Annotated in this window: 43 protein-coding genes and 6 tRNA genes (2 of these 49 running past the window's edge); 30 read left to right on the top strand and 19 right to left on the bottom strand. The window is 69.1% G+C overall.

All coding sequences use genetic code 11. The features are described from left to right. On the bottom strand, window positions 1-6,482 hold the 5' portion of the coding sequence (locus tag C8K38_RS09920) for a type I polyketide synthase (RefSeq protein ID WP_097211314.1). It extends 4,117 nt beyond the left edge of the window; only the first 6,482 of its 10,599 coding nucleotides appear in the window; the start codon lies at window positions 6,480-6,482; its stop codon lies off the left edge, out of view. 146 nt (window positions 6,483-6,628) lie between these two features. Next, window positions 6,629-6,700 (bottom strand) — tRNA-Val (locus tag C8K38_RS09915). Between the two features lie 332 nt (window positions 6,701-7,032). Between C8K38_RS09915 and C8K38_RS09910 the strand changes: the two genes are divergently transcribed. From C8K38_RS09910 to C8K38_RS09880, 7 genes are all read left to right on the top strand, one after another. Then, window positions 7,033-7,104: transfer RNA gene (locus C8K38_RS09910), tRNA-Gly, on the top strand. Window positions 7,105-7,128: 24 nt separating this feature from the next. Beyond that, window positions 7,129-7,199, top strand: a tRNA-Cys gene (locus C8K38_RS09905). A gap of 1 nt (window position 7,200) precedes the next feature. Then, window positions 7,201-7,272 (top strand) — tRNA-Val (locus C8K38_RS09900). A gap of 80 nt (window positions 7,273-7,352) precedes the next feature. Further along, a tRNA-Gly gene (locus tag C8K38_RS09895) sits at window positions 7,353-7,424 on the top strand. A gap of 30 nt (window positions 7,425-7,454) precedes the next feature. Then, a tRNA-Val gene (locus tag C8K38_RS09890) sits at window positions 7,455-7,529 on the top strand. Between the two features lie 159 nt (window positions 7,530-7,688). Continuing rightward, complete coding sequence (locus C8K38_RS09885; RefSeq protein ID WP_097211313.1) at window positions 7,689-8,768, top strand: metallophosphoesterase; 1,080 nt, start codon at window positions 7,689-7,691, stop codon at window positions 8,766-8,768. A 47-nt stretch (window positions 8,769-8,815) separates the two neighbouring features. Beyond that, a complete protein-coding gene (locus tag C8K38_RS09880; RefSeq protein WP_097211312.1) occupies window positions 8,816-9,196 on the top strand; it encodes a DUF2784 domain-containing protein in 381 nt (126 codons plus the stop codon). On the opposite strand, the gene C8K38_RS09875 is transcribed toward C8K38_RS09880, so the two are convergent. Both C8K38_RS09875 and C8K38_RS09870 read right to left on the bottom strand, forming a co-directional pair. Next, window positions 9,180-10,103, bottom strand: a complete 924-nt coding sequence (locus C8K38_RS09875) for an alpha/beta hydrolase fold domain-containing protein (RefSeq protein WP_097211311.1) — start codon at window positions 10,101-10,103, stop codon at window positions 9,180-9,182. The genes C8K38_RS09880 and C8K38_RS09875 overlap by 17 nt on opposite strands. Next, window positions 10,103-11,491: a GH1 family beta-glucosidase gene (locus C8K38_RS09870; protein WP_097211310.1), complete on the bottom strand. Its 1,389-nt coding sequence runs from the start codon at window positions 11,489-11,491 to the stop codon at window positions 10,103-10,105. The genes C8K38_RS09875 and C8K38_RS09870 overlap by 1 nt, the downstream gene beginning before the upstream one ends. Here C8K38_RS09870 and C8K38_RS09865 point away from each other — a divergent pair. Together C8K38_RS09865 and C8K38_RS09860 are read left to right on the top strand one after the other, a co-directional pair. After that, the gene (locus C8K38_RS09865; protein WP_097211309.1) at window positions 11,490-12,791 is read left to right on the top strand and encodes an MFS transporter; all 1,302 of its coding nucleotides are present in this window, start codon (window positions 11,490-11,492) and stop codon (window positions 12,789-12,791) included. The genes C8K38_RS09870 and C8K38_RS09865 overlap by 2 nt on opposite strands. A gap of 4 nt (window positions 12,792-12,795) precedes the next feature. Next, on the top strand, window positions 12,796-13,332 hold the full coding sequence (locus tag C8K38_RS09860) for a GNAT family N-acetyltransferase (RefSeq protein ID WP_097211308.1): 537 nt from the start codon (window positions 12,796-12,798) through the stop codon (window positions 13,330-13,332). Here C8K38_RS09860 and zapE read toward each other — a convergent pair. Continuing rightward, complete coding sequence (zapE, locus tag C8K38_RS09855) at window positions 13,329-14,342, bottom strand: cell division protein ZapE (RefSeq protein ID WP_097211307.1); 1,014 nt, start codon at window positions 14,340-14,342, stop codon at window positions 13,329-13,331. The two genes, C8K38_RS09860 and zapE, sit on opposite strands and share 4 nt — an antisense overlap. Window positions 14,343-14,376: 34 nt before the next feature. On the opposite strand from zapE, the gene C8K38_RS09850 reads away from it, so the two are divergent. From C8K38_RS09850 to msrB, 4 genes are all read left to right on the top strand, one after another. Beyond that, the gene (locus C8K38_RS09850; protein ID WP_097211306.1) at window positions 14,377-15,132 is read left to right on the top strand and encodes a pyrimidine reductase family protein; all 756 of its coding nucleotides are present in this window, start codon (window positions 14,377-14,379) and stop codon (window positions 15,130-15,132) included. A 22-nt stretch (window positions 15,133-15,154) separates the two neighbouring features. Then, window positions 15,155-16,726, top strand: a complete 1,572-nt coding sequence (locus C8K38_RS09845; RefSeq protein ID WP_257017376.1) for an alpha/beta hydrolase — start codon at window positions 15,155-15,157, stop codon at window positions 16,724-16,726. Between the two features lie 59 nt (window positions 16,727-16,785). Then, window positions 16,786-18,024 carry a glycosyltransferase family 87 protein gene (locus tag C8K38_RS09840; RefSeq protein ID WP_179800511.1) on the top strand — a complete coding sequence of 413 codons (1,239 nt, stop codon included), beginning with the start codon at window positions 16,786-16,788 and terminating at the stop codon, window positions 18,022-18,024. An 86-nt stretch (window positions 18,025-18,110) separates the two neighbouring features. Beyond that, window positions 18,111-18,530, top strand: coding sequence for a peptide-methionine (R)-S-oxide reductase MsrB (msrB, locus tag C8K38_RS09835; protein WP_077041444.1), 420 nt, complete (start codon window positions 18,111-18,113; stop codon window positions 18,528-18,530). A gap of 7 nt (window positions 18,531-18,537) precedes the next feature. Here the strand turns inward: msrB and C8K38_RS09830 are convergent, their stop codons facing one another. After that, window positions 18,538-19,788 (bottom strand): serine hydrolase domain-containing protein, encoded by a 1,251-nt coding sequence (locus C8K38_RS09830; protein WP_097211304.1) that lies wholly within the window; start codon window positions 19,786-19,788, stop codon window positions 18,538-18,540. Between the two features lie 79 nt (window positions 19,789-19,867). Continuing rightward, a complete protein-coding gene (locus C8K38_RS09825; protein ID WP_097211303.1) occupies window positions 19,868-20,818 on the bottom strand; it encodes a LysR family transcriptional regulator in 951 nt (316 codons plus the stop codon). 123 nt (window positions 20,819-20,941) lie between these two features. Between C8K38_RS09825 and C8K38_RS09820 the strand changes: the two genes are divergently transcribed. Together C8K38_RS09820 and C8K38_RS09815 are read left to right on the top strand one after the other, a co-directional pair. Beyond that, the gene (locus C8K38_RS09820) at window positions 20,942-22,207 is read left to right on the top strand and encodes an MFS transporter (protein ID WP_097211302.1); all 1,266 of its coding nucleotides are present in this window, start codon (window positions 20,942-20,944) and stop codon (window positions 22,205-22,207) included. A 35-nt stretch (window positions 22,208-22,242) separates the two neighbouring features. After that, a complete protein-coding gene (locus tag C8K38_RS09815) occupies window positions 22,243-22,833 on the top strand; it encodes a DUF1707 SHOCT-like domain-containing protein (protein WP_097211301.1) in 591 nt (196 codons plus the stop codon). Window positions 22,834-22,837: 4 nt separating this feature from the next. On the opposite strand, the gene C8K38_RS09810 is transcribed toward C8K38_RS09815, so the two are convergent. Then, entirely contained in the window at window positions 22,838-25,114 is a 2,277-nt protein-coding gene (locus C8K38_RS09810; RefSeq protein WP_097211300.1) for a molybdopterin-dependent oxidoreductase, read from the bottom strand. 160 nt (window positions 25,115-25,274) lie between these two features. On the opposite strand from C8K38_RS09810, the gene C8K38_RS09805 reads away from it, so the two are divergent. Then, window positions 25,275-27,716 (top strand): hypothetical protein, encoded by a 2,442-nt coding sequence (locus tag C8K38_RS09805; RefSeq protein ID WP_097211299.1) that lies wholly within the window; start codon window positions 25,275-25,277, stop codon window positions 27,714-27,716. 6 nt (window positions 27,717-27,722) lie between these two features. Here the strand turns inward: C8K38_RS09805 and hemQ are convergent, their stop codons facing one another. From hemQ to C8K38_RS09785, 4 genes are all read right to left on the bottom strand, one after another. Then, complete coding sequence (hemQ, locus tag C8K38_RS09800; protein ID WP_097211298.1) at window positions 27,723-28,418, bottom strand: hydrogen peroxide-dependent heme synthase; 696 nt, start codon at window positions 28,416-28,418, stop codon at window positions 27,723-27,725. A gap of 4 nt (window positions 28,419-28,422) precedes the next feature. Next, the gene (locus tag C8K38_RS09795; protein WP_097211297.1) at window positions 28,423-29,778 is read right to left on the bottom strand and encodes a protoporphyrinogen oxidase; all 1,356 of its coding nucleotides are present in this window, start codon (window positions 29,776-29,778) and stop codon (window positions 28,423-28,425) included. Continuing rightward, on the bottom strand, window positions 29,775-30,872 hold the full coding sequence (gene hemE / locus C8K38_RS09790; protein ID WP_373560240.1) for a uroporphyrinogen decarboxylase: 1,098 nt from the start codon (window positions 30,870-30,872) through the stop codon (window positions 29,775-29,777). Before hemE ends, C8K38_RS09795 begins: the two co-directional genes overlap by 4 nt. A gap of 102 nt (window positions 30,873-30,974) precedes the next feature. Further along, window positions 30,975-31,667 carry a hypothetical protein gene (locus C8K38_RS09785; protein ID WP_097211296.1) on the bottom strand — a complete coding sequence of 231 codons (693 nt, stop codon included), beginning with the start codon at window positions 31,665-31,667 and terminating at the stop codon, window positions 30,975-30,977. 115 nt (window positions 31,668-31,782) lie between these two features. Here C8K38_RS09785 and C8K38_RS09780 point away from each other — a divergent pair, with 115 nt between their 5' ends. After that, on the top strand, window positions 31,783-32,376 hold the full coding sequence (locus C8K38_RS09780) for a DUF3000 domain-containing protein (RefSeq protein ID WP_077041436.1): 594 nt from the start codon (window positions 31,783-31,785) through the stop codon (window positions 32,374-32,376). Here C8K38_RS09780 and C8K38_RS09775 read toward each other — a convergent pair. Beyond that, the gene (locus C8K38_RS09775; RefSeq protein WP_097211295.1) at window positions 32,345-33,610 is read right to left on the bottom strand and encodes an alpha/beta hydrolase; all 1,266 of its coding nucleotides are present in this window, start codon (window positions 33,608-33,610) and stop codon (window positions 32,345-32,347) included. The genes C8K38_RS09780 and C8K38_RS09775 overlap by 32 nt on opposite strands. A gap of 81 nt (window positions 33,611-33,691) precedes the next feature. Here C8K38_RS09775 and C8K38_RS09770 point away from each other — a divergent pair, with 81 nt between their 5' ends. The 6 genes from C8K38_RS09770 to C8K38_RS09745 all read left to right on the top strand — a co-directional run bounded on the left by C8K38_RS09770 (window position 33,692) and on the right by C8K38_RS09745 (window position 42,149). Next, the gene (locus C8K38_RS09770) at window positions 33,692-35,116 is read left to right on the top strand and encodes a WS/DGAT/MGAT family O-acyltransferase (protein ID WP_097211294.1); all 1,425 of its coding nucleotides are present in this window, start codon (window positions 33,692-33,694) and stop codon (window positions 35,114-35,116) included. Between the two features lie 54 nt (window positions 35,117-35,170). After that, window positions 35,171-36,442: an HRDC domain-containing protein gene (locus tag C8K38_RS09765; RefSeq protein WP_097211293.1), complete on the top strand. Its 1,272-nt coding sequence runs from the start codon at window positions 35,171-35,173 to the stop codon at window positions 36,440-36,442. A gap of 70 nt (window positions 36,443-36,512) precedes the next feature. Beyond that, window positions 36,513-37,718: a thiolase family protein gene (locus C8K38_RS09760; protein ID WP_097211292.1), complete on the top strand. Its 1,206-nt coding sequence runs from the start codon at window positions 36,513-36,515 to the stop codon at window positions 37,716-37,718. A gap of 2 nt (window positions 37,719-37,720) precedes the next feature. After that, entirely contained in the window at window positions 37,721-39,826 is a 2,106-nt protein-coding gene (locus C8K38_RS09755; RefSeq protein WP_097211291.1) for a 3-hydroxyacyl-CoA dehydrogenase NAD-binding domain-containing protein, read from the top strand. Window positions 39,827-39,979: 153 nt separating this feature from the next. After that, a complete protein-coding gene (locus C8K38_RS09750) occupies window positions 39,980-41,044 on the top strand; it encodes an alpha/beta hydrolase (protein WP_097211290.1) in 1,065 nt (354 codons plus the stop codon). Between the two features lie 100 nt (window positions 41,045-41,144). Next, window positions 41,145-42,149 carry an iron-siderophore ABC transporter substrate-binding protein gene (locus C8K38_RS09745; RefSeq protein WP_097211289.1) on the top strand — a complete coding sequence of 335 codons (1,005 nt, stop codon included), beginning with the start codon at window positions 41,145-41,147 and terminating at the stop codon, window positions 42,147-42,149. 11 nt (window positions 42,150-42,160) lie between these two features. Here C8K38_RS09745 and C8K38_RS09740 read toward each other — a convergent pair whose 3' ends face one another. Beyond that, on the bottom strand, window positions 42,161-43,096 hold the full coding sequence (locus C8K38_RS09740) for an aldo/keto reductase (RefSeq protein WP_097211288.1): 936 nt from the start codon (window positions 43,094-43,096) through the stop codon (window positions 42,161-42,163). A gap of 74 nt (window positions 43,097-43,170) precedes the next feature. Between C8K38_RS09740 and C8K38_RS09735 the strand changes: the two genes are divergently transcribed. Next, window positions 43,171-43,770, top strand: coding sequence for a TetR/AcrR family transcriptional regulator (locus tag C8K38_RS09735; protein WP_257017371.1), 600 nt, complete (start codon window positions 43,171-43,173; stop codon window positions 43,768-43,770). 343 nt (window positions 43,771-44,113) lie between these two features. Here the strand turns inward: C8K38_RS09735 and C8K38_RS09730 are convergent, their stop codons facing one another. Further along, the gene (locus C8K38_RS09730; protein WP_179800510.1) at window positions 44,114-44,743 is read right to left on the bottom strand and encodes a TetR/AcrR family transcriptional regulator; all 630 of its coding nucleotides are present in this window, start codon (window positions 44,741-44,743) and stop codon (window positions 44,114-44,116) included. A gap of 34 nt (window positions 44,744-44,777) precedes the next feature. Here C8K38_RS09730 and C8K38_RS09725 point away from each other — a divergent pair, with 34 nt between their 5' ends. Further along, entirely contained in the window at window positions 44,778-45,224 is a 447-nt protein-coding gene (locus tag C8K38_RS09725) for a RidA family protein (RefSeq protein WP_441346760.1), read from the top strand. A 38-nt stretch (window positions 45,225-45,262) separates the two neighbouring features. Here the strand turns inward: C8K38_RS09725 and C8K38_RS09720 are convergent, their stop codons facing one another. After that, the gene (locus tag C8K38_RS09720; RefSeq protein WP_097211350.1) at window positions 45,263-45,961 is read right to left on the bottom strand and encodes a VOC family protein; all 699 of its coding nucleotides are present in this window, start codon (window positions 45,959-45,961) and stop codon (window positions 45,263-45,265) included. A gap of 117 nt (window positions 45,962-46,078) precedes the next feature. After that, window positions 46,079-46,849, bottom strand: coding sequence for a transposase (locus C8K38_RS09715; RefSeq protein ID WP_097211284.1), 771 nt, complete (start codon window positions 46,847-46,849; stop codon window positions 46,079-46,081). A 448-nt stretch (window positions 46,850-47,297) separates the two neighbouring features. Here C8K38_RS09715 and C8K38_RS09710 point away from each other — a divergent pair, with 448 nt between their 5' ends. Both C8K38_RS09710 and C8K38_RS09705 read left to right on the top strand, forming a co-directional pair. Next, a complete protein-coding gene (locus C8K38_RS09710) occupies window positions 47,298-48,662 on the top strand; it encodes an HNH endonuclease signature motif containing protein (protein WP_097211283.1) in 1,365 nt (454 codons plus the stop codon). A 172-nt stretch (window positions 48,663-48,834) separates the two neighbouring features. Then, complete coding sequence (locus tag C8K38_RS09705) at window positions 48,835-50,280, top strand: sugar porter family MFS transporter (protein WP_097211282.1); 1,446 nt, start codon at window positions 48,835-48,837, stop codon at window positions 50,278-50,280. A gap of 16 nt (window positions 50,281-50,296) precedes the next feature. Here the strand turns inward: C8K38_RS09705 and C8K38_RS09700 are convergent, their stop codons facing one another. Next, window positions 50,297-51,871: an amidase gene (locus C8K38_RS09700; protein WP_245220909.1), complete on the bottom strand. Its 1,575-nt coding sequence runs from the start codon at window positions 51,869-51,871 to the stop codon at window positions 50,297-50,299. 86 nt (window positions 51,872-51,957) lie between these two features. Then, complete coding sequence (gene dxs / locus C8K38_RS09695; protein ID WP_097211280.1) at window positions 51,958-53,889, bottom strand: 1-deoxy-D-xylulose-5-phosphate synthase; 1,932 nt, start codon at window positions 53,887-53,889, stop codon at window positions 51,958-51,960. 197 nt (window positions 53,890-54,086) lie between these two features. On the opposite strand from dxs, the gene glsA reads away from it, so the two are divergent. The 3 genes from glsA to C8K38_RS09680 all read left to right on the top strand — a co-directional run. Next, a complete protein-coding gene (gene glsA / locus C8K38_RS09690) occupies window positions 54,087-55,910 on the top strand; it encodes a glutaminase A (protein ID WP_097211279.1) in 1,824 nt (607 codons plus the stop codon). 98 nt (window positions 55,911-56,008) lie between these two features. After that, window positions 56,009-56,998, top strand: coding sequence for an ATP-binding cassette domain-containing protein (locus tag C8K38_RS09685; protein WP_097211278.1), 990 nt, complete (start codon window positions 56,009-56,011; stop codon window positions 56,996-56,998). Continuing rightward, window positions 56,995-57,671, top strand: partial view of an ABC transporter permease gene (locus C8K38_RS09680; RefSeq protein WP_097211277.1) — the 5' portion only. 163 nt of this gene lie beyond the right edge of the window; the window shows 677 of its 840 coding nt (coding positions 1-677); the start codon lies at window positions 56,995-56,997; its stop codon lies off the right edge, out of view. Before C8K38_RS09685 ends, C8K38_RS09680 begins: the two co-directional genes overlap by 4 nt.

The following is a 57,671-nucleotide window of genomic DNA, read 5'->3' as shown; positions in this document are numbered from 1 at the left end:
AGCAGCGAGACCTCTCCCGCGGTCCAGTCGACGTGCCGGGTCGGGGCGTCGCCGTGCAGGCTCGGCGGCAGCACCCCGTGCCGCATCGCCATCACCATCTTGATCACGCCCGCGACTCCCGCCGCGGCCTGGGCATGGCCGATGTTCGACTTCACCGAGCCGAGCCAGAGTGGCCTGCCCTCGCGGTCCTGCCCGTAGGCGGCCAGCAGCGCCTGCGCCTCGATCGGGTCGCCGAGCGTCGTGCCGGTGCCGTGGGCCTCGACGGCGTCGATGTCGGTGGGTGCGAGCGCGGCATCGGCCAGCGCCTGGCGGATCACCCGCTCCTGGGACGGCCCGTTCGGTGCGGTGATCCCGTTGGACGCCCCGTCCTGGTTGATCGCCGATCCGCGGATGATCGCCAGCACCCGGTGGCCGTTGCGTTCGGCGTCGCTCAGCCGTTCCAGCACCACCATGCCCGCGCCCTCGCTGAGCCCGGTGCCGTCAGCCCGGTCGGAGAAGGGCTTGCACCTGCCGTCGGAGGCGAGGCCGCGCTGGCGGCTGAACTCGATCAGCACCCCGGGTGTGGACATCACCGTCGCCCCGCCTGCCAACGCGAGCGCGCATTCACCGTCGCGCAGTGCCCGCGCCGCGAGGTGCATGGCCACCAGCGAGGACGAGCAGGCGGTGTCCACCGTGACGGCGGGCCCGGTGAAGCCGAGAGAGTACGAGATCCGGCCGGAGGCAACGCTGTTGCTGGTTCCGGTCATCAGATAGCCCTCGGCATCGACGTTGCGCCTGCTCATCAGGTGGAAGCCGTAGTCGCCGCCCATCAGCCCCACGTACACGCCGGTGTCGGTGAGTCCCGGTCCGTTCGGCTGGATCCCCGCCCGTTCCAACGCTTCCCAGGCGCTCTCCAGGAGCAGCCGGTGCTGGGGGTCCATCGCGATCGCCTCGCGGGGGCTGATGCCGAAGAACGCGGCGTCGAACTCGTCTGCGTCGTAGAGGAATCCGCCCTGGCTCATGTAGGTGGTGCCTGCGCGCTCCGGGTCGGGGTGGTAGACCTCGGCGAGGTTCCAGCCGCGGTTGTCGGGGTACGCGCCCACCGTGTCGTGGCCCTCTCGCACGAGTTGCCAGAGGTCGTCAGGGCTGTACACCCGGCCCGGATACCTGCAGGCCATCCCGACGATCGCGATCGGGTCCTCGCCCCTGCGAGTGCGCGCAGGCCGGGTCGGCTGCGGTGCCGCATCCGACCCGAGCAGGCGGGCCACGAGCTCCTGCGCGAGCGCATCGGCGGTGGGATGGTCGAACACCACCGTCGCGGCGAGTCCGACGCCGGTGGCGGTCGCGAGCTGGTTGCGCAGTTGCACGGCGGTCAGCGAGTCGAAGCCGAGCTGCTTGAAGGCCCGTTCCGGGTCGATCGCCTCCTTGCTGTCGTGGCCGAGTACCGCTGCCACGTGGGTGGTGACGAGGTCGAGGACCCGGCTGTGTCGCTCGCCGGGGTCGAGTGCCCGCAGCTCGTCGGCCAGGCCGGTGGGTGATTCGGCGGCGGCGACCCGGCGACGGATCCCGAGGACGCGACGCAGGATCGGCGGCAGGGACTCGGCATCGGAACGGGAGGTTCGCGTCGAGAGACGGATCGGCACGATCAGCGGCCGGTTCACGGCCAGGGCCGCATCGAACAGGGCCAACCCCGACTCCGGGCTGATGGTGTCGATGCCGGAGCGCTGCAACCGGTCCAGGTCTGCCGCGTTCAGGTGGGAGGTCATCCCGCTCGGCCGGTCCCACAGCCCCCAGGCCATGGAGATCGCCTGCAGCCCGCGGGCGCGACGGTGTTGCGCCAGTGCGTCGAGGAAGACGTTCGCGGCCGCATAGTTCGCCTGGCCCGCGCCGCCGAGCACACCCGCCGCCGAGGAGAACAGTACGAAGGCCGACAGGTCGTGGTCGCGGGTGAGCTCGTGCAGGTGCCAGGCACCGTCCACCTTGGGACGCATGACCTCGTGCAACTGGTCTCGGGTCACGGTGGCCGCGGTGGCATCCTCGAGCACCCCGGCCGCGTGGATCACACCGGACAGGTCGGGGATGTCTGCGAGCAGGGCGGCGATCGCGGCGCGGTCGGCCACGTCGCAGGCGACCAGGCGGATCTCGGTCCCCGACTCGGCGACATCGGCTCGCAGTTCGGCCGCGCTGTCGGCGCCCTGCGCGTGCCTGCCGGTCAACACCAGCCTGCGCACCCCGTACCGCGCGACGAGGTGGCGGGCGATCAGCCTGCCGATGGTCCCGGTGCCACCCGTGATGAGGACCGTGCCCTCCGGACCGAAGGGGGCCGGCTCCGCAGCGTGTGCGGCGCGTGTACTGACGGGCGTCTCCGCGGCGAGCATGGGCGCCAGCAGCACGCCGTCCCGGATCGCCAGCTGGGGTTCGTTGCAGGCCAATGCCATTGCCAGCAGCGCGGTATCGGCGGGTTCACCCGCCGCCGCATCCAGGTCCACCAGGCAGATGCGGTCCGGGAACTCGTGCTGCACCGCGCCGATCAGCCCCCAGGCGGGTGCGGCCGACACGTCGTCGATCGGTTCGCCGTCGCGCACGCCAACCCCGAGCCGGGTGGTGACGAGCAGGCGGGTCTGCGCCAGCCGGTCCTCGCGGAGCCAGGACTGGACCGCGGCCAAAGCTGCCTCCGCGGCGGCGTGCGCCCGGGCCGGCACGTCGGACTCCCCGCCCGGCTCGCAGTCCAGCCACAGCACGCGACCGGACTGGTCGCCGCCCGCCAGTGCCTCCGCGAGCGGCACCAGCTCCGCCCCGGCCGCCGCGGCCGCACCCACCGGCATCCACTCCACGCGGTAGAGGTTCTCGCCTGCACCGGCGGCGGGGAGTTGGGTGTCCCCGAGCGGCCGCAGCGCCAGCGAATCCACGGTCAACACGGGCTTGCCGGCCACGTCGAACGCCGATACCCGGTACCGCTCGGGACCGATCGACGTGACGTGCACACGCAGAGCTGTGGCGCCGACGGCGTGCAACTGCACTGCGCCCCAGGCGAAGGGCAGCCGGACACCGCTCGCGCCGGACGCCGCGCTCCCGAGCGCGATCACGTGCAGCGCCGCGTCGAGCACGGCCGGGTGGATCCCGTATCCCACGACCGCCTCGGCCGGGTCCTCGCCGCCCAGACTCACCTCGCCGTACAGCTCGTCGCCGCGGCGCCACGCCGCCCGCAGGCCACGGAAGCTCGGGCCGTACCCGTAGCCGGCCTCGTCGAGCACTCCGTATAGCCCCCCGACATCGATCGGCGTGACATCGGCAGGCGGCCACTGCTGTTCGTCGGAGTCCGCGGAGCCGACGGCCGCGGTGAGCGTGCCGGTGGCGTGCCTGGTCCACGGGGTCTCCCCCGACGCATCCGCGGGCCGGGAGTGCACCGCCACCGTGGAGCGGCCGCCGTCGCCATCGGCGAGGACGCTCACCTGCACCGCCACCTCACCCTCGTCCTGGATCAGCAGGGGCGCTTCGATCGCGAGGTCCTCGAGCCCGCCGCGCGCGACGCGGTTCCCCGCGTGGAGGGCCAGCTCCACGAATGCGGTGCCGGGCAGAATGACCGTTCCGTTCACCGCATGATCGCGCAGCCACGGAAGGCGTTGCGGGGAGAGCAAGCCCGTGAACACCACGCCCCGGTCGTCTCCGAGCTCGACCGACGCGGCGAGCATCGGGTGTCCGCCGGTGTCCATGCCCGTCGACGCGACATCACCGTGCGGCGCGGGACTGTCCAGCCAATAGCGACGGTGCTGGAAGGCATACGTGGGCAGGTCCACCCACCGCTGCCGATCGTCACGCCGGGCCCAGTCGACTCGGTCCCAGTCGATGTGCACCCCGGACACCTGCGCCTCGGCGAGTGCGGCGGTGAACTGGCGCAGGCCGGCGCGGTCGCGCCGCAGGGTGCCGATGGTTCGCCCCGCGACACCCGCCGCGTCGAGGGTCTCCTGCAACGGCACGGTGAGGATGGGATGGCTGCACGACTCGATGAACAATCGATAACCATCCGCGGCCAGCGCTCTGGTCGCCTGCTCGAATCGGACGGGGCGCCGGAGATTCCGGTACCAGTAGTCCGCGTCGAGTGCGGAGCCGTCCAGCGCGCCACCGGTCACCGTCGAATAGAACGGGATCCGCGACCGGCGGGGCGTGATCGACGCAAGTGCGTCGAGGATCGGATCCCGCAACACCGACACATCCGCGCAGTGCGAGGCGTACTCCACCGCGATCCGCCTGGCCTGGACGCCCTCGCCCTGCAACTGCCCCACCAGGATGTCGAGGGCTTCGACGGGCCCGGACACCACCGTCGCGGAGGGACCGTTCATCGCCGCCACCTCGACGGCGCCCGCCCACGGTTCGATCTTCGCCCGCACCGCGTCGGCGGGCAGTGCCACCGAGGCCATCCCGCCGCCGCGTCGCGCCGACGCGGCGATCACACTGCTCCGCGCGGCGACCACCAGCGCCGCGTCGGACAGGCTCAGCGCACCCGCGACGCAGGCTGCGGCGATCTCGCCCTGCGAATGTCCGACCACGGCCGCCGGTTCGACGCCGTGTGCGCGCCACAGTTGGGTGAGGGCGACCATCACCGCGAACAGCGCGGGTTGCACGACATCGACCCGGTCCAGCGAGGACGGATCGCGGTCGCGGAGCACGTCGAGCAGGGAGAACTTCGTGTACGGCGCGAGCGCGTCGGCGCATTCGCGCACGCTGTCGGCGAATACCGGCGACGACTCGAGCAGTTCCTCGGCCATGCCCACCCACTGCGCACCCTGACCCGGGAAGACGAACACCGGCCGGTCCCCTGCTTCCATGGCCAGGCCGGTGACCACATCGGGGCTGGGCGCGCCCCGGCCGAGCGCGTCGAGCCCGGCCAGCAGGCCCGAGGGCTCCGCGCCGATCACGGCGGCGCGGTGGTCGAAGGCGGCGCGCGAACCCAGCAACGCCCCGGCCACCTCGGCCGGCGTCAGTTCGGGATGGCCGACGACGTACTCGCGCAACCGCTCGGCCTGGGCGCGCAGCGCGGGTTCGGTGTGGCCCGATACGAACCAGGCCACGACCTCGCCTTCGGGAACGGCCGATTCGTCGGGTGACGGCGAGACGGACGGTGGCTGCTCCAGCACGACGTGCGCGTTGGTGCCGCTGATGCCGAACGAGGACACTGCCGCGCGTCGGGGCCGATCGGCCTCCGGCCAGTCGCGGTTCTCGGTGAGCAGGGACACCGAACCGGCGGACCAGTCGACGTGCGGGGTCGGCCGGTCGACGTGCAGCGTCTTCGGCAGGACACCGTGACGCATCGCCATGATCATCTTGATCACCCCGGCCACACCAGCGGCCGCCTGGGTGTGCCCGAGATTCGACTTCACCGAGCCGAGCCACAGCGGCCGGTCGGCGGGCCGATCGCGGCCGTAGGCGGCCAGCAGGGCGGACGCCTCGATCGGATCGCCCAGCGTGGTTCCGGTGCCGTGCGCCTCGACCGCGTCGACATCGGCCGGGCCGAACCCGGCACTGTCCAGGGCCTGCCGGATCACCCGCTCCTGTGCCTGCTTGTTCGGAGCTGTCAGGCCGTTGCTGGCACCGTCCTGGTTCACCGCACTGCCACGGACGACGGCCAGTATCCGGCGACCGTTGCGCTCCGCGTCGGACAGTCGTTCCAGCGCGACGATTCCCGAGCCCTCACCCCAGGCCGTACCGTCCGCGGCGGCAGAGAAGGCCTTGCACCGCCCGTCCCTTGCCAGTCCGCGCTGGCGACTGAACTCCACGAACACCGCTGGTGTCGCCATGACCGTCGCCCCGCCCGCGAGCGCCAGTTCGCACTCACCGCTGCGCAGCGCCTGCATCGCGAGGTGGATGGACACCAGGGACGAGGAGCACGCGGTGTCGACGGTGATCGCGGGTCCACACAGGCCGAGGCTGTACGCCACGCGTCCGGAGGCGACGCTCATGGCGTTCCCGGTGATGAAGTAGCCCTCGAGGTCCTCCGGCGGCGCCCCGCCTGCCCGCGCCGCGTAGTCGATACCGGACAGCCCGGTGAAGACACCGACCTGGGCACCGTGCACCGACCGCGGATCGATGCCTGCGTTTTCGAAGGTCTCCCAGCTCGTTTCGAGGAGAAGACGCTGCTGCGGGTCCATGGCCAGCGCCTCGCGGGGCGAGATCCCGAAGACCTCCGGATCGAACCCGGCCGGGTCCTCCAGGAAGCTGCCCTGCACCGTGTAGGTCTTGCCGGACTGCTCGGCCTTCGGATCGTAGAGGTCCGCGATCCCCCAGCCGCGGTCCTCGGGGAACCCGGTGACGGTGTCCGTACCCGACTCGACCAGGCGCCACAGATCCTCCGGCGACCGGACCCCGCCCGGGTACCGGCAGCCCATCCCGATCACAGCGATCGGTTCGCGGCTGACTCCCTCGGCCTCACGAAGCTTCTCCCGCGTCTGATAGAGATCTGCGGTCACCCGCTTCAGATAGTCGAGGAGCTTCGCCTGATCGGCCATCCGAGATCAGCTCCAATCTGAGCCCCCCGTATCAGCGCGGGACACCGATTGTATCCGTCACCACCTCTCGGAGGCAGCGGTCTGCCGGTCACGAGGTACATCGAGAACACAAAAAAGCCCCCCTCGAATGAGGGGGGCTTTTCTTGTGGTCCCGGCTGGGATCGAACCAGCGACCTTCCGCGTGTGAAGCGGACGCTCTCCCACTGAGCCACGGGACCGAGCCGCGCGTTGAACTCTCGCGGCCGGACGGGATGGAACATTAACACGACTTCCGTGGAAGTGAAAAACCGCTGTCCGACCCCGTCCCCATCCCCGTCGAACCACGTCCCTGTTCCCGGCGAACCCTTGTTCTCTGTCGCCCGATCCTCCGACCTGACGGCAGCAAGGAAACAGGAGCCCACCCCCGTCCATGCGCGGCAAGAGTGCAGTCAATGCGCTGCACTCGATCCCCGATTCCGTCACTGAACTGGCGATTTGTGACTACACACCCCGTGGGCTAATGTTTCATCTCGCACCACGGAGGCAGCAACGCCGCCCCCGGAAGTGCAATGCGGATGTAGCGCAGTGGTAGCGCATCACCTTGCCAAGGTGAGGGTCGCGGGTTCGAATCCCGTCATCCGCTCTCGAGGTTGGACTCGACCTTGACGGTGGAGTGGCCGAGTGGTGAGGCAACGGCCTGCAAAGCCGTGCACACGGGTTCGATTCCCGTCTCCACCTCGCGCGATTAGCTCAGCGGGAGAGCGCTTCCCTGACACGGAAGAGGTCACTGGTTCAATCCCAGTATCGCGCACGAAGGAAAAGGCACCCGGACGGGTGCCTTTTCTGTACACGCACTGTCGGACCTACACAATGGGTCCGGGAGTGCACAATGCGGATGTAGCGCAGTGGTAGCGCATCACCTTGCCAAGGTGAGGGTCGCGGGTTCGAATCCCGTCATCCGCTCGTTTGGGCCGGACCAGGTTCCGGCTTCTCGCGCGATTAGCTCAGCGGGAGAGCGCTTCCCTGACACGGAAGAGGTCACTGGTTCAATCCCAGTATCGCGCACCAGCACCGAAAGCCCCGGCCACCGGCCGGGGCTTTCGTCGTTTCGGGGCAGCGGCGGGGTGAACGTCGGGTGAACACCGAGTCGGCCGAGCCTGTCGAGTTGAACGACCGTTCACATTAAGGTTTGCTCGTCCGGACACCGAACGATGCGACCCGAGGACTGTGATGGAGTTCAACCAGATCGATCGCCGCCGATTCCTGGCAGGCGCCGCCGCGGCGGGCGCCGCCCTGCCGCTGGCAGCGATGGCACCCGGGATCGCGGCCGCCGCCGACACCAAGCCCGCCGCAGGCACCGGCAAGTTCCCGTTCCCCACGGACACCAACCTCCGGGTGCTGATCACCGGGGACGCGGGCACCGGCACCAAGGCACAGTGGGCGGTGGCCGACGCGATTCGCGATCTGCACAGTCGCGAGCCCTTCTCGATGGCGCTCGGCCTCGGCGACAACATCTACGAGATGGGGCCGACCAACGAAAACGACACCCAGTTCGCGGCGAAGTTCGAGGACCCCAACCACGACCTCGACTTCCCCTGGGTGATGGCACTCGGCAACCACGACAACAGCGCGATCTTCCCCGGCGACGGCGGCTGGCTGTTGCGCGGCGACGAAGAGGTGGACTACCACCCGCTCTCCCGGCGGTGGTGGATGCCCAGCCGCTATTACTCGGTCCGCATTCCCGAGAAGAACCCTGTGGTCGAGTTCTTCGTCCTCGACATGAACCCGGTCGCCGCCATGCTGCCCCCGATCCTCGCGCCCTACTGGGCTGCGGACGGGCAGTTCATGAACGAGCAGCGCGCGTGGCTGGACGCGGCGATCGCCGCGTCACCGGCCAAGTGGAAGATCGCCTGCGCGCACCACCCCTATCTGAGCAACGGATCCCACGGCAACGCGGGCAAGTACGACGGGATGCCGGTACCGCCCGCGAACGGCGCCGACGCGAAGAAGTTCTATGAGGAGCACGTCCTCGGGCGGTGCCAGTTCCTCCTCGCCGGACACGATCACTCGCTGCAGGTCCTCGAGCCGACCGTCGAGTCCAAGGGCACCCGTCAGATCGTCTCCGGCGCCGCAGGGAAGACCAGCAGCGGCAAGGCCAGCTCCACCACGAACAAGAGCCTCTTCGAGAACTTCGCGGACGTCGGATTCATGGTGATGGACCTCTCGCCCACCGCCGCCACGCTCCGCGTCTACACGGTCGACATCACGACCTCGAAGGCGAAGGAAGTGTTCAACCGCCGCCTGTAACAACCGAGGCGTACCCCTCCGGATCGACCCGGAGGGACAATGGCCTCATGGTCTTTCGGGTGCTCGCCGAGGCGACGATGACCGTGCACTTCGCGTTTCTGGTGTACGTCGTCGCCGGCGGGTTCCTGGCCTGGCGGTGGCCGTGGGCGATCTGGCCGCATCTCGTGCTCGCCGGCTGGGGCTTCTCGACCATCGTGTTCGGCCTCGACTGCCCGCTCACCGCCCTGGAGAACTGGGCCAGGCACGAGGCAGGCGAACAGGGGCTGCGCACCGGCTTCATCGACACCTACCTGACCGGTGTCGTCTATCCGGAGCGGTACACCGCGCTGCTGCAGATGCTCGCCGGGCTCGTGGTCCTCGTGTCCTGGACCGGCTTCCTCATCCGGCGCAGGCATCCGGCCCGGGCCCGGGTCACCGCGCCGAACTGATCGCACCCCTCGGGTCGACGAGGCCGCGCAGGGTCCGCCTGGCCGCCCTGCCCTCCGGCGTCGGCAGCAGCGGGTAGACGTGCAACATGTCCCGCTCCTCGTGGTACTCGAACTCGGTGTTGCTGAGCGCGATTCGCTCGCGCAGCCGCCGCGCGTCCGCGTTGAGGATGTCGCGGGTGCCGGTGAACACCGTGATGTGCCCCAGGTCGTCGAGGTCGGCGTTGATCGGGCTCACCCGGACGTCCGCCGGCTCCAGTGCGCCGCGGTACGCCTCGCCCGCCACCCGCAGCCCGTCCGGACTCAGCCACGGGTCGTGTGCCGCGAGGCCGGCGATGGCCGGGTGGTCGGCGGTGATGTCGAGCCACGGCGAGATCAACACCGTGCGCCGCGGCGGCGCGAGGGTGCGTTCCCGCAGCGCCACCGCGACGGCCAGCGCCATGCCCCCACCCGAGGAGTCGCCGAGCAGGGAGAACCGCTCGGCACCGCACTCCCCCATCAGGCATTCGGCGAGGTCGGCGGCCGCCGGCACCACGACGTCCGCGGTCGCAGACGGCGCGAGCGGATAGATCGGGACCACCACCTCCATCGGCAACGACTGGGCCAGATCCGCGACCAGCAGCCAGTGTTGCCGGGTGATCTCGCGGAAGTAGGAGCCACCGTGGAGGTAGAGCGCGCTGTCCAGATCCCGCCGCGACGCGCCGTGCGCGGCCACCGAGTACACCGGCCAGCCGGCGCCGGTGCGCTCCAATCGGATGTCGACCCGCCGGTCGAGCCCGCGGGGCGGGCTGAACGAACGGGGCCGCAACGCCCGGCCCGCGATCTCGCGGCGGGTGGCCTCGGCGCCCACCCGCCTGCTGCCCCGCAACGCGAGCGCCGCGGGCATCAATCGGCTTGCCAGGCTGGTCATCAGCTCACGCTCGCGTGCCCGGCGATGAGATCGCGGTACCAGAAATAGGAGTCCTTCGGCGTCCGGGCGAGGGTCTCGTAGTCGATGTGGACGAGCCCGAATCGCTCCTTGTACCCGGCCGCCCACTCGAAATTGTCGAAGATCGACCAGGCGAAGTAGCCCCGCACGTCGACGCCGTCCTCGATCGCCGCCCGGACCGCATGCAGGTGTTCACGGTGGTAGTCGATCCGCCGACGGTCGTCGACCCGGCCGTTCTCGTCGGGGTCGTCGTCGTGGAACGACGCCCCGCTCTCGGTGATGTAGATCGGCGGCAGCGCGTCACCGAACCGGTCCGCGAAGATCCCGAGGATCTCACGCAGCCCCGCGGGGACGATCGGCCAGCCGAAGTCCGTCCGCTCGTAGCCCTCGAGTGCGACCGGCTGGAACGGCATCCCCGGCGGCAGGTCCACCTCGAGGACCCCGCTGCTGCCCTCATCGGAGGTGGGCGCGGCGATCAGCGTCGGCTCGTAGTAGTTGATGCCGAACCAGTCGAGCGGCTGCGAGATCACCTTCAGGTCCTCGGCGACCGGCCCCTGCAGCGCCGCGGCCAACTCCTCCGCCGGATAGCTGCCCCGCAGGACCGGATCGGCGAACGTCCAGTTCACGATGTGGTCGTAGATCTCGGCGGCGGCGACATCGGCCTCCGAATCACTGGCCGCGTGTACAGGCGCGTGGTTGGAGGCGATCCCGATGTTGCCGCAGCCCGCCGCGCGCAGCGCCTGCACCGACAGCCCGTGGCCGAGCAGCTGGTGGTGGGCGGCCTGCAGTGCGCCGAAGCCCAGTTCCTGGCCGGGGGCATGCACGCCGAGCGCGTGCCCGTACAGGGTGTGCACGACCGGCTCGTTCAACGGCATCCACATGCGCACGCGATCGCCGAGCCTGCGACCGACGATGTCGGCGTACTCGGCCAGTCGATAGGAGGTCTCGCGGTTGAGCCAGCCGCCCGCCTCCTGCAGCTCGACCGGCAGGTCCCAGTGGAACAGGGTGACGGCCGGATCGATCCCGGCCGCGACGAGCTCGTCGACGAGGCGGTCGTAGAAGTCCAGACCCTCCTCGTTGACCGGACCACGGCCGGTGGGCTGCACCCGGGACCAGGAGACGGACAGCCGGTAGGCGTCGACGCCGAGGTCGCGCATCAGCCCGACGTCCTCGCGGTAGCGGTGGTAGTGGTCGATGGCGACGACTCCCGTCTCGCCTCCGACGATAACGCCGGGCCGCTCGCAGTACTCGTCCCAGATCGAGCGGCCCCGCCCACCCTCATCCACCGCGCCCTCAATTTGGTAAGCGGCGGTGGCGACGCCCCACAGAAAGCCCTGAGGGAACGTCGGATTGGTTTCAGTCGCAGTCATGAGCCGAGTTTGCCGAAATGTTGGACGCGCGTCCAGTGCGGTGCTTGAATTCATCAACACACCGCCCGAACGGGCCCGGCGAAAGCACACTGGCCTCATGACGCTCCCCACCCCCGCATTGCGGGCCGCTCGCGTGTCGACCGCCGTTGGCTTCGGCCTGCAGGGCATGTTCCTCGCCGCACTCCTGACGCAGCTCCCCCAGTTCAAGGACCGGTACGGCTTCGACGACTCCACCATCGTCGTCGCGGTGGTGCTGGTCTCGCTGGTCGCGGCCGTCGGCAGCGTGATCGCCGAGTACCTGGCGACCAGGACCTCGAGCAAGACCACTCTACGAGCGGGTCTGTTCGTCATCGCCTGCGCAGGCACCGGGATCGCCTTCGCGCCGTCCCCCGCCGCGTTCTTCACCGGGTTCGCCGTGTACGGCGTCGGCCTCGGCATGGTCGACGCGGCCACCAACATGCAGGCCGTGGCGATCCAACACCGCTACGGCCGGTCGATCCTGTCCTCGTTCCACGGCGCGTGGAGCGTCGGCGCCATCGTCGGCGCCCTGTACGTCTCGGCCTGCTCGGCGCTCGAGGTGAGCCTGCCGGCGTCGATCTTCGGCGCCGCGCTCGGGGTCGCCGCAGGAACGCTGCTGATCGGTCCGCGACTGCTCGAGGTCGGACCCGAGGCCGAGGCGACCACGTCCGCCGCACCGCTGACGATCCCGATGCGCCCGTTCCTCGCCCTCGGTGCGGCGATGGCGCTGTTCTTCGCCATCGACTTCAGCGTCGGCAACTGGTCGGCGCTGTACCTCAAGGACCTGCTGCTCGCCAGCGCCAGTACGGCGGCCCTCGCGGTCGCCGCCTATCAGACCGCGGGCCTCGTCTCCCGCCTGACCGGCGACTTCTGGGTGCGACGCCACGGCGAGGTCGCGGTGGTCCGGGTCGGCTCGGCGATCGCCGCGCTCGGGCTCGTCGTCGTGATCGTCGCGCAGAGCCCGACCGTCGCGATCATCGGGTTCCTCATCGTCGGACTCGGCGCGCCGGTCATCGCCCCGCTGTGCTTCAGCGCCGCAGGCAGGCTCGCCCCGCCCGACCAGACGGACGCCGTGATCGCCCGACTCAACCTGTTCAACTACGCGGGCACATTGGTCGGCGGCGCCATCGTCGGCGCGGTCGCGGCCGTCTCCAATCTGCGAATCGGCTTCGTCCTGCCGCTGCTGTTCGCGGTGGCCCTGTTCCTGCTGGCCCCCGCGTTCCGGCCCAAACGGGTCGCCGCAGGGGCCGATTCCGCCGACCTGACGCGTGTGGTCGACTAGACGCATGCCCTCTCAGTTCGCCGTCGTCCGCGCCATCTCATCCGACGCGGCCGAGCTCGCCGCCGTTGCCGCCGAGACCTTCCCGCTGGCGTGCCCGCCGTCCGCGACCGAGGCCGACATCGCGGACTTCATCACCACGGTTTTGTCCCAGGCCCGCTTCACCGAGTATCTGGCCGCGCCGGACCGAACGGTGCTCAAGGCCGTCGGCGCGGACGGGATCATCGGCTACGCGATTCTCGTCGACGGCACCCCCGACGACCCCGATGTCCGGGCGGCGGTCACGCTGCTGCCGACCATGGAGATCAGCAAGCTGTACGTGCTGCCTGACCGGCACGGGGACGGGGTGTCGGTGGCGCTGATGACCGCGGCGCTGGACCACGCTCGCGCTCTCGACGCCGCGGGTGTCTGGCTCGGGGTGAACCAGGAGAACACGCGGGCGCAGCGCTTCTACGCCAAGCACGGGTTCGAGCGGGTCGGCACCAAGACGTTCCTGGTCGGCGAGCAGCTGCACCACGACTTCGTGATGCAGCGAGCGGTCTAGGCAGCGACCTCGAAGCGGGACAGCGCGAGCAACCGCGAGGTCGCGCGCAGGTACTTCTTCCGGTAGCCGCCCGCGAGCATCTCCGGGGTGAAGATCTCGTCCAGCTTGGCGCCGGACACGGTGACCGGGATGCTCGCGTCGTACAGACGGTCGGCGAGCACGACCAGTCGCAGCGCGACGGACTGGTCCTGGGCCGGGTGCACGCCCCGCAGGAACACCGCCGGCACGTCCGCGATCAGCTTGTTGTAGCGCGAGGGGTGCAGGGTGCTCAGGTGCGCGCACAGTGCGTCGAAGTCGTCGAGGGTCGCGCCGGGGACCCCGTCGGCGCGGTCTGTGAGCTCGGCGTCCGAGATCGGCTCCGGCGCGGGCGGCAGATCGCGGTGGCGGTAGTCGGGGCCGTCCACCCGGATCGTCTCGAAGATCGACCCGAGCTTCTTGATCTCCCGCAGGAAGTCCTGGGCCGCGAACCGGCCCTCGCCCAGCTGACCGGGCAGGGTGTTGGAAGTGGCCACGATCGACACGCCGCGCGCGGACAGCTCGGTGAGCAGGCGCGAGACGAGCATGGTGTCGCCCGGATCGTCGAGCTCGAACTCGTCGATGCAGAGCACGCTGTGGCCGGAGAGCTGCTCGACCGCGTTGTTGAAGCCGAGCGCGCCGACCACGTGGGTGAGCTCGACGAACGTCCCGAACGCCTTCGGCGAGGGCACGCTGTGGAAGATCGATGCCAGCAGGTGGGTCTTGCCGACGCCGAAGCCGCCGTCGAGGTACAGGCCCGCGCCGCTGGCCTGGGCCTTCTTGCCGAACAACCCACGCCGTCCGCCGGAACGGATCTTCGTCACCTTGGCCGCGAACTCCTCGGCCTTGTGCACGGCAGCCGCCTGGCTCGGCTCGTTCGGGTCGGGGATGTAGGAGGCGAAACTGACCTCGTCGAACATCGCCGGCGGGACCATTTGGGCGATCAGCTGGTCCGCCTGAACCACCGGACTGCGATCAACAAGACGCTCGTGCATGCATGGAGGTTATCGACGTGCTGTCATCTCCCATATGCAGCGCCTCGATATTGCGACCCACCTCACACCGCTCGACGACGATGAACTCCGCGACCTGCACGTCTATCCGGACACGACGTCCGCGCCGTGGGTCCGGGTCAACTTCGTCTCCAGCATCGACGGCGCGGTGAGCGCCGACGGGACGTCCGCGGGACTGGGTACTCCGGCCGACAAGCGCCTGTTCGGCGTCCTGCGCGAGCTGGCCGACGTGATCCTGGTCGGCGCAGGAACGGTGCGGGCCGAGAACTACGGCGGCGCCCGGGTCACGGCGGAGCGCCGCGCACGCAGACGCGAGCGCGGCCAGGCGGACGTGCCGCCCATCGCCGTCGTCACCGCGAGTGCCGACATCGACCCTGCGTCCCGCTTGCTGACCGACAACACCACCGCACCCCTGATCCTCACCACCGCCGACGCACCCCGGGATCGGAAGGCCGGGCTCGAGGCGGCGGGCGCGCGGGTTCTCGAACTCGGCGAGTCCACCGTGCCGCCTGCGGCGATCCTCGACACCCTCCACGGGCTCGGCCTCGCACGCGTGCTGTGTGAGGGCGGGCCGGGACTGTTCGGACAGCTGCTGGCGGCCGACGCCGTCGACGAGCTGTGCCTGACCACGGCCCCACTCCTGGTCGCCGGTACCGCACCGCGGATCGCCTTTTCCCCCGACGCCGCCCCGACCGCGATGCGACGGGCGCACCTGCTCGGGGACGAGGACGGCACGCTGCTCGCGCGCTGGGTACGCGAGCGGAACGGCTGAGCGACCTGGCAGGCTGTGCACCGTGACATCCCCACTGCGCAGGACGTGGCCGCTCGCCGTGGTACTCGCCGTCTGCTGCGCCTGCAGCGTCGGGCCGAGCGTTCGCCCCGATGTCGCGGTCGCGCAGCGTCCGGGAGAGACGACGGGCCGGACCGCCGACGCCGAGCAGGAGCCGCCCCCGCTCGAGGTGCCCCGCACGGATCTCGACTGGAGCGACTGCACCCGCACCACCCTGGACACGCTCGGTCTCGGACCTGGACCGGCAGGGCTGATCATCGAATGCGCACAGCTCGCGGCCCCGATCGACCAGTCCTCCCCGATCCCCGGCACCTTCAGCCTCGGGGTATCCAGGGCCAGGCTCCCGCAGACCCCGGCCGACGCCGGCCCGCTCGTCCTCACCTCCGGCGCGGACCGGGCCTCCACCGCCACCCTCGCGGCGTTGGCCGCGGGTCCCATCACCGACCTGCTGGCCACCCGGCCGGTGGTGGCCGTTGACCGTCGCGGGATCGGGACCTCGACCACCATCGAGTGCATCGACACCCCTGGCCTGCGCAAGGCCATGCTCGACCTCGGCCAGTTCTCCCCGCCCGACCCCGACGGCGGCGACGCCGCGGACAAGGTGATGACGCTCAGCCGCGACGCCACGGTCGGCTGCACCGACTTCCTGCAGCCGCAGGAACTGGACTTCGACGCCGCACACGCCGCGGACGACCTCGAGCAGCTGCGCAAGGCATGGGGCGTCGAGCGGTTGGGCCTGCTCACCACCGGAAACGGCGCGGCAGTCGGGCTCTCGTACGCGGCGCAGCACCCGGATCGGCTCTCCCGGCTCGTCCTCGACGCCCCCGGTTCGGTTCGCGCCGACGCCGTGACCGCCGCCGAGTCCCGCGTCGCGGGGCAGGAGGCGGCGCTGGCCGCCTTCGCCCGGCAGTGCGCCGCGCTCGCCTGCTCGCTTGGCCCCGATCCCCGGTCGGCGGTGGCCGACCTGGTCCGCCGCGCGTCGGCGGGCGAGCTGGCCCCGGTCTCCTCGAACGGAGTGCTGACCGCCCTCACCGGCTTCCTCGGCGCACCGCGCGGCGATCAGCAGGCCCGCGTCCGCGAGTTCTCGGACGTACTGGCCGCGGCAGGCCGCGGCGACGTCGGCCCGCTCGACTCCCTCATCGGGCACACCGCGGCCGCCACCGACTCGGACGGGCAGTTCATCGCGCGCTGCTCCGACGGAAGTCAGTGGCCGACGCCAGGCCGGGCCCGTGAGCTGCGGACCGCCTGGGCCGAGCAGTACCCGGTCTTCGGGCCGGACGCCGCGCTCTCGCTGCTGCTGTGCACGGCGTGGCCCACCACGCCGCCGCCGGAGCTGCCCGCCACACTCGACGTCGCGGTGCTCACGCTCAGCGGGGCCGCGGACCCGGTCGTCGGCAGCGCCGGGGCCGGCTCCGTGACCGGGGCGGTCGCGGCCGCTGGTGCCGCCAACGCGACCGTCGCCTGGCTCGGCAGCGGGCATCCGGTGTCGACGCATTCCGGCTGCGGGCAGCTCGCCATCGCGGGGTACGCGGGCACCGGCGTGCTGCCCCCGGACGGCGGCGCCTGCCCGGGCTGAGGCGGCGTCGCGGAGTGTCAACCGAACGCCCGGCCGCCCGCTCGGTGTACCGTGCCACGGTGTTCCTTCGACATCTCGAACCGCGCACCGGCCGGACGACCGCAGAGGTGGTCAAGTTCGCGCTGTGGCCGATCGCCATCATGACGGTGCTGCATCGAGTGCTCGTCAAGGCGGTGAACGGGTTCCGGACGGACGACTTCGCGCCGGTCTACAAGGCGGCACTTGCCTTCCTCAATCACCGGCCGGTCTACACCGCAAACTTCAACTGGGTGGATCCGCACTACCTGTACCCACCCAGCGGAACCCTGCTGATCGCCCCGATCGCGCTCATCGATCCGGAGCGCTCGCGCTGGCTGTTCATCCTCGTGAACGCGGCGGCCATCATCGTCGCCGGCTACCTGATGCTGAAGATGTTCAACCTGGCGCTCGACTCCATCGCTGCGCCGATCCTGCTGTTCGCGATGTTCGCGTCCGAGACCGTCACCAACACCCTTGTCTTCACCAATATCAACGGCCTCGTCCTGCTCGGCGAGGTGGCGTTCATGTACCTGCTGCTGCGCAAGAAGGACGCGTGGTCGGGCGTCGCGCTCGGATTGACGTTCGCGGTCAAACCCGTGCTCTGGCCCCTGCTGCTGCTGCCGCTGGTGAGCAAGCAGTGGAAGGTCTTCGTGACCGCGCTCGGCATCCCGCTGATCCTCACCGCGATCGCCTGGCCGCTGTCGGCCGACCCGATGGACTTCGTGCGGCGCACCGCGCCATACCTGGCGGAGTCCCGCGACTACTTCAACAGCGCGATCGTCGGCAACGGCGCCTACTACGGACTGCCCGACCTGCTGGTCCTGGGGCTGCGGGCCATGTTCGGCGTGATGGTTCTTGTGTCGCTGTGGCTGCTGTACCGCTACTACCGCGACGATCAGCTCTTCTTCGTCACCACCGCCTCCGGTGTGCTGCTGACCGCGTCGTTCCTGCTCGGCTCGCTCGGCCAGATGTACTACTCGATGATGATGTTCCCGCTGCTGATGAGCGTGGTGCTGCGGAACTCGGTGATGCGGAACTGGCCCGCCTGGCTGGCCGTGTACGGATTCATGAGTTACGACAGCTGGCTGTCACTGCGGTGGCCTGCCGCGGGCCGCGCCGCCGAGTACATGAAGACCACCCTCGGCTGGAGCCTGCTCCTCATCGTGATCTTCGCGGTCCTGCTCGGCCGGTACCTCATCGCGAAGCGCGAGAACAGGCTGGACGGCGGCATCGACCCGGCATTCCTGATCGAGGAGCGCACGAAGGTCGCCGTCGGCTGAGCCGACACATGTAGCCGTCGGCTGAGCCGACACATGTAGCCGTCGGCTGAGCCGACAAGTGTGGACCGCCTGAGTACCGTGGTGCCATGAGTTCCGCGGCAGATCCGGCACCCGTCCAGTTCACCGAAGCGCAGTGGCGCGAACGCCTGAGCCCCGAGGAGTACGCGGTGCTCCGCGAGGCGGGCACCGAACGCCCGTTCGTCGGCGAGTACACCGACACCACCACCGTCGGCGAGTACCACTGCCGGGCGTGCGACGCGCTGCTGTTCACCAGCACGGAGAAGTTCGAATCCCATTGCGGGTGGCCGTCCTTCTTCGACCCGGCGGACTCCGACGCGGTGATCCTGCGCGAGGACACCACCCTCGGCATGCGCCGGGTCGAGGTGCTGTGCGCGAACTGCCACAGCCACCTCGGCCACGTCTTCGAGGGCGAGGGCTATCCCACCCCCACCGATCAGCGCTACTGCATCAACTCGATCTCGCTTCGCATGGTGCCGCAGGGCTGAGTCGCGCTCACTTCGGGGCGAACATCTTCTCGATGATCGTCTTGGCGATGGTGCTGGCCGGGTCCTGACCGTTGGCGCCGGGCGCGAGGTTGGTCCAGACGACCAGCGTGATGCCGCTCTCCTCGTCGGAGCCCATGAACGAGTTGTAGCCGGGCAGTTCGCCGGTATGGCCGTAGAGCGGGCCCATCTTGGCGATCGCCCAGCCGTAGCCCGGTCCGTCCGGCGTGCTCGGGTCGACCGGCTGCACGCTCGCGAGGCGGCGTGCCTGCATGTCCGTGTCGAGGGACTTGCCGTCGGCCAGGGCCTCCGCCCAGGTCGCGAGGTCGTGCGCGGTGGAGATGCCCGATCCTGCCGACCACGCCCAGGACGGGTTGCCGTCGGTGACGTCGTTCGGCGCCAGGGTGCCTGCAGTCGCGGCGGCCTGCATGTCCGGCGGAAGCGCGGGGTCGGTCATGGTCAGCACGTTGTCGCCGAACATGTAGCCGCGCGAGTACGGGGTGGGGATGGCGTTCGAGGTCAACGCGGGGAATTCGGTGTGTTCCAGGCCGACCGGGGTGAACAGCCGGTCCCGGAAGATCTCCGGCAGCGGCTTGCCGTCGAGTTGCTCGGCGATCAGGCCTAGCAGGACGAAGTTGGTGTTCGAGTAGTGATAGCCCTGCCCGGGCGGGAAGTACGGCGGATGCGCGAACGCCAGCGACAGCAATTCCTCAGGCGCCCACACCTTCTGCGGATCCCGGTCGAGGGACTCGTTCAGCTCGAGCGTCTCGCTGTAGTTGAACAGCCCGCTGCGCATGTTCAGCAGCTGCTCGATCGTGATGCCGTCGCCGCCGGGGACCTCGGGCCGGTATTTCGAGACCGGGTCCTCAAGAGCGAGCTTGCCCTCCTGCACCAGCTGCAGGATCACCGTTCCTGTCCAGGTCTTGGTGTTCGAGCCGACCCGGACGTGGTCGTCGAGGGTCACCGGCGCACCGCCGTCGCGTTCGGTCGTGCCGTAGGTGACGGTCTGCTCACCCTCAGGGGTGCGTAGCAACACCACCGCGCCGGGCACCATGAACTGCTTGGCGGCCTCCTGCACGGTCGACTGCAGGGTCGCATCGTCGATCGCGGGGGCGGACGCTGCGGGCGAGGCGGGTGCGGAGGTGGTGCCCGAGTCCGATCCGGTGTCCGAGGAACAGGCACCGAGCAGCAGGGTCAGGGCGAATGCGGCGCCGGCCGCTCGGAGATGGCGTGGTCGACAGGTCACCGCACGACGGTCCATGCCTGACGACCGTACGCCGCCGTGGTGCCGCGTACCGGCAAAACGGCGGGCCCGACGATCGTCGACGACGTCGCCGGGATCAGTCGCCGTCGACACCGGGTGGGGTAGTTGCCCAGTACGGGCGCCAGGCCGGCACCGCGAGGGGTGTCAGGCTTGCGAGGTGGTTGATGATTGCCCGTAGTCCCGGATGTGGGTTCGTTCTGGGGAGGATGAGCGAGAGCGGGTATGCGAGCGTCGGATTCACGATCGGGATGCGGCGCAGGTCGTGGTTCGTCGGCCAGATGTACCGGTCGCGTGCCCCGACGAGGGTGGCCACGTCTGCGGAGTCCGCGAGGGTGTCCAGGAGCACCTCGTCGCCGAAGTGCGGGCCCGCCGCGTCGATGCGGAGGTCGAATTCGGTGGCGAGCTGATCGTAGAAGTCCCCCCACTCGCTTCGGGGCGCGATACCCGGCACCCAGATCCGATGCCTGCGCAGTTGTGGTGGCGTCAGTGATCGTGCGGAGGCGAGGGGATGCCTCGGGCCGACAAGGAGTTCCAGCGGGGAGTCGAACGCGTGGATCATGCGCAGGTCGCGCGGCAACGCGGCCGGATCGGTGACCGTACGGAACGAGGCGTCGATATCGCCTGCTTCGACGGCGGCGACCACGACCCGAGGGTCGTTGACCTTGAGGGTCACCACGTCGAGCTCGGTGTCGGGATGCGACCGCCAATACTCGTGCAGGACAACGGCCTGCGCGGATCGCAGGCCGAGGACGTCGATCCGAAGGGCCCGCGAGCCCGGTCTGATCGCGGTGACGGCGCGATCGACACCCGTGACGATGCTTCGTGCGTGAGGAAGAAAGGCCTGGCCGTCGAGAGTCAGCTCGACCCCGCGGGCGGTACGGGTGAACAACCGGACCTCGAGCTCCCGCTCCAGGGTCGCGATCCGCTTCGAGACGGCCTGTTGCGTCACGCCCAGCTCGTTGGCCGCGTGTTGGAGCTGTCCGAGCTCAGCCGCCCGCACGAACGATCGCACTGCCTCGGTATCCATCGCCCCAGCCTATCCTTGCACAACCGATCGTTGTGGCTCGCCAGCGATGCAGTTGTTTGATCGGGCATCGGTGCGACTGATGTGATCGACAGACCCGAACATCGGTTGTTACGAAGGAGTCGCATGCGCGTGCAGTTGGGGCGCAGCTTCGGCTGGCTGTGGTCGGCCTATGCCGTCAGCACATACGGCACGTGGATCGCCTTCGGCGCCTTCCCCCTCATCGCGGTGCAGGTGCTGCACTCACCGGCATTCGCCGTCTCGCTTCTCGAAGCGACCGGACTCACCGTCGCGGCGATCGTCGCGGTCCCGCTCGGGCCGTGGGTCGAGCACCGGGCCAAACGGCCGGTGATGATCGCCTCGGACCTGGCCCGGTTCCTCGCGATGGCGAGCGTTCCCATCGCGTACTTCCTCGGCGCACTGACCTACGGCCAACTGCTGGTCGTCTCGGTCGTCTCCGGAACCTCGAGCATCGTCTTCACCGCCGCCTCCGGCGCGTACCTGAAACATCTCGTCCGCAGCGAGCACCTCCTCGTCGCGAACGGAAGATTCGAAGGCACGAGCTGGGTGGCGACCGCGGCGGGACCGCCCATCGGCGGCGCGCTCGTCGGGCTGCTCGGCCCGGTCGTCACCGTCGCCGCCGACGCGCTCAGCTTCCTGCTGTCCGCGCTCGGGGTCCTCCGCATCCGTGGAAGCGACGTCGCAGCGCCCCGCGACACCGCCACCAGGTTGCGCGCCACCGACCTGCTGGGCGGCTGGCGATTCATCCTGCACGACCGAGTCCTACGTCGCCTGTTTCTCAACTCGATCCTGGTGAGCGGCCTGATCATGGCCACCCTCCCACTCCTGGCCGTCCTCCTGCTGGGCGAATACCGTTTCCCCGCCTGGCAATACGGTCTCGCCTTCGGCATCCCGGCGCTCGGCGGCTTCGTGGGTGCCCGCCTGTCGGCGCGCCTCGTCGCCCGCCACGGCAGGCGCCGGGTCTTGATCGTCTCCGGCTGGCTGCGCTCGATCTTCCCGCTCGGCCTCGCCTTCACCCAACCGGGGATCGCCGGACTCCTCACGGTGATCGTCGTCGAAGGCCTGCTGATCACCTGCATGGGTGTCTTCAACCCCATCAACGCGACAGAACGCCTGCAGCGCACTCCCGCCGATCACACCGCACAGGTCCTCACCGCGTGGAGTGTCAGCAGCAAACTCACCCAGGCCACCCTCATGGTGATCTGGGGAGTCCTCGCCACACTCACCAGTCCACTCACCGCGATCACCATGTCCGGCGTTCTCCTGCTCTCCACCCCGCTCCTGCTACCCCGGCGGACACACATGCCCGAACCCGTGGCCTCGTCGGCCGAGGACGTCCCGGCCGCACGACTCGATAGGATTCTCGATTGAGGTTCTGACACATCACCCACAGAGAGAGTCGTTACGTGACAGAGGAATCCGACCGCGAAGACCTACTCCTCAGCGATGACGAGCGCATGCACGCCTTGAATGTCATCAGCGAGCACTACGCCGCAGGACGGTTGGACACCACTGAGTTCTATGACCGCTCGGAAGCGATCGCCTCCGCACGCACCCTCGACGTCATGCGCGGCGCTTTCCTGGGGCTGCCAGGCGGAATGCCGCTCGAGCAGGTCGACGGCCATCTCCGGAAGATCCCGGTCGGCGCAACCACCCCCGCGGCCCTGACCACGTCACCCAGTGCCGAGGCGGAGCTCTCCTCCCTGCGCAGGCGCGGCGGATTGATCGATTCGCTCGACGGAGTGATCTTCGGCATCACCCTCGTGACTTTCCTCGTACTGCAACTGGTCATCGACTGGGACTACGCCTGGGTCGTCTGGCCGTCACTGATCGTCACTCTGAGCCTCCCCCGGATGATCCTCAGCTTCAGCGACGACGACGAGGAGATCTACGAGGAGTTGAAGACCTCGGAAGCCCGATCACGCAAGAAGCGCCTCCAGGAGGCCACCGAGCGGATACACCAGCTCGAGACCAAGCGCGAACCCGACACGATCTGACCGCTCAGCGCGGCCGGATCGTGGGCGGGTCGTAGGCGCGGATCGGCGGCAGCTCGTCATCGAACCGCTCGACCTGCACGAGTACGTGCTGACCGGTGCAGCCGCGCGCCAGGCTCGAGGTGCCGACGTCGGCGGTGAGCACGTTCGGATTGCCGTGCACGCACATCGAATCCGGGTCGGCGGGGTCCAACGGATCGAACCAGGCGCCCGTCGAGAGTTGGACGACGCGGACCCGCACGCCCTCGTCGAGCACCGCCCCGGCCAGGCAGGCGCCCCGGTCGTTGAACACCCGGACCACGTCCCCGTCCGCGATACCGCGGGCGGCCGCGTCGTCGGGGTGCAGCCGGATCGGTTCGCGCCCCTGCACTTTCGAATTCTGACTGGTGGCCCCGTGGTCGAGTTGGCTGTGCAGCCGGGTCTTCGGCTGATTCGCGATCAGGTGCAGCGGGAAGGCCTCGGCCCGCCGTCCACCGAGCCATTCCTCCGGCTCGTACCAGGTCGGGTGTCCGGCGCAGTCCTCGTAGCCGAAGCCGTCGATGTCTGCCGAGAAGATCTCGATCTTGCCGCTCGGGGTGCGCAGCGCGTTGGCCTCGGGATCTGCCCGGAACTCCTCGAAGAGCGTCAGCTCCTCCTCGGTGCGCATGCGGACGTGCCCGCGCCGCCAGAACTCGTCGAACTCCGGCGCCTCCCCTCCGTCCGCAAGGACGTACCCGCGCCACTGGCCGTAGAGGTGCTCGATCCACTGCCCCGCGGTGCGGCCCTCGGTGAACCGCTCCCCGAACCCGAGCCGGTGCGCGAGCGCGGCGAAGGTGTCGTAGTCGTCGCGGGCATCGGCGAATCGCGGTGTGGCGGCGTGCATCGCGACCATCAGCGGATCGTTGCGCGTGCAGGACAGGTCCTCGCGTTCGAGGGACGTCGTGGACGGAACGACGATGTCGGCGTGCTTGGCCATCTGCGTCCAGTACGGATCGTGCACCACGATCGTGTCCGGCCTGGCCAGCGCGCGGCGCAGCCGACCGAGGTCCTGGTGGTGATGAAAGGGGTTGCCCCCGGCCCAGTACACCAACCGGATGTCGGGGAAGGTGCGGCGCTGACCGTCGAAGTCGTACTCCTGCCCCGGATTCAGCAGCAGGTCCGAGATCGCCGCCACCGGGATGGAGTCCGACACCGGGTTGGTCCCCTGGAACAGGGTCGGCAGCGGGTACGGCACCGGCGCAAGACCCGGCTCGTTCATCGAGCCGTACCCGTGCCCGAAACCGCCTCCCGGCAAACCGATCTGGCCGAGCATGGCGGCCAGGGTGATGCCCGCCCACGGAGCCTGCTCGCCGTGTCGCACCCGTTGCAGCGACCAGGTGACCGAGATCAGGGTGCGCCCCTCGGCCATTCGGCGGGCCAGGTCCGCGATGGCGTCGGCGGGCAGGCCCGACAGCTCTGCCGCCCACTCGGGCGTCTTGGCGACGCCGTCCGCCGCGCCCAGCAGGTATTGCTCGAACACCTCATAGCCGGTGCAGTAGCGGTCCAGGAACTCCCGGTCCGCGAGCCCCTCGTCGGCGAGCACGTAGGCGCAGGCGAGCATGATGGCCACGTCGGTCCCCGGACGCGGTGCGAGCCACTCCGCCTCGCCGTGCAGGTCGTCGCGCAACGGGCTGATGGACACGATCCGGCCGCCCCGCGCCCGCAGCGCATCGAGCGCGCCGCGGGTCGGGTGATGGCTGGTGCCGCCGTCGTTGACGGCGGTGTTCTTGAGCGGCACTCCCCCGAAGCACACCATCAGATCGGTCTCGCGGGCGATGACGTCCCAGTTCGTGGAGCGGGCGAACATCTTCCAGTGTGTCCCGACCACGCGCGGCATGATCACGCCGGTCGCGCCAAGCGAGTAGCTGTGCTCGGAGCGCGTGTAGCCGCCGAGCATCTTGAGGAATCGGTGGACCTGGCTCTGTGCGTGGTGGAAACGGCCGGGCGAGGACCAGCCGTAGGAGCCGCCGAAGATCGCGCGGTTGCCGTGCGTATCCACGACGCGACGCAGCTCACCGGCGAGTAGGTCGGCCAATTCGTCCCAGGACACCGCGACGAACTCGTCGGATCCCCGCCCCTCGGACGGCCCTGGACCCCGCTCGAGCCAGCCACGCCGGACGGCCGGTCCCGCCACCCGCGAGCGATGCCGGACGGAGCCGACCGTGTTGGCCAGGATCGGTGAGGGATCGCCGTCACCGGGGTACGGGTGCACCGCGGTGACCTCGGTGCCGTCGGATTCCGCCTCGAACATGCCCCAATGCGCCATGTGCTGGCGGCGCGTGGTTCCCGAACTCATGGCGGCCAGTCTGCCACCAGCGCAGGCGCCGCCCCGAACACCCTCGAGCGCCCGGTTTTGGGTGTATGCCTGATTCATGAGTCGCGGCGACGGACCGGCTCCACATGTCCTGGAACTTCGCATTCACGGGGTGAGCAACACCCCGCCGCACGACATGCTCGACGTGCAGGCCGACCAGGTGCACCGGGTGATCGGCGACCAGCTCGCCGGGTTCTGGACCGTCGACGGTGACGCCGCGGCCGAGCTCACCCCCGATCAGCGCGGGTACACCCCGCCTGGCGTCCGGCGCGAGGCCTACTCGTGGGGTGGGCTGGCGCGCACGACACCGGGAGGCACGGCACCCCTCGGTCAGGCGGTGCTGGCCGTGGTGATCAGGGCGGCCTGGTGCCTGGTGATGCCCTACGGGCTGACGAACCTGGCGTACTGGTCGCGGAATCTCTGCACCACCCCGGCCCAGGTGCGCCGGACCGCCACCGTGGTCCGACTGTTCGGGCTCGGCCTCACGCTGCTGTTCGTCAGCACCGTGGTGACGGTCTCCTCGGACCTGATCGCGCTGCAGTATCTGGAGCACGAGTCCGGGAACCTGCCCTCGCAGTTCCAGGCCCTGGCGAATCTGCCCCCGCAACGGCGACTGGCGGTGTCCCTGCTGGTGCCCGCCGCCGCGCTGGCGGTGCTGTGGTTCGTCTCGGCGCGGTCGCGGACCCGCTACGACGTGGACGGCGCTCGGCAGACCGCGGAGTCGGCGGATGCCACACCGGTTCTGCGGCGGCACGGGTTCTGGAACAACCGCGGCCACGCCACCGAGACCTCGATGATCCACATCGCCGCGGGGGTGGCGGGCACCGTGGCGATGTCCGCGCTGTTCGCCCCGCCCCGTGACGAGCGATTCGGCTGGGCCTTCTCGGCGATCGCGATCGTCGCCGTGCTGGCGATGGTCGCGGGCGCGGTGCGGCTGGTGCTCACGAGCGAGCGTGGTGTGGACGTGCCGGTCTCCCGCGCGGAGGAGGGCGTGCCCGCGGCGACCTGGGTTGTGGTCGCGGTCAGCGCGGCGGCCTTCGTGGCGCAGTCGCTGTTGCTCGCGTTCGGGCCCCACGACCCGAACGCTCCCGACGGGGACGCGCCGAGGCTGGACGGCCTGGTCGCGGTGCCAGCGGTCCTCGTCCTCGTGTTGCTGGCGCTGGCGCTGGCCGGACTCTCGATCCGGCGGATGTCGCCGTGGTGGACGATCGCGCTGGCTACCACACTCGGCGTGGCGGCGGTCGCGTACCTCTGCGGGCAGCGGGGGCCTGCGGTGATCGCGGGCGCGGCCGTCTTCCTCGTCTTGCTCGCACTCGCGTTGCCCGGCAGCGAATTCCAGGCCTGGTCGGGCCGGGCCGTCGGCGTCTTCCTGCTGTTGGCCCTCGGCGGCGCCATGCTGCTGTCGAACCTCGTGGTGGTCGGCGTCGGCAACTGGCTCAACGGCTCCGGCGGGGCCGCGGAGCTGGTGTCGGACGACCCTGCGGGTTGCCAGACCGAGATCCGCATCCCGCCGATCTTCGGCTGGTTCGGCGTCGGCCTGGTCGCGGCCGCCGCCGTGCTGGTCGTCGTGCTCGTGGTTGCGGGGTGCTGTGCCGTTCGGTGGGCGGCCTTCATCCGGGCCCGCGGCGGAGGTGTCACGCCGTCCCCGGCGACTGCGGATGCGATCGCGCTCGTGGACCCCGACACCGTCCCCGCCGAGCGACTCGCCAACGCCGCCCATCGCGCCGAACCGGCGATCGGCGTGCTCGCCGCGCTAACCCTCCTCGCGCTGCTCCCCTGCGTGATCCTGCCGCTGCTGCCCCGGCCACGCGACGGGGAACGCGCGTATCTGCAACTCCCCACCGGATGGGGCGCGCTTCTCGCCGCGGCACTCGCGGCGGCATTGGTTGGCGCCCTGGCCCTTCGACCACGCAGCGGCAGGCCGCTCGGCATCGTGTGGGATCTGCTGGGTGTGGTCCCGCGGGCCGCGCACCCGTTCGGCCCGCCCAGCTACTCGGAGCGGGCGGTACCGGAACTCGTCGCCCGGTGCGACGCCTGGCTCCGCGCGGACGACGGGAACCGGGTGGTGCTCTCCGCGCATTCGATGGGGTCCGTGCTCGCCGTCGCGGCGCTCCTCGACCCACGGTCCGAGGCACTGGCCGAGCGCGGCGCCCTGCTCACCTACGGTTGCCAACTGCGTGCCTACTTCGGCCGCATCTTCCCGGAACTGTTCGGACCCGACGCCATCGCGAACGCGCCCGCGTCGGGTGCGCGCCCGCTCGCGCCCGACGAGTTCCTGGGCGACGACGCCGGCCCGGCGGCACATCCCCGCGCGCAGACGCTGTCCGGCCTGCTCCGAGGAACCCCGGGGCGCCCGCGGTGGATCAACCTGTGGCGCGAGACCGACCACCTGGGTTTCCCGGCGTACTCACGACTCCCGAACCGGGTGGACGTGCGGGCCGACGAGGTCGACAGGTCCGGATACCTGCCGACCGTCGCCGGCCACAGCGGCTACGTCCGCACCCCGCAGTACCGGGACGCACTCGCGGAGTTGCGGCGGATTATCGAGGCGTGAGGCCGATCAGGGCAGGGACGCGATCAGCTTCTCGACGTCCACCCGGGGCCCGGTGAAGAACGGGACCTCTTCGCGCACGTGCATCCGCGCGTCGGTGGCACGCAGGTCACGCATCAGGTCGACGATCCGGTCGAGCTCGGGCGCCTCGAACGCGAGGATCCACTCGTAGTCGCCGAGCGCGAAGGCGGGGATGGTGTTCGCGCGCACGTCCGGGTAACCGCGACCCGCCTTGCCGTGGTCGGCGAGCATCTTGCGGCGCTCGTCGTCCGGGAGCAGGTACCACTCGTAGGACCGCACGAACGGGTACACGCAGATGTAGGCACCCGGCTCCTCACCCGCGACGAACGCGGGCAGGTGGCTCTTGTTGAACTCCGCGGGGCGGTGCAGTGCGACGTTGCTCCACACCGGGTCGCTCGCGCGACCGAGGATGGTGGTGCGCCGGAAGTCGGCGTAGAGCTTCTGCAGATCCTCCAACTTCTCCGCGTGCGTCCAGATCAGGAAGTCCGCGTCGGCGCGCATCCCGGCGATGTCGTAGACGCCGCGGACGGTCGCGTCGGTATCCTCGAAGGAATCGAAGAACGCCTTCGCGTCGTCGATCGCCTTGGTGCGGTCCTCTTCGAGGACGCCCGGCTGCACCTGGAACACCGAGAACATCGCGTAGCGGAGCGTGGAGTTGAGCTTGTCGTAATCGAGGCGTGCCATGGCTCTATCGTGCCATCTGCTCCGCGACCGTGGTCGCCGCCGTCGTCGCCGCCGCCACGCAGGCGGGCACACCGACGCCGTGCAGCAGTGCCCCCGCGACGGCGAGCCCGGGCAGCGCGCCGATCGACTCCTCGATGACCTGCACGCGGTCGAGGTGGCCCGGCCCGTACTGGGGCAGCCCACCGTGCCAGCGCTGCACGACCGCGTCGACCGGATCGACCCGAAGGCCGGTGACCGTCTCGAGGTCCGCGCGGGCGGCCGCGACGAGTTCGGCGTCGGGGGCGTCGACGATGTCGGCGTCCCCGAACCGACCGAACGAGGCCCGCACCAGCGCCCCGCCGCGCTCGGCCAGGTGCGGCCATTTGCGGCTGGACAGCGTGAATGCCTTGGCGCGCACGGATTCCCCGGTGGCGACCAGGATGCCGGAGTTCTGCGGCAGCGGCGCCGCATCGGCAAGCGCGAGGGCGACGACGACGGACGAGGCCAGCGGGATCTGCGCGGCGGCCGCACTCGCGACGGGCGCGACCTCGGACAGCAGCGCGGCCAGCGACGGCGCCGGCACGGCCAGCACCACGCCGTCGACCCGGCCGACCGGATCGATCCACCAACCCGTCCCGCCGGGCGAGCGGGACAGGCCCGACGCGTCCGCGCGCAGCACCGTCGCGGCTGCCCTTTCCTTCAGCGCGTCGAGCAGCACGCCGTAGCCGTCGCGAAGCCCGCCGAACACCGGGCCGGGCTTCGGCCCCGGCATCGCCTCGGCGACCGCCGCCGACAGGCTGGCGGCGCCGCGGTCCAGCGCCGCGGCCAGGGTCGGCAGCGCCGCGCGCACGCCGATCGAGTCCGACAGTCCCGAGTACACGCCGCCGAGCAGCGGGTCCACCGAGCGACGCACCACCTGCTCGCCGAAGCGGGAACCGACAAGGGTCGCGACATCGGTGTCGGAGCCGGGCCGCCAGTCCAGCGGAACGCCCGGCTCGGCAGCGATCCGGGCCAGGGTCTGCTCATCGACGAGTCCCGCCATCGACTCCGGTCCCGCCGGGATGCCCATCAGGGTGCCCCCTGGCAGCGGGTGCAGCGTGGCCCCGGACCAGATCAGCGGGCGCACCCCGGCCGGGGCGACGATCTGGTCGGACAGGCCGAGTTCGGCGAGCAGCGCGGGCACCTCGGGCCGCCGCGCGATGAAGGCCTCCGCGCCGACGTCGACGCCGTCGCCGGCCAACTGCGTGGTCCGCAGCTTGCCGCCGACGCGCCCCGACGCCTCGACCATCGTGATGACGGCGTCGGGCCCGAGCCGCTGACGCAGTCGATACGCGGCCACGAGGCCGGAGATGCCCCCACCGATGACGGCGACCGATGTCACAGCGAGTGCACCAGCTCCACCGCCGCGGTCAGCACGCCCGGATCGGTGTCAGGGAGCACCCCGTGGCCGAGGTTGAAGATGTGGCCGATCGCACCCGCCGCGAGGGCCCGGTCCGCCTCGCCCGCCACCCGGCGGACCTCGCGTTCGACGGCATCCCAGCCGGCGAACAACACCGCCGGGTCGAGATTGCCCTGCAGCGCCTTGCCGGGGCCGACGCGGCGGGCGGCCTCGTCGAGCGGGATCCGCCAGTCGACGCCGACCACGTCGGCGCCCGCCTCGCCCATGGCACCGAGCAGTTCGCCGGTGCCCACACCGAAGTGGATCCGCGGCACTCCTGCCTCGGCGACCTCCGCGAACACCCGCTCCGAATGCGGCAGCACGAACTGGCGGTACTCGGCGAGCGAGAGCGCACCGGCCCAGGAGTCGAACAGCTGCACCGCGTCGACGCCTGCGTGCAGCTGCGCCTTGAGGAACGTGATCGTGGTGTCCGCGAGCGATCCGAGCAGCGCGTGCCAGGTCTGCGGATCCGAGTGCATCAGCGCCTTGGTGCGCTCGTGGTTACGGCTGGGACCGCCCTCGACCAGGTAGGAGGCCAGGGTGAACGGCGCCCCCGCGAACCCGATCAGCGGGGTCTCGCCCAGTTCCTTGGTGAGCAGCGAGATCGCCGCGGTGACCGCGCCAACCTCCTCGGTGCGCAGCCGCGGCAGCGCCGCGACATCGGCCGCCGAGCGGATCGGCGAGGCGACGACGGGTCCGGTGCCTGCCACGATGTCCAGGTCGATGCCCGCCGCCTTGAGCGGGACGACGATGTCGGAGAACAGGATCGCCGCGTCCACCCCGTGCCTGCGGACCGGCTGCATGGTGATCTCGCAGACCAGCTCGGGATTGAAGCAGGATTCGAGCATCCCGATCCCGGCCCGGATCTCGCGGTACTCGGGCAGCGACCGGCCGGCCTGCCGCATGAACCACACCGGACGGTGTGCCGGTGTGCGCCCGGTCGCGGCCGCCAGCAGCGGAGCCTGGGGCAGCATTCGCCGGTACGGGTACTGCGCGCCGGTGGTCATGGCCGCATTCGTGTCTTCCAGGTCGCTCATATGTCCCAACGCTCGTCGCCCGCCAAGTTTCCTTTCCCGGTCATGCTGCCAGATCCGCGACCGGGAACCCGACTCCAGCCGTGGCGGGCAGGCCGGGGCGACTCATGCACCGATCTGGCCTGCGATCCGGTGCTCGAGCTGTGCTCGTGCACCGGCCGGCAGCACGATCAGCCCGTCGAGGTCCTTACGCGCCTTCGCATACGCGCTCTGCCGCTCTTCCTGGGTGGCCCCCTCGTCCATGGCCAGCCGCAGCAGCCGCTGGGCACGGACCAGCCGCTCTTGCTCGCGAGCGGTGAATCCGCTGCGACGCCGTCGCTTCGCCTCCGCTTCGCAGACATCGAAGGCGATCGCGTAGCCATGCACGGCGTCGCGGTACTCGACCTGCGCCTCGTGGTTGCCGACCATCGATTCCGGGTCCTCCGGCCGGAGCAGGTCCGCGCGTCGCTTGGCCTTGTGGAACTCGACCGTCAGCGGCTCGCGCATGTCCGTGATCATCGGGAAGTCGAGCAGCGTCACCAGGCTCATCTCGTAGCCGAACCAGCGCGCATCGGTCTGATCGTGCTCGTCGACGATCTTGGCGATCTCGCGTCGCTGGGTCCGCTCGTCGGTGTGGATCTGCGCCTTGGCGCGAGCAATCTCGATCTTCGTCTGCTGCTTCAGCCGGTAGCGCTCCAGTCGCCGCTCGGCGCGGCGCCGGTTGGCCGCGCCGACTGCTTTCACGGCCCCGCCGATACTGCCGCCGAAGACGAACAGCAGCCACCAGGAGTGCGAGAGAAACCCGAGCAGCTGGTCCACCTCTTCATGATGCCTTCGGCGGGAGCAACGCGCGACGCGGAGCGCCGGGAGCCGATGCCGCTAGAACCGGCGCGCCTCCACCGGCGAGGATCGGGGCAGGTCTAACGTCCGCGTTGTGACCACGTCGGGATCCCCTGCCGAGCCTGCTCAGTTTCGCAGCGCGATAGCTGCGATGCAGAAGGCCGCGGTGCACCCGCAGATCGAGATCGGTCCGATCCGGCCACCGCAGCGATTGGCTCCGTACAGCTACGCGCTCGGCGCCGAGGTCCGGCATCCCGAGTCCGACATCGTGGCCGAACAGTCCGAGGGTGACGCCTTCGGACGGCTGATCCTGCTGTACGACCCCGAAGGCGACGAGGCCTGGAACGGCACCATGCGGCTGGTCGCGTACATCCAGGCCGACCTCGACGCCGATCTCGCCGCGGACCCGCTGCTGCCGGAGGTCGCCTGGAGCTGGCTGGTAGACGCGCTCGAGACCCGCGGTGAACCGATGACCGCGCTCGGCGGCACCGTGACCGCGACCAGCTCGGTGCGGTACGGCGACATCGCGGGACCGCCGCACGCGCATCAGCTCGAACTGCGCGCCTCATGGACCGCGACCTCCATCGAACTCGGCCCCCATGTGGAGGCGTTCTGCGAGGTGCTGGCCTACGCCGCCGGCCTGCCGCCGGTCGGCGTCACCCAGCTCGGGAGTCCGTCGAAGGGTTGAGCTCAGTGTGCGGGCGCTGCGCGGGCTCCGCGCCGGACGCCCTGCCCGCCCGGACCGAATCGAGGAACGCCGCGATCGCGCGGATCACCTGGTCGCTGCGAATCGAGTGGAAGATGTCGAAGGCGTGCTGCGCGCCGCGCAGTTCCGCATAGGCGACCGGGCTGGTCGAGACAGCCCGCAGCCTCGCCACGAACTCCCTGGCCTCCGCCACCGGCAGCAGCGAGTCGTGGGTCCCGTGCACGACGAGGAACGGCGGCGCATCGGCGCGCACCTTCGCCAGCGGCGACGCGGCCAGGTAGTCCTCGGGGAATCGCGCGCCCTTGCCGAGCACCATCTCGCTGATCCTCGACTCGACACGGGCCCGCACCTGCCTGATGCCCGTCTCCGCGGCGAAGTCGTAGGCCCCGTACATCGGTACGCAGGCCGACACCGAGGTGTCGATGTCCTCGAAACCCGGCTGGAGCCCGGGGTCGTTGGCGGTGAGCGCGACCATCGCGGCCAGGTGCCCACCGGCCGAGCCGCCCGTCACTGCGAGGAAATCGGGGTCGCCGCCGTACTTGTCGCCGTTCGTCCGCAGCCAGGCGACGGCCTGCTTGAGCGCGATGAGATGGGCGGGCCAGCTGGCGCGCGGCGAGAGCGGATAGTTCACCGCCGCGCACACCCACCCGCGGGAGGCCAGCTCCACCATCAGCGGCAGGCCCTGATGGTCCTTGCTGCCGATCACCCAGCCGCCGCCGTGGATCTGCAGCAGCATCGGCGCGTTCGGCGGTAGGTCGCGGTGGTGGTAGACGTCCACGCGGAACCGGGCACCGCCGGGCGCGTACTCGAGGTTGCTGACCCTCGCGACATCCTCGCGGAGCATCCGGAACGGCCTGCTGCTCGAGCGCCAGTCGATGGGGCTGCCTGCACCGGGATCGTCCACGCCGATCTCGCGCAGTGCGTCCGCCATCTCCTGCCCCGCGCGACGGGACGAGACCATCGCCGCCGTCAGCCCGGCAGCGGACACGGCCGCGAGCGCGAGACCCAGCCGGTCGCTACGCGTGGACACGCCGTGGCGGGCCAGGTGGACACCCGCGTCGAGGACCGTCGCCCCGAGTTGCTGGGGCGCCAGTTCCGACGTCAGCCAGCCGGCGAGGAAGGCGGGCACGGAGGCCCACATACCGGGGACGGGTCGCAGCGCGTTGGCCGTCAGCGCCGCGTTGACCGCCTGCCGGATCAGGAAACCCCGTGTCATGTGACCTCTTTCACCCCTGCGCCCGAAGCGGGCTTTTCCGTTCACCCGATTCAATAGTAGAAGCGCCTCTAAAGTTGGGACATGGAGAGACTGAGCGGTCTGGATTCAACGTTCCTCTATCTCGAGACCCCCACCCAGCTCTTGCACGTCTGCGGGCTGATCGTCCTCGACGTCTCGACGATCCCGGGCGGGTACGACTTCGATTCCTTCAAGTCGGAGCTCACCGCCAGGGCACAGGGCATGCCCGTCTTCCGCAGGAAACTGCACGACTCCGTGCTGAACCTCGACCATCCGGTCTGGGTCGACGACCCCGAGTTCGACATCGACCGGCACGTGCACCGGATCGCGGTACCCGGCCCCGGCGGCCGCAAGGAGCTCGCCGACCTGTGCGGTCACATCGCAGGCCAACAGATGGACCGCACCATCCCCCTGTGGGAGATGTGGGTGATCGAGGGCTCCGAGGACGGCACCGTCGCGATCATGTCGAAGATGCATCACGCGAACGTGGACGGCGTGACCGGGGCGAGCATGATGGCGCAATTGTGCGGGCTGTCCCCCGACGCGCCGCGACCGGAGGTCGACCCCGACCAGCGCACGGCGGGCGACGCGGACACCCTCGATCTCGCCGTCAGTGGCCTGGTCGGTTTCGTCAGCCGCCCGCTCCAGCTGGCCAGGGCACTGCCGAGCGGGCTCGCGCTGCTGCCGAAATGGATCACCCGCGCGCGACGCGGCGAGGCGATGCCCGCGCCCTTCACCGCGCCGCGGACCTCCCTCAACGGGGCGCTGACCGGCCACCGCAATATCGCCTACGCACAGCTGGATCTCGCGAAGGTCAAGCTGGTCAAGGACGCCTTCGGCGTCAAGGTCAACGACGTGGTGCTGGCGATGGTCGGCGGTGCGCTGCGCCGCTACCTCACCGACCGCGACGAGCTGCCCGACACCTCGCTGGTCGCGATGGTCCCGGTCTCGGTGCACGAGACCTCCGATCGGCCGGGGACCAACCAGATCTCGGGGATGTTCACCCAGCTGGGCACGCAGATCGGCGACCCCGTCACCCGGCTCACCGAGGCCAACGCGCACAACACCATGGTGAAGTCGCACAATGCCTCGCTCGGCGCCAGCCTGCTCCAGGACTGGTCCCAGTTCGCGGCGCCCGCGGCCTTCGGCCCGGCGATGCGGGTCTACTCCTCGCTCAAGCTGGCCGAACGCCATCCCGTGGTGCACAACCTGGTGGTCTCCAACGTCCCGGGTCCGCCGGTCCCGCTGTATCTCCTCGGCGCGCGCATCGTGGCAATGTTCCCGCTCGGACCGATCTTCCACGGCGCCGGACTCAACGCGACGGTGATGTCCCTCGACGGCAGGCTCAACGTCGGCCTGATGTCCTGCCCGGAGCTCGCTCCCGAGCTGTGGGACCTGGCCGACGCCTTCGGGCCCGCCCTCGACGAGATGGTCAAGGCCGCCCGCGCCAAGACCCGCAAGCGCAAGGCCACGTCCGCCCGGACGTGACGCGCACCCGGCGTCTGCTGAAGCGGCCGGGTTCGCGCCGTAAGGTCATTGTTCATGTCCGATGTCAGCGACCAGGCCCCCGAGCGCACCGCCGTGCCGCTCCTGACCCCCGAAGGCGGGCTCCCCGAGCTCGTCGACTCGACCCGGTTGCTGGCCGCGGCCGTCGACCGGCTCGCCGCGGGCACCGGCCCGCTCGCGGTCGACGCCGAGCGCGCATCCGGCTTCCGGTACTCGAACCGCGCCTACCTGCTGCAGTTCCGGCGGGCCGGCGCGGGCACCGTCCTGGTCGATCCCATCCCGATCGCGGGCGACCTGGCCCCGCTCGCCGAGGTGATCAACCCGCTCGAATGGGTGCTGCACTCGGCCGATCAGGATCTCCCCGGGCTCGACGAGCTCGGCATGCGGCCCGCCGCCCTCTACGACACCGAGCTCGCGGGCCGGCTGGCCGGCTACGAGCGGGTCGGTCTGGCCGCGATCGTCGAGCGCACGCTCGGGTTCGAACTGAAGAAGGGGCACGGGGCCGACGACTGGTCCAACCGCCCGCTGCCGGAAACCTGGCTGAACTACGCGGCACTCGACGTCGAGGTGCTCCTTGAGTTGCGCGACGCCGTCGCCGAGGATCTGGAGTCGCAGGGCAAGACCGACTGGGCCGCGCAGGAATTCGAGCACGTGCGGCTCGCGGGCCCGCCGAAGCCCAAGCCCGACCGCTGGCGACGCACGTCGCAGATCCACTCCCTCAAGTCGCCGCGCCAGCTGGCCGCGGTGCGCGAACTGTGGACCGCACGGGACGAGTTGGCACGCAAGCGCGACGTCGCGCCGGGGCGGGTCCTGCCCGACTCGGCGATCGTCGCGGCGGCGACCGCCGACCCGAGGACCGTCGACGCGCTGCGGGCGTTGCCGGTGTTCGGCGGACCTCGTCAGCGCCGGTCCTCTGCGCTGTGGATGCAGGCGCTCGAACGGGCACGGGCACTCTCGCCCGAGGACCTCCCCCCTGTCACGCAGCCGTTCACCGGTCCGCCGCCGGTCAACCGCTGGTCACGACGCAATCCCGAGGCCGCGGAACGGCTGACGGCGGCCCGCGCGGCCATCACCGAACTCTCAGAGCGGGTGAAGGTCCCGGTGGAGAACCTGCTCACCCCCGAGCTCGTCCGGCGCCTGTGCTGGGATTTCGATCCCGCCGATCATCCAGGAGACCTCACACGGGTGACCGCCGAGATCGACGAGACACTGGCGGCGGGCGGTGCCAGGCCGTGGCAGCGCGAGCTGACCGCCCCCCTGCTCGCGGAGGCACTGCGCACGGCACCCACCCATGTTACTGGTGAGTAATACGCGCTAGAGTGGACGTGCCGGACGTCGTGTCCGGCCGTTCGTCCACTCCAGCCAGGAGGAATCCAGCGTGGCTGCTCCCGCATCACAGCGCAGCGTCGTCTTCGTCGACGGCATCCGTACCCCGTTCGGCAAGGCCGGACCGAAGGGCATGTACGCGGAGACCCGTGCCGACGACCTCGTCGTCAAGGCCATCCGCGAACTGCTCCGCCGCAACCCGCAGCTCGACCCCGCCCGCATCGACGAGGTCGCCATCGCCGCGACCACGCAGACCGGCGATCAGGGCCTGACCATCGGCCGCACCGCCGGAATCCTCGCCGGCCTCCCGGAGACCGTGCCCGGCTTCGCCATCGACCGCATGTGCGCGGGCGCGATGACCGCCGTCACCACCACCGCGTCCGGCATCGGCTTCGGCCAGTACGACGTCGTGATCGCCGGTGGTGTCGAGCACATGGGCCGTCACCCGATGGGCGAGGGCGCCGACCCCAACCCGCGCTTCCTGGCCGACCGCCTGGTCGATCAGAGCGCGCTGGTGATGGGCAACACCGCCGAGAACCTGCACGACCGGTTCCCGACCATCACCAAGGAACGCACGGACGCCTACGCCGTGAACAGCCAGAACAAGTACGAGGCAGCCAAGAAGGCCGGCTTCATCGCCGACACCCTTGTGCCCGTCGCCACCCGCTCGGCCGCAGGCTGGGGCCTGGCGACCGAGGACGAGCCGCCGCGCCCCGGCACCACCGTCGAGGACCTCGCCGGCCTCAAGACCCCGTTCCGTCCCGCGGGCCGGATCACAGCAGGCAACGCGGCGGGCCTGAACGACGGCGCCACCGCCGCGATCCTCGCGGGCGAGGACACCGCCCTCGAGCTCGGCCTGCCGATCGGCATGCGCATGGTCGGCTTCGCCTACCAGGGCGTCGACCCGGCCGTGATGGGCTACGGACCGGTCCCTGCCACCGAGAAGCTGCTGGCCCGTACCGGATTGAAGATCGAGGACATCGGGCTCTTCGAGCTCAACGAGGCCTTCGCCGTCCAGGTCATCGCCTTCCTCGAGCACTACGGCATCGCCGACGACGACCCGCGCGTCAACCAGTGGGGCGGCGCCATCGCGTGCGGCCACCCTCTCGCCTCCTCGGGAGTGCGTCTGATGACGCAGCTCTCCCGCCAGTTCGCCCAGCGTCCCGACGTCCGCTACGGCCTGACCAGCATGTGCATCGGTCTGGGCATGGGCGGAACCGTGATCTGGGAGAACCCGAACTTCGACGGAGCCAAGTAACCATGTCTGAAATCGCAACCGCATTCGCCGACGAGGTCGTGACGAACGCGTTCACCAAGCTCGTGTCCGTCCCCGGGATCGAGGGCAAGGTCGCCCTGATCACCCTCGACAACGGCTTCGACCACACCAAGCCGTCGTCGTTCGGCCCCGGCGGACTCACCGCGCTCGACGCCGCGCTCGACGAGGCCTTCGCCGCGAACCCGACGGCGATCGCCATCACGGGCAAGCCGTTCATCTTCGCCGCGGGCGCGGACCTCAAGGGCGTGCCGTCCATCACCAGCCGCGAGCAGGGCCTCGAGCTGGGCCGACTAGGCCACAAGGTGTTCCGTCGCCTGCGCGAGTCCACCGTTCCGACCTTCGCCTTCGTCAACGGCGTCGCGCTCGGCGGCGGCCTCGAGGTCGCGCTGCATAGCCACTACCGCACCGCATCCGAGAGCGCGGGCGCGCTCGGCCTGCCCGAGACCATGCTCGGCCTGGTTCCCGGGTGGGGCGGCACGCAGCTGCTGCCGAACCTGATCGGCGCCGACAAGGCGGTCACCCTCGTCATCGAGAACCCGCTCAACAACGGCCGGGTCATCAACCCGAAGAAGGCCCTCGAGCTCGGCGTCGTCGACGCGGTGTTCGGTTCCGCCGACTTCATCGAGCAGTCCCTCGGCTGGGCCGCGCAGGTCCTCGCGGGGGAGATCACCCCGGCCCGCCAGGAGATCGACCGTGGCAAGGACTGGGACGACGCCATCGCCCGCGCGAAGGCCATCGTCGCAGGCAAGACGAAGAACAACGCCCCAGGCGCGGTCCGGGCCATCGAGCTGCTCGAGCTGGCCCGCGGCACCGACCTCACCGATCCGGCCTCGCTGGACGCCGGCTTCGCGGCCGAGGACGAGGCGCTCGCCGACCTGCTGATGGCCGACGAGCTGCGCGCAGGCCTCTACGCCTTCGACCTGGTGAACAAGCGGGCGAAGCGTCCCGCAGGCGCGCCGGACAAGTCGTTGGCGCGCAAGGTGACCGGCGTCGGCATCATCGGTGCCGGCCTGATGGCCAGCCAGCTCGCGCTGCTGTTCGTGCGCCAGCTCAAGGTCCCGGTGATCCTCACCGACATCGACCAGGAGCGCATCGACAAGGGCGTCGGCTACGTCCACACCGAGATCGACAAGCTGCAGGGCAAGGGACGGCTGTCCGCCGACGCCGCCAACCGCCTCAAGGCACTGGTCTCCGGCTCGCTGGACAAGTCGGCGTTCGCCAAGACCGACTTCGTCATCGAGGCCGTCTTCGAGAACCTCGACCTGAAGAAGAAGATCTTCGCCGAGCTCGAGGACTTCATCGCCCCCGAGACGATCCTCGCGACCAACACCTCGTCGCTGTCGATCACCGACATGGCGGCCGACCTCAAGCACCCCGAGCGGGTCGTCGGCTTCCACTTCTTCAACCCCGTCGCGGTGCTGCCCCTGCTCGAGATCATCAAGGGCGCCAAGACCGACGACGCTACGCTGGCAACGGCTTTCGCCACCGCCAAGACGCTGAAGAAGTCGGCCGTGCTGTGCGGCGACAAGGCCGGATTCGTCTTCAACCGCCTCGTCACCCGCACCCTCGGTGAGGTCATGACCGCGGTGGACGAGGGCACCCCGTTCGACGTCGCGGACAACGCGGTTGGCGGGCTGGGCATGCCGATGAGCCCGTTCACCCTGCTGGCCCTCGTCGGTCCCGCGGTCGCGCTGCACACCGGCGAGACCCTGCAGGCCGCGTACCCCGAGCGGTTCACGAGCTCGCCCGGACTCGAGGCGCTCGTCGAGGCCCGCAAGCCCGGCGTGTGGACCTACGGCGAGAACGGCCAGGTCGTCGACCCCGAGGTCGCCGCGCTGTGGCCCCAGGGCGACAAGGCGTCCACCGCCGAGGAGGTCCTCGAGCGCACGCGTCGCGCGTTCGCCGAGGAGATCGCGATCATGCTCGACGAGGGTGTCGTCGCGGCGGCCGAGGACATCGACCTCTGCCTGATCCTCGGTGGCGGCTTCGGCTTCTGGAACGGCGGCATCACGCCGTACCTGGACCGGACCGGCACCTCGGAGGCCGTGAACGGCAAGCGCTTCCTGGCGCCGGGCGTCGCGAGCGTCTAGCTGGTACGGCACACATCACGAAACGGGCGCGGCGCGGGAACTTTCCCGCGCCGCGCCCGTTTCGCTGGGTCTCGCCGCCGTTACAGCGTTATGGTGCAGGGTGCCCGTGAACGGCGGCTGTGGATGGCCGCACCGACGAAAGGCCATAACAGAATGCGAGTCAGACGTCTCAGGGGTGGGAGGGCCGTCTCGAGGCTCAAACGCTCGATATTGGTGTCAATGGCGATCGTGCTACCGCTCGGGGTGTCGGTAGCAGGTCCCGTTGGCACCGCGAACGCGGCGTTCGATCCGAACTTCGGTTACGACTTCTGGGTCAACTCCGACATGGGGCCGATCAAGTCACGGATCTTCCGCGCGGCCGACGGCAACACCAATCGTGTCGTGTATGCCCTCGACGGGATGCGCGCCCGCAACGACCTCAATGGTTGGGAGATCGAGACCAACGTCGCCCACGCGCTGACCGCCGCGAACATCAACGTCGTGATGCCGGTCGGTGGAGAGTCGAGCTTCTACGCGGACTGGAACGCGCCGAGCACCTGGGGCCCGGGAGACCTCGGTTCCTCCACCGGCAGCTCAAGCGGGTCGTCGGGGATGGGCAGCTCGGATGCTGCGGCCGACGCCGACGGAAAGGTCAACACCTACAGGTGGGAGACGTTCCTGACCCGACAGCTGCCGAGCGAGCTGGCCAAGCGGGAAGGGTTCAGATCCACCCGCAACGGCGTGTTCGGTCTGTCCATGGGCGGCAGCGCCGCGCTGACCCTCGCCGCGTACTTCCCGCAGCAGTTCAGCTTTGCAGGCTCGTACTCCGGCTTCCTCAACAACTCCGCGCCCGGCATGCGTGAAGCCCTGCGCGTCGCGATGATCTCCGCCGGCGGCTTCAACATCGACGCGATGGCACCGCCGTGGGGTCCACAATGGCTCCGGATGGATCCGTTTGTGTTCGCGCCACGCCTCAAGGACAACAACACCCGCCTGTGGATCTCCTCCGGCAGCGCGCTCCCCGGCAACGGAGACGTCAACGATGCACTCGGAATCGTGCAGGCAGTTCCGTTGGAGGCGTTGGCACTGGCCAACACCCGCGCGTTCGAGGTCCGGATGGCCACCATCGGCGCAGGCAACGTCCACTACGACTACCCCGCCACGGGAGTCCACAACTGGAAGAACTGGGAGGACCAGGTCTACCGCATGATTCCCGACCTGTCGGCCAACATCGGTTGAGTCGTCCATAGGGTTCACCTCTCGGATCCGCGCCCCAGGCACCTCGCCCGGGGCGCGGACCGGTTTCCGGAGCCAATAGAGTTAGGTTAGGCTCCCCTTTATGCGTTCACTCTTTCGTCTCGGCATCGCCGCCCTCGCCGCCACCACCCTGGTCGGCTGCGCCTCCGACACCGCAGACTCCGGCGACGCCGCGGCCGGCGACGGCACCTACCCGGTGAGAATCGAGAACACCTTCGGTACCACCACCCTCGAGGCGAGGCCGGACCGACTCGTCACCATGGGCTGGAACGCCCAGGATGTGCTCTACGCGCTAGGCCTCACGCCCGTGGGCCAGCCGAAGTACGTGTACGGGGCCAACCCGAACGGCGTGATGCCGTGGGCCGAGAAGTACTACGACGCGGACAAGACCACGCTGTTCGACGACCCGCAGGCAGGCGAGCCGTCCATCGAGACACTGGCCGCCCTGGCCCCCGACGCGATCCTGGCGCCGTACGAGGGATTCGACCAGGCCTACTACGACAAGCTCAGCCGGCTCGCCCCCACCGTCGCGTATCCGGGCAAGGCCTGGCAGACGACGTGGCAGGACCAGACCAGCATCATCGGTGAGGCGGTCGGCAAGCCAGACGAAGCGGAGGGCCTGATCGACGGGCTGGGGAAGACCCTGGCCGACACCGGATCCCAGCACCCCGAGTTCGCGGGAAAGACCCTCGCGGTGGTGAATTTCGACACCGGCGCGGGTGAGGCCAACGTCTACCTGCCGACGGATCCGCGGGTCCAGGTGCTCACCGAGCTCGGCTTCGTGAACGCCCCCGGCGTGGAGAAGCTCGCCGCGGCCAACGAGAGCGGCAAGTTCTACCAGGACATCTCGTTGGAGAACGTGCACGACATCGATGCGGACGTCATCGTGGCCTTCACCGACGGCGCGACAGATCCGCTCGGCAACCCGGCCATCGCCTCGCTCGGGGCGGTTCAGCGCGGCTCGGCCGTCCTCCTCAGCGATCAGCAGGTCATCGCCGGACTCAGCAACGTCAACGTGCTCAGCGTCCCGTGGGTGCTCGACAAGATCGTCCCGCAGCTGTCGGAGGCCGCGCAGCGCGCCGGCTGAGGTCTCGCTACCTACATGCGACCGCCGACGCCACCCGTGGGGGCGATCTGGTCGATGATCGCGAGATCGTCGGGAGTCAGCTCCAGTTCGGCCGCGGTGACGTTCTGGCCGACGCGCTGCGGGTTGCGGGATCCCGGGATCGGCACGATGTAGTCGTCGCGGGTCAGCAACCACGCCAGTGACAGCTGCGCGAGCGTGGCGCCCTTGCTTCCGGCAAGTGCGGTCAACTCGTCGACGATGGCGATGTTGGCATTGAAGTTCTCGGGCGCCCACCACGGGATGTACTGACGGAAGTCGTTGGCGTCGTATCTCTCGCGGGAGGCCACCGCGCCGCTGAGGAAGCCCCGAGCCAGCGGTGAATAGGCGACGAATCCGATACCGAGCTCCTCGAGGACGGGAAACAGGGGTTCGACGTCGCGCGCGAAGATCGAGTACTCGGTCTGCAGCACCGAGATCGGGTGTACCGCGTGCGCGGCGCGGATGGTGGACTCGTCCGCTTCGGACAGCCCCAGATATTTGACCTTGCCTGCCTCGACGAACTCTTTCATGGTGCCGATCACGTCCTCGATCGGGATGTTCGGGTCGGGGCGATGCTGGTAGAGCACGTCGATCGTGTCGACGCGGAGGTTGCGCAGGCTGGCCTCGACCACCTCCCGGATGTGCTCCGGGCGCGAGTCGAGACCGAAGGAGCGGGTGAAGCCGAACTTCGTCGCGATGACCACGTCGTCGCGGATCGGTGCGAGCGCCTGTCCGAGCAGTTTCTCGCCTTCGCCCCAGCCGTACATCTCGGCGGTGTCGAACATCGTCACGCCGAGCTCATGGGCCTTTCGGATCGCGGCGATCGACTCGGCGTCGTCGGTGGGGCCATAGCCCGTGGCGGTACCCATCGCCCCATAGCCGAGAGCGGCAGCGGCCAGGCCCTGACTGCCGAGAGTGCGGATGTCCATGATGAAGCCCTTCTGTTGTCACAGCCAGTCACAGGTGTCAGCCTCTGACACTTCCGGCACTGTACGCTTCCATCGTGGAAAGCTCATCGAATCCGGGCCTGCGCGACATCACGCGCAAGGCCGTACGCGCACGGATCGCCGAGGTCGCGATAGACCTGTTCGCCCAGCAGGGTTTCGATGCGGTCACCGTCGAGCAGATCGCCGCAGAGGTGGGCATTTCGGCCCGCAGCTTCCACCGCTACTTCCCGGCCAAGGAAGACACAGTCATCGGCGACCTCATCCCCTGGGGTGAGTTCGTCCGCGACGCCTTCGCCGCGCGGCCGGCCGATGAACCGGTCTGGGATTCTCTGCGTGCGTCCTTCGAAGCCCTGCTGGCTCAACCGAACAGGGACGAACAACGAACCAAGAGAACCATGCGCGTTCTGACGAGCGCGGCCTCCCTACGCGCCCGCAACCTCGAGAAGCACCTGCTGTGGGCAGGTCTGCTCAACCCGCTCGCGAAGGAGCGACTAGCCGGCGATCTCGCAGTACTGCGAGCACAGACACTGGTACAGGCGTCGCTGGCCTGCTTCGACGTTGCGCTGACCGCCTGGGCCGAGCCCGACGAGACCAAGGATGCCGTGGAGCTCCTTCGTCAATCCTTCGCCACGCTCGCGCCCAGAAATCCTACGTAGGGCCGACCACCGCGCTCTACGTCCCGTGAAGCCAGGCCACGGGCATTTGACCACACCCCCACTGCGCGAGATCGTGAATCTCATTCGGTCGACCAGGGGGGGACTTCGCGATGGACACCGAGCCAATGGTGCCGATCGGATTCGATATCGCTTGGACGGCAATGGTGGCCGTATGGGCGATCTTGACGATCACGGCGCTCGTCTCCGCATTCAGGGCCGACCATGACCGCTGGGGAGGGTACCTGCGTGTTCTGTCAAGAGGTGGAACATTCGAACACCGGACCGCTGATCTTGGCGTGGGTCGACGAGGGAAGCGTCGACCCACGCCAACTCCGAACAACCGTTAGACCTCACTAACTCTGAGGGGATGCGCTCCCCATCCGGCCGCTACAGAACGCTCGCACTGCACAGGCTCATCGCCAGCGCGGATCAGTAGAGCGGTCAACATGGTTGCGCCGTATTCGAGAACCTCCCTCACGAGAGGTCCGGTCGCAACGAGTGAGGTCAGCCCGTGGCCGATGATCCAGCATTGGGTGGCAAGTTCCGGCGCAACAACCGCGTCGGATAGTCGCCCGGCGAGCTTTGCTCGTTCTACAGCGCGAACGAGGTAGCTCAGGGTTTCATCTGCGGCCAGAGGATCTTCGAGTTCGATGGTGTCGTCGAACATGACGCGATAGAGGTCAGGATTCGCCAACGCATTGGATACGTATGCGGAACCTAGGGCAACCAAGTCCCGAATGGGATCGTCGGAGACTGGAGTCTTCTCGAGAATCGCCGCCAGCCGTGTGAATCCTTCCTGCCGCACGGCCATCCACAAGCCGTCCATGCCGTCGAAGTAGGTGTAGACGGCCATCGTGGATACGCCGGTCCCAGCAACGAGTACACGAATCGTGATCGGCTCCCTGGCACGAAGCAGCCGGGCCGCTCGCTCCACCAACAGTTCCCGAATCGCAGGATCCTTCACTCTAACCACGCCAAAACAATACATAACGCTGCTATGTTTTCTCGTGACCGATCGCCTGGCCCGGACAGAGATGAGAGTTGAAATGCCAGTTACCTTGATCAACCCTGAAGGACTGCCGAAGCCCGACGTCTACCGGCAACTGTCAATCTCGACGGGCTCGAAGATCGTTTTCCTTGCAGGACAGGTCGCTCGCGATGCAGACGGAAGACCGGTCGGTGACGGCGACTTCGCCGCACAGGTCGAGCAGGCGTACCTCAACATCGGAACAGCTCTCAACGAGATCGGCGGGTCGTTCGATGACGTCGCGAAGCTGACCATCTACGTTGTCGACTGGACCCCGGACAAGATGGCACTCCTGGGTGAGGGCGTGACCCGAGCGGCCGAGAAGATGGGTATCGACCCGGTCAAGCCGATCACGCTGTTGGGAGTCGCGTCCCTGGGAGAACCGGATCTCATGGTCGAAGTCGAAGCGACAGCGGTACTTTCCTAGCTTCCGCATCCTAGGCTCGCCGGGCGCCTGGATTCTGCTCACAGCCCAGCTTCGAGCTCCGCCGCCCGCCGCAAGTCATCAGCCAGTTCTGGTCCACCGTCCGCCGTCTCTCTTGCGCGGGCCAGCAGTTCTCGGGCCAGGTCAAGCTCACGTCGGCGGACCGCCACGTCGGCCCGCAGCACCAGCAGCTTCACGAGCTGGACGGGGGTCGGCTCGTCGTCGCTGCGATGCAGGGCCCGGTCGAGGACCTTCACCGCCAGCTCGAGGTCCTGCTTGGCATCGGCGAACAGTGAGCCCATGTGGATTGCCCGGTCGAATGTGTTCTGCGGCAACGGCCGGTGCTGTTGATCTTCACTGATCGGCTGGGCGATCTGGATGGTGTTTCCACCGGGATCGGTCATCAGAAACTGTCGGACCCCGTAGCTCATATCCTTCAACGCACCCACCCGCGGAACCCCTTGTGTAGGGACTGACCCGAAGGCCTCCTGCATCCCCTGCGTGAAGACCGCGTACAAGTAGTCGACGTCATCGGTGTTGACCAGGCAGCCATGCGCGCAGGACATCGGATCGAAGTCCTTGTCTCCATAAAAGTTCAGCTCGATACCCCCACGCTGCACGCTCAGAAACTGGTACGGCGCCGTCTGCCGGAACGTGATCTCAAACCCCAAGGCAGTGTAGAAATCGGCCACCGGATCAATCGACCGGGCCTTCAGCGCGGGAATCGTCTTCTCAGTCATGCCCCCGACGGTAAAGATCGAATCCACCGCGTGCACATGAAAGTGAGAACCCCAACTTTCCCTGGTCATCCGCTGATTTGCGCTATCTGCGGGCATTCAACACGGCCGACCACGACGTCAAAAACCCGCCGACGGCAGCAACTGTTCCGCTTGGGCACGAAGCGGGCTACGCAGACAGCGACACGGGGACCAGCTGTTGTTCGAAGTCGTCGCGCATGGTGCGCCATAGGCGTTTCGCGACTTGCCGTTTGAGGCATCGCATGGCCTCACGTGAGGTCTTGCCTTCGGCCATTTTCCGTTGGTGGTAAGCGTATCCGGGGCTGCTGGGTGTTCGGGCTTGGTGACGGCGACGATGTGGATGACGGCGTTCAGGGAGCGGTCGCCGCTGCGTGAGAGCTGGTGGCGCTGTTTGTCGGCGCTGGCGACTTCGACGGGGGCTGTGCCGGTGTAGCTGGCGTAGGCGGCCTCGTTGGCGAATCGGGTGGGGTTCCCGGTGCGGGCGAGGATGCGGGCTGCGGTCACGGTGCCGACGCCGGGGATCTTCGGTAGCTGGGTGCCGCTGGCGGCGCGTTCGGTCTTGATGCGGGTGGTGAGGTCGTCGATCTGGAATCGGATTCGTCGCAGGTCACCGACGATCTCGAGGGCGATGTTTTTGCGCATCGCGTCGGCCGCGGTCTCGGGCCGCAACCGCTTGAGTTGTGTGGGGGCGTCCTCGGTGGCGAAGTCGCGCTCGATCCCGCCCGGCAAGAGCTCGCGGAGGACGGCGTGGGGCTGGTTGACCAGCCGGCCGTTCTGTTTGACCAGGTCGGTGCTGCGTTCATCGAGGATCGCCAGCAAGTCGGTGTGCCCTTCCGGGGCGACCGGCCGGAAGTCGCCCTGACTGAACACGACACACGCGGCCGCGGCCGCGTCGATGCGGTCGTCCTTGCGCCGAGGCCCCCGCGGGGGAGCTCCCGCACCCGGGCTGTCCTCCGTGCCGAGTGGATGGGGGTATCCGCGGCCGGCATTCCGACTTCCGTTCACCAAGGTCCGGTGACGTTCCTGTGTTGAGCCAGGCTGCGGACGGAGACCGTGGTGAGGCAGAACCCTCTTTGAGCCAACCCTCCGGCCGGTCGAGTGAACTTCCGACTTGTATGGCGGGGCGGCTCGTGTTCGAACCGGCGTGTTGGTTCACATCCGTCGCCAACCGTCGCCGACTTGTTCGTTGACGCCCGCACACCAGCCCCCCGATCTCCGGTGAACGTTCACAACGTGGTCACCAGCCGTGGTCACAACATTTCCATGTCAGGCGGCCGCCACCATTGTGATAGAACATATGTTCGATTAGTATGGATTCATGCACCTCTCCGAGCTGCTCGACCGACCACAGGACGTGGTCGCGTGGCAGATCGACGAGCGTGAACTCGCAGCCCTGGTGCCGAAACTCTCTAGGCGGATCCGCCAGCTCGAGGCGCTGCGAGTGCGACTGGCACAGGAGGCCGCCTTCCGCGGCGCGGTCACTCTGACCGGCGCCTCATCCGCCGTCAGCTGGCTCGCCGAGTCATCGAAACTCACCCCCGGCCACGCCAAACGCGTGATGTCGCTGGGCGCCGACCTCGACCGCTTCCCCGACGTCAAGGCCTCCTTCGAGAACGGTGACATCGACACCGAACAGGCCCAGTCGATCATCGGACTACTCCTCAAGGTCCCCGCTTACACCGCCGACATCAAGAACTCCGCCAACGGCGGAAACTTCGACGACCCCGCCGCCGAATGCGCCGGCCAATGCACCAAGTACCTCCTCACCAACGGCGCGAGGGAGAGCGCCGAAGACACCCGCAGACGAGTCGCCGGACTTGCCTCGATGCTCCAACCCGACGAGACCAACCCTCCCGACGACGAGAACGAGAAACTCAACGAGTTCTTCGCCTCCCGCACCGCCGGTGGCCGCCTCCGCGTCAAGGGACACTTCGACAAGGCCACCGGCGAACAACTCATGACCGCCCTGTCCGCACTGTCCAAGCCGCAACCCGGCCGCACCACCACCAGCGGCGAGCGCGAACCCGACGCCCGGTCCGCACCCCAACGGCGAGCCGACGCCTTCGCGGACATCATCCGCCACTACCTCGACACCGGCACCGCCCCCGGCGAAGGCGGCGAACGCCCCCACATGACCGTCTTCGTCGGCCTCGGCGACCTCGCCAAGGCCGCCCGCGGCACAGGCGAAGAACCCGATGAGAAGACACCGCCGACTACGAGACTCGGTTCATCCTTTATCCGCCGCGGCCCCGCCTGGATGCCCTGGCTCGGACCGATCGGCCTCCGCCTCGCCGTCACCGCCTCCTGCGACGCCTCGATCACCCCGATCGTCATGGACGACGACGGCAACCCACTCGACGTCGGCCGCACCACCCGCACCATCCCCCGCCGACTCCGACGCGCCCTCGACGCCCGCGACTGCGGATGCGCATTCCCCGGATGCGGCCGCCCCGCCGCCTGGACCGACGGCCACCATATCCACCACTGGTCGAACGGCGGCGAAACCAAACTCTCGAACCTGGTACTGCTCTGCCGGTTCCACCACACCCTCATCCACAAAGGCGACTGGCAGGTCCACATCGGCCACGACCAGCACCCATGGTTCACCCCACCGAACTGGATCGACCACGAACGAAAACCCATCCCAGCCCACAACCGAAGTCAGCTGCTACTCGCCTGCTGACCGCACCAACTCCACACAAGCACCGCCCCGGACCGCGACCCCCACAAGGAGGCCGCGATCCGGGGCGGCGTTTATCGACAACATCGCACCCGCATCGGCGTAGCGTCCACACTGTCTCGGGTGTTGCACGACGCAATGGGGCGTCGACCGCGGGACGCGCTAGGGGTCAGAGATGGCACAGAGCGACACCGCCTTCGGCGGCACCGGGTCGGGCGCGGCGAAGGCGGACGTCGCCCACGCCGTGATGTTCGCGGGAGCGGCCGCACTCGGCGGCTTCCTCTTCGGCTACGACACCGCGGTCATCAACGGCGCGGTGGGCGCCATCCGTGACAAGTACGACATCGGCGCCGCCGGAACGGGACTCACCGTCTCCCTCACACTGCTCGGGGCCGCACTCGGCGCATGGATCGCAGGCGAGTTCGCCGACCGCCTCGGCCGCATCCGGGTGATGCAGGTGGCCGCGGTGCTTTTCATCGTCGGCGCCCTCGGGTCGGCCTTCCCGTTCAGCGTCTACGACCTCACCGCCTGGCGCGTGCTCGGCGGCGTGGCGGTCGGCTTCGCGTCCGTGATCGCGCCCGCCTACATCGCCGAGATCTCCCCCGCCGCCATCCGGGGCCGCCTCGGTTCCATGTACCAGCTCGCCATCGTCCTCGGCATCGCCATCTCCCAGCTCATCAACTACGCGTTGTCCGAGTCTGCGGGCGGGGCGAGGGGCAAGCTGGCGGGAGTCGAGGCCTGGCAGTGGATGCTCGCGCTCGAGGCGGTTCCTGCCGTGCTCTACCTGATCATGACCTTCACCATCCCCGAGTCCCCGCGGTTCCTGGTCGCCCGATCGCGTGACGAGGATGCCCGCAAGATCATCTCCAGGCTGGAGGGCGGCGACCACGATGCGGTCACCGTCCGGATGAACGAGATCCGCGATTCGCTGAGCGAGCACCGGACCAAGACCACTGTCCGCGAACTGTTCTCGAAGCGGCTCGGGGTGGCGCCCCTGGTCTGGGTCGGCATCGCCCTCGCCGCGCTCCAGCAGTTCGTCGGGATCAACGTGATCTTCTACTACTCCAGCACCCTGTGGCAGGCGGTCGGATACGGCGAGGACAGGTCACTGTTCATCAGCGTCGTCAGCGCAGGCGTCAACATTCTCGGCACCTTCGTCGCGATCGCGGTCATCGACCGGATCGGTCGCAAACCGCTGCTGCTGATCGGCTCAGTGGGGATGGCCATCTCACTGGCCATCACGGCGGTGTGTTTCCACACCGCCACCATCACCACCGACGCGGACGGCGACTCGGTTGCGACCCTCAGCGACACCAACGGCATGATCGCGCTCCTGGCTGCCAACGCGTTCGTGTTCTTCTTCGCCTTCTCCTGGGGCCCCGTGGTCTGGGTCCTGATCAGCGAACTCTTCCCGAACCGGGTCCGCGCCGCCGCGGTCGGCGTCGCCACGGCCGCCAACTGGGTCGCCAACTTCCTGGTCTCCTCGACCTTCCCGACGCTCGCGGACTGGAACCTCTCGCTCACCTACGGCGGGTACGCCGCGATGTCCGCGATCTCGTTCTTCGTCGTGCTGCGTTTCGTCAAGGAGACCCGGGGACGCACCCTGGAGGCGGCCGGCTGACCACCGGCGCCGAACGTCAGATCCGGTCGGTGGCCGTCGTGGCGACGATCCGGAACGCGGCCGGGGCGGCGTCGGTGTTGGTCGGGTCGGGACCCTCCCCCGGTGTGCCGACCGAGACCGCCGGGATCTGACGGGGGGCACCGGACAGCGTCGCCATCTCCCGCCAGATCGGTTGCGCCTCCTGGAGTTCGAGGGCCATCGCGATCAGCCCGGCCTCGTCCCACGGCCGCCCGCCGAGCTGAACGCCGAACGGGATGCCCGTCTCGGCCGATCGGCCCGCCGGAATGCAGAGTGCAGGCGCGCCACTGTAATTCGCCCACTCGACATCGCCGACCACGTTCTCCGGACGCTTCACACCGTCCAGCTTGGTGCCGGGAAGCAGCACACAGTCGAGCCGGTTCTCCGCGAGCATCCGGTTGTACGCACGCTGATACTCGGCCCGTGAGCGCTGGAAGTCCCAGTACTCGGAGACCGGTGCGGCCAACATCGCGATGGCGCCGCCCATCATCGCCGCCGACATCGGCTCGTAATCGGCTGTTCGGTCGGAGAACTGGCGGTGGTAGGCGCCGGCCTCGATGTAGTCCCCCGGGAGCATTCCCTCCGGCAGCGGGGGCATCTCGACACCCACGATCTCCCCACCGAGCTCGCGCACGAGTCCGATGAATCCCTCGAAGACCGCGGCGAGTGCGCCCGGCAATGCCTCGCCGACTCCGTTGGGAAGACCGAACCGCTTACCCGCCAGAGGATTCCGCCCGCCGCGCGCGACCAGAGAGTATCCGCCCTCGGGCAGGGTGGGCGCGGTCGCGGTCACCGGGTCCTGCGGGTCGAATCCCGCCATGAAGCCGAGCAGCAGTGCCGCATCGGCGATGCTGTGGCCGATCGAACCGACGTGATCGCGGCTCCAGATCCCGGGGATCACGCCGTAGCTGCTGCACAGACCATAGGTGGGCTTGATGGCGCTCACCCCGCACACTGACGCGGGCAGGCGAATGGACCCCCCGGTATCCGTGCCGGTGGCGAGCGGCGCGAACCGCGCGGCCACCACGGCAGCACTGCCGCCCGAGGAACCGCCGACGGACGCCGTTGTGTCCCATGGGTTTCCGACCTGCGGGGTACACGATCCGATCGCGAACTCGTGGGTGTGCGCGTGCCCCATCAGGACCATGCCCGCCTCGCTCAGGCGCTGAACCACGGTGGCGGTGCCCGCGGCGATGTTGCCCTCGAGCACCCGGCTCGACGCCGTCAGCGGCAGACCCTCCACCGCGAACAGATCCTTCAGCGCGATGGGCAGGCCGCACACCAGGGGCGCCGCGCCGTTGCGCGCGACCTCGGCGACGGAGAGACGCTGGGCAGCCCGGTCCGCCTGCTCATACGCCAGCTCCGGGTAGATCCGAACCCAGGCCGACACCTCGCCGTCCAGGTCCGCGCTGCGAGACAGGTACGCGTCCAACAACTCTCGGGGATGCAGCTCGCGGGACTGCAACAGGCTCGCCGCCTCGACCGCGCTCAGCAGAGCAGGATCCGTCGTGGCGATCGAACCCGACGTACCGGCCCGCTCCCCTCTCGCCAAAACGACTCCCAGTGTGCTCATCCGGACCCTCTCGCCGTCAGAACGCGGACGAGACAGAGCGGTACCCATGCGAAAGTTCCCCCAATTGGTTAGCGATTTGCACCAATCTAACTGATTCGCGGGTTACGCACTTCCAATTCAGACTTTTCGGGCGCGCCCGGACGCACACCGACGACCCAGCCGGTAATCTGGCGGGCCAGATCCTGTGCGGTGAGACCGAGTTCCTTGAGGATCTGATCCCGCGAGGCGTGGTCCAGGAATCGTTGCGGCACACCGACATCCCTCGAGGGTGTGTCCACCCCTGCGGCGCGCAGGGCCGCCGAGACACTGGAACCGATGCCGCCGTGCACTCCGCTGTCCTCGACCGTGACGACCATGCGGAAGCCCTCGGCGAGAGAGACCAGCGCCTCGGGTACCGGCAGCACCCAGCGCGGGTCGACGACCGCGGCACTGATGCCCTGCTGCTCGAGCCGGACGGCCGTCTCAAGCGCCACCTCGGCGAAGGGGCCGACGGCGACGATCAGTACATCTCCTGTGCCCGCCTCCGGCATGCGCAGCACGTCCACCGTGCCGCCGATCCGCTCGATCGCCGGGATGTCCTCGGCAACAGCACCCTTCGGGAATCGCAGGGCTGTCGGGCCGTCGTTGACCGCGAGCGCCTCCGCGAGCTCCTCTCGCAACGAGGCCGCATCCCTCGGCGCGGCGACGCGGATGCCCGGCACGATCCCGAGCAGCGAGAAGTCCCACATGCCGTTGTGACTGGCGCCGTCCGGACCGGTGATCCCCGCCCGGTCGAGCACGATCGTCACGGGCTGGTCGAGCAGCGCCACATCCATCAGCAACTGGTCGAACGCGCGGTTGAGGAAGGTCGAGTACACCGCGACCACCGGGTGCAGCCCGCCGAGGGCGAGGCCCGCAGCGGAGGTGAGCGCGTGCTGTTCGGCGATACCGACGTCGAACATCCGGTCGGGGAACCGCTCGCCGAAGGCCGCGAGGCCGGTCGGCCCCGGCATGGCCGCGGTGATCGCGACGATGTCCTGGCGGCGCTCGGCCTGGGCGACGAGCTCCTCGGAGAACACCGAGGTCCAGTCCGCGGCGGGCTCGGAACTCGACCGCCCGGTGAGCGGATCGATGACACCGGTCGAATGCATCTGATCGGCGACGTGGTTCTCCGCGTGGGCGTAACCCATGCCCTTGCGCGTCACGGCGTGCACGATCACCGGTCCACCGAAGGACTTCGCCCGTCGCATCGCCGACTCGAGGGCGGCCTCGTCGTGGCCGTCGACCGGACCCAGGTACTTGATGCCGAGGTCGGTGAACATGACCTGCGGGCTCACCATGTCCTTGATCCCGGCCTTCATGCCGTGCAGGAGTTGGTACGCGGCGCGCCCCACCCACGGCATCTTCTTGACCATGCGTCGGCTGTTGTCGAGGACCTTCTCGTAGCCGGGCTGCAGCCGCAGCGCCGCGAGGTGATCGGCGAGCCCACCGATGGTCGGGGCATAGGAGCGGCCGTTGTCGTTGACGACGATGACGACCGAGCGATTGCGGCCCGCCGCGATGTTGTTGAGTGCCTCCCAACACATTCCGCCGGTCAGCGCGCCGTCGCCGACCACGGCGACCACGTGCCGGTCCTGCCCGGTCAGCTCGAAAGCCTTCGCCAGACCGTCCGCGTAGGACAACGCGGCGGAGGCATGGGAGGACTCGACCCAGTCGTGTTCGCTCTCGGCGCGGCACGGGTAGCCGGACAGCCCACCCTGCTTACGCAGTGAGTCGAACTGGTCCATCCGGCCGGTGACCATCTTGTGCACGTAGGCCTGATGGCCGGTGTCGAAGATGATCGGGTCGGACGGCGAGTCGAAGACGCGGTGCAGCGCCAAAGTGAGCTCGACAACGCCCAGGTTCGGCCCGAGGTGGCCGCCGGTGGCGGAGACCTTGTGCACGAGGAATTCACGGATCTCCGTGGCGAGCTCCCGCATCTCGGCGGGGCTCAGCGCGCGCAGATCGGTGGGCGCCTGGATTCGAGAAAGGACACCCAACGAGATCGCTCCCTCCAGAGACGCAGCAAAAACTGCGTGAACACGGCGTCGACACCGTGCCGACCGACCCAGTCTACGGAGTCCGCATCCGACAACTACCCGACGTCCCGTCCACCCGCGCGGCGCGGCGGCGTTGCCTGCCCATTATGCCGAACTTCGGTGACCGAGGTCACCGCGGTGGACCTAAGCTGAGCCCCATGCGCAACGTCGTGGACGGCCTCATCGGGGAAGTGTTCGCACGGTGCCGGGAGAACCGCACCGGAGATCTCGCCGACTACATCCCGGAACTCGCCGCCGTCGCGCCCGACTCGTTCTCCCTGTGTATCGCCACCTCCGACGGATACGTCTACGAGTCGGGCGACGCGCACACCGAGTTCACCATTCAATCCATCTCGAAACCCCTGACCTACGGTCTGGCGCTGGCCGATCGCGGCCTGAGCGCCGTCGCCGAGAAGATCGATGTCGAACCGTCCGGTGAGCCGTTCAACGAGATCAGCCTCGACCCCGTCACCGAGCGGCCCCGCAACCCGATGATCAACGCGGGCGCGATCGCGGCCGCCTCGCTGATCGACGGGGACGATCCCGAGCATCGATTCGAGCGGCTGCGCCAGTGCTACTCCCGCTACGCCGGCCGCGAACTCGCGCTCAACGAGGCCGTCTACCGGTCGGAGGCACGAACCGGTCACCGCAACCGCGCGATCGGCCACATGCTGCGCTCGTTCGGCATCATCACGGCCGACCCCGACTTGTCCGTCGACCTGTACTTCAGACAGTGCTCGATCGACGTCACCTGCCGCGACCTCGCACTGGTGGCCGCGACGCTGGCCAACAATGGGGTCAACCCGGTCACCCACGAGCGGGCCCTGTCCCCTGATCACGTCGAACGGGTGCTCAGCGTGATGACCACCTGCGGGATGTACGACGCCGCGGGCGACTGGGTGACGCAGGTGGGTCTGCCCGCCAAGAGCGGCGTCGGCGGCGGGGTGCTCGCGGTGCTGCCCGGTCAGATCGGGATCGCGGTGTACTCGCCACGCCTCGACGCCCACGGCAACAGCGTCCGCGGGGTCCAGGCCTGCCGGGAGCTCTCGAAGGAGCTCGAGTTGCACTTCCTGCACGTGACGCGCGCGGCTCGGTCCGCGGTCAGGTCCAGCTACTCGGTCGCGGAGGCACCGTCGAGGCAACGACGCGGGCCCGCCGAACGCGACTCGCTCGAGAAGTTCGGGCAGCGCGCACGGATCTACGAGTTGCACGGCGACCTGCTGTTCGCCGGCACGGAGACCGCGGTTCGCGAGATCACCGCGCAGAGCGACGAACTCGAGGCGGTCGCCGTGGACGTCCGGCGGGTGGACGACGTCAGCGGGGTCGCGGGCCGGATGCTGTCGGACCTGTACGACGACCTGGGCGTCCGGGGGTGCCAGCTCGCGCTGGTCGACCCCGCCGGCCGGCTCGGGCACACCACCTCAGGGCTGGTTCCCACCGCGGGTGCCCGGGTCTTCGTCGATCTCGACGCGGCCCTCGAGTGGTGCGAGGACACCCTCCTGGATCGGCACTGCGCGGGTGCCAGGCTGCCGGAGTCGATCACGGTCGCCGAGCACCCCCTGTTGTCGGCGCTCAGCGCCGAGCAGTTCGACAGATTCGCGGGTGAGCTGGAGATCCGGACCGTTGCCCAGGGTGAGGTGATCGTGCACCGTGGCGATCCGGCCGCGGGCCTCTTCCTGATCCTCGCCGGACGGGTGAGCAACACCCTGCAGGGCGCCGATGGGGTCCCCCACCGGATCACCACGCTCGCGCCGGGGATGACGTTCGGCGAGATGCCGTTGCTGATCGGGGAACGGTTCCTCGGCGACGTGCACGCCGACACCGATGTTCGGCTGGCGGTGTTGCCGCCGGACCGGTTCGCCCACCTCAGCGCCGAGGCGCCCGGCCTCAAGGTGGCGCTTCTCGAGGAGTTGGCGGCGGGTGCATATGCCCAGATGGACGCCGTGATCCGGTCACTGACGCCACGCGGCCGCCTGGGCTGAGCCGCCCGTCCCGAGTCGATCCCGCCCGAATTGTCCGACCCGGCACCTACGCTCGAAACCACGTTGCCGTCGACCGCAGGATCGGAGAAGGTACTCAGATGACCTTGAACGCAGGACTCGCGATCGAAACCAACGGACTGGTCAAGCGTTTCGGATCCAACGTCGCGGTGGACGGTGTCGATCTCGCGGTCCCCTCCGGCGGCGTGTACGGCGTCCTCGGCCCCAATGGAGCCGGCAAGACCACCACGATCCGGATGCTCGCGACTCTGCTCGAGATCGACGGCGGCAGCGCCAGGGTGCTCGGCCACGACGTCGCCAAGGAAGCGGACACCGTCCGCAGCAAGGTCGCACTGACCGGCCAGTTCGCCTCGCTTGACGAGGACCTGTCCGGAACCGAGAACCTGGTGCTGCTGGCCCGGTTGTTCGGCTTCTCGAGGTCCGCCGCCAAGGCCAGGTCCGAACAGTTGCTGACGGCCTTCGACCTCGTCGAGGCTGGACCGCGCCAGGTGAAGACGTTCTCCGGCGGGATGCGCAGGCGCCTGGACATCGCGGCCAGCATCATCGTCACACCGGAGCTGATCTTCCTCGACGAACCGACCACCGGACTCGATCCGCGCAGTCGCAACCAGGTCTGGGAGATCGTCCGGGCCCTGGTCGCGGGCGGTACCACCGTGCTGCTCACCACCCAGTACCTCGACGAGGCCGATCAGCTCGCGGACCGGGTCGCGGTGATCGACCACGGCAAGGTGATCGCGGAGGGCACCACCGGCGAACTCAAGGCCTCGGTCGGGTCCGGCGCCCTGCACGTGCGCGTCGCGGATCAGACGAAACGGGACGCCGCGGCCGTCCTGCTCGGCGACGTCCTCGGCGTCGAGATCACGCGGGAATCCGATCCGGCGGCGCTGACCGCGCGGATCGAGGACCCGCAGCGGGTCGCCCGCGCGCTGCCCGCACTCGACGACGCGGGCATCTCGGTGACCACCTTCGCGCTCGGACAGCCCAGCCTCGACGAGGTGTTCCTCGCGCTCACCGGCCGGCCGGCCGAATCAGAAGACGACCAGGAATTCGTGAAGGAGACGACATCATGACATCGACCTCCGTGCAATCCCCGTCGGTTGCGCCGGCGGTGAGCGACGTGCTGCAGCTCTCGGGGCCGCGGCCGGCACGGCCGAACGCGCTGTCGACGTCGCTGTCCTTCGGGTGGCGGGCCCTGCTGAAGATCAAGCACGTGCCCGAGCAGTTGTTCGACGTGACGATGTTCCCGATCATGTTCACGCTGATGTTCACGTACCTGTTCGGCGGTGCACTCGCCGGGTCCACCGAGGCCTACGTGCAGTTCCTGATCCCGGGCATCCTGGTCCAGACGGTCGTCATGATCACCATGTACACCGGATTGACACTGAACAAGGACATCGAGAAGGGCGTCTTCGACCGCTTCCGGTCCCTGCCGATCTGGCGGCCTGCGCCGCTGGTCGGTGCCCTCTTCGGCGATGTGGTCCGCTACACGATCGCCTCGGTGATCGTGATGGTCCTCGGACTGATCATCGGGTTCCGGCCGCAGGGCGGGTTCGTCGGCGTGGTGGCCTCCATCGCGCTGCTGCTGCTGTTCTCGTTCAGCATGTCGTGGGTCTGGACGATGTTCGCGATGCTGATGCGCACCGAGCAGGCGGTGATGGGCGTGTCGATGTTCATCCTGTTCCCGCTCACGTTCGCGAGCAACATCTTCGTCGACCCGTCCACCATGCCGAGCTGGCTGCAGGC

This window comes from Rhodococcus sp. OK611, assembly GCF_003050885.1.
In the GTDB taxonomy this organism is placed as follows: domain Bacteria; phylum Actinomycetota; class Actinomycetes; order Mycobacteriales; family Mycobacteriaceae; genus Rhodococcus_G; species Rhodococcus_G oryzae.
This window is presented reverse-complemented; position numbering and strand designations above follow the sequence as displayed.

Coding starts and splice junctions, on each gene's coding strand:
- C8K38_RS09880 (WP_097211312.1), top strand. CDS start 8,816: ATGGTCTTTCGGGTGCTCGCCGAGGCGACGATGACCGTGCACTTCGCG.
- C8K38_RS09875 (WP_097211311.1), bottom strand. CDS start 10,103: ATGACCAGCCTGGCAAGCCGATTGATGCCCGCGGCGCTCGCGTTGCGG.
- C8K38_RS09865 (WP_097211309.1), top strand. CDS start 11,490: ATGAGCCGAGTTTGCCGAAATGTTGGACGCGCGTCCAGTGCGGTGCTT.
- C8K38_RS09870 (WP_097211310.1), bottom strand. CDS start 11,491: ATGACTGCGACTGAAACCAATCCGACGTTCCCTCAGGGCTTTCTGTGG.
- C8K38_RS09860 (WP_097211308.1), top strand. CDS start 12,796: ATGCCCTCTCAGTTCGCCGTCGTCCGCGCCATCTCATCCGACGCGGCC.
- zapE (WP_097211307.1), bottom strand. CDS start 14,342: ATGCACGAGCGTCTTGTTGATCGCAGTCCGGTGGTTCAGGCGGACCAG.
- C8K38_RS09850 (WP_097211306.1), top strand. CDS start 14,377: ATGCAGCGCCTCGATATTGCGACCCACCTCACACCGCTCGACGACGAT.
- msrB (WP_077041444.1), top strand. CDS start 18,111: ATGAGTTCCGCGGCAGATCCGGCACCCGTCCAGTTCACCGAAGCGCAG.
- C8K38_RS09830 (WP_097211304.1), bottom strand. CDS start 19,788: ATGGACCGTCGTGCGGTGACCTGTCGACCACGCCATCTCCGAGCGGCC.
- C8K38_RS09825 (WP_097211303.1), bottom strand. CDS start 20,818: ATGGATACCGAGGCAGTGCGATCGTTCGTGCGGGCGGCTGAGCTCGGA.
- C8K38_RS09820 (WP_097211302.1), top strand. CDS start 20,942: ATGCGCGTGCAGTTGGGGCGCAGCTTCGGCTGGCTGTGGTCGGCCTAT.
- C8K38_RS09810 (WP_097211300.1), bottom strand. CDS start 25,114: ATGGCGCATTGGGGCATGTTCGAGGCGGAATCCGACGGCACCGAGGTC.
- hemQ (WP_097211298.1), bottom strand. CDS start 28,418: ATGGCACGCCTCGATTACGACAAGCTCAACTCCACGCTCCGCTACGCG.
- hemE (WP_373560240.1), bottom strand. CDS start 30,872: ATGAGCGACCTGGAAGACACGAATGCGGCCATGACCACCGGCGCGCAG.
- C8K38_RS09775 (WP_097211295.1), bottom strand. CDS start 33,610: ATGACACGGGGTTTCCTGATCCGGCAGGCGGTCAACGCGGCGCTGACG.
- C8K38_RS09770 (WP_097211294.1), top strand. CDS start 33,692: ATGGAGAGACTGAGCGGTCTGGATTCAACGTTCCTCTATCTCGAGACC.
- C8K38_RS09765 (WP_097211293.1), top strand. CDS start 35,171: ATGTCCGATGTCAGCGACCAGGCCCCCGAGCGCACCGCCGTGCCGCTC.
- C8K38_RS09755 (WP_097211291.1), top strand. CDS start 37,721: ATGTCTGAAATCGCAACCGCATTCGCCGACGAGGTCGTGACGAACGCG.
- C8K38_RS09750 (WP_097211290.1), top strand. CDS start 39,980: ATGCGAGTCAGACGTCTCAGGGGTGGGAGGGCCGTCTCGAGGCTCAAA.
- C8K38_RS09745 (WP_097211289.1), top strand. CDS start 41,145: ATGCGTTCACTCTTTCGTCTCGGCATCGCCGCCCTCGCCGCCACCACC.
- C8K38_RS09740 (WP_097211288.1), bottom strand. CDS start 43,096: ATGGACATCCGCACTCTCGGCAGTCAGGGCCTGGCCGCTGCCGCTCTC.
- C8K38_RS09720 (WP_097211350.1), bottom strand. CDS start 45,961: ATGACTGAGAAGACGATTCCCGCGCTGAAGGCCCGGTCGATTGATCCG.
- C8K38_RS09710 (WP_097211283.1), top strand. CDS start 47,298: ATGCACCTCTCCGAGCTGCTCGACCGACCACAGGACGTGGTCGCGTGG.
- C8K38_RS09705 (WP_097211282.1), top strand. CDS start 48,835: ATGGCACAGAGCGACACCGCCTTCGGCGGCACCGGGTCGGGCGCGGCG.
- C8K38_RS09700 (WP_245220909.1), bottom strand. CDS start 51,871: ATGAGCACACTGGGAGTCGTTTTGGCGAGAGGGGAGCGGGCCGGTACG.
- glsA (WP_097211279.1), top strand. CDS start 54,087: ATGCGCAACGTCGTGGACGGCCTCATCGGGGAAGTGTTCGCACGGTGC.
- C8K38_RS09685 (WP_097211278.1), top strand. CDS start 56,009: ATGACCTTGAACGCAGGACTCGCGATCGAAACCAACGGACTGGTCAAG.